39 protein-coding genes and 4 tRNA genes are annotated in these 46900 nt (G+C 49.2%); 6 read left to right on the forward strand and 37 right to left on the reverse strand.

Annotated features, from left to right (window positions below; genetic code table 11):
- Positions 1–395 precede the first annotated feature (395 nt).
- On the forward strand, positions 396–668 hold the full coding sequence (locus DFR60_RS28890) for a type II toxin-antitoxin system RelB/DinJ family antitoxin (RefSeq protein ID WP_110326590.1): 273 nt from the start codon (positions 396–398) through the stop codon (positions 666–668).
- On the forward strand, positions 665–946 hold the full coding sequence (locus tag DFR60_RS28895; protein ID WP_110326592.1) for a type II toxin-antitoxin system YafQ family toxin: 282 nt from the start codon (positions 665–667) through the stop codon (positions 944–946). Before DFR60_RS28890 ends, DFR60_RS28895 begins: the two co-directional genes overlap by 4 nt.
- Before the next feature lie 143 nt (positions 947–1089).
- Here DFR60_RS28895 and DFR60_RS28900 read toward each other — a convergent pair whose 3' ends face one another.
- Both DFR60_RS28900 and DFR60_RS28905 read right to left on the reverse strand, forming a co-directional pair.
- On the reverse strand, positions 1090–2016 hold the full coding sequence (locus tag DFR60_RS28900) for a SufB/SufD family protein (RefSeq protein ID WP_110326594.1): 927 nt from the start codon (positions 2014–2016) through the stop codon (positions 1090–1092).
- A 1-nt stretch (position 2017) separates the two neighbouring features.
- Positions 2018–2761 (reverse strand): ABC transporter ATP-binding protein, encoded by a 744-nt coding sequence (locus DFR60_RS28905; protein ID WP_055653012.1) that lies wholly within the window; start codon positions 2759–2761, stop codon positions 2018–2020.
- A 174-nt stretch (positions 2762–2935) separates the two neighbouring features.
- Here DFR60_RS28905 and DFR60_RS28910 point away from each other — a divergent pair, with 174 nt between their 5' ends.
- Positions 2936–4594 carry a sensor domain-containing diguanylate cyclase gene (locus tag DFR60_RS28910; RefSeq protein WP_110326596.1) on the forward strand — a complete coding sequence of 553 codons (1659 nt, stop codon included), beginning with the start codon at positions 2936–2938 and terminating at the stop codon, positions 4592–4594.
- A gap of 155 nt (positions 4595–4749) precedes the next feature.
- Here DFR60_RS28910 and DFR60_RS28915 read toward each other — a convergent pair whose 3' ends face one another.
- The 26 genes from DFR60_RS28915 to DFR60_RS29040 all read right to left on the reverse strand — a co-directional run bounded on the left by DFR60_RS28915 (position 4750) and on the right by DFR60_RS29040 (position 33608).
- Positions 4750–5706, reverse strand: a complete 957-nt coding sequence (locus DFR60_RS28915; protein WP_110326598.1) for a D-2-hydroxyacid dehydrogenase — start codon at positions 5704–5706, stop codon at positions 4750–4752.
- Positions 5703–6431, reverse strand: a complete 729-nt coding sequence (locus DFR60_RS28920; protein WP_110326600.1) for an enoyl-CoA hydratase/isomerase family protein — start codon at positions 6429–6431, stop codon at positions 5703–5705. Before DFR60_RS28920 ends, DFR60_RS28915 begins: the two co-directional genes overlap by 4 nt.
- Positions 6432–6442: 11 nt before the next feature.
- A complete protein-coding gene (locus DFR60_RS28925; RefSeq protein ID WP_167437757.1) occupies positions 6443–7399 on the reverse strand; it encodes a sugar phosphate isomerase/epimerase family protein in 957 nt (318 codons plus the stop codon).
- A 32-nt stretch (positions 7400–7431) separates the two neighbouring features.
- Positions 7432–8709, reverse strand: a complete 1278-nt coding sequence (locus tag DFR60_RS28930) for a glycoside hydrolase family protein (protein ID WP_110326603.1) — start codon at positions 8707–8709, stop codon at positions 7432–7434.
- 13 nt (positions 8710–8722) lie between these two features.
- Entirely contained in the window at positions 8723–9241 is a 519-nt protein-coding gene (locus DFR60_RS28935) for a D-lyxose/D-mannose family sugar isomerase (RefSeq protein ID WP_146218639.1), read from the reverse strand.
- A gap of 49 nt (positions 9242–9290) precedes the next feature.
- Positions 9291–10229: a transketolase family protein gene (locus DFR60_RS28940; protein ID WP_110326607.1), complete on the reverse strand. Its 939-nt coding sequence runs from the start codon at positions 10227–10229 to the stop codon at positions 9291–9293.
- The gene (locus tag DFR60_RS28945; protein WP_110326609.1) at positions 10222–11058 is read right to left on the reverse strand and encodes a transketolase; all 837 of its coding nucleotides are present in this window, start codon (positions 11056–11058) and stop codon (positions 10222–10224) included. Before DFR60_RS28945 ends, DFR60_RS28940 begins: the two co-directional genes overlap by 8 nt.
- 112 nt (positions 11059–11170) lie before the next feature.
- The gene (locus DFR60_RS28950) at positions 11171–11875 is read right to left on the reverse strand and encodes a FadR/GntR family transcriptional regulator (RefSeq protein WP_167437758.1); all 705 of its coding nucleotides are present in this window, start codon (positions 11873–11875) and stop codon (positions 11171–11173) included.
- Between the two features lie 97 nt (positions 11876–11972).
- Positions 11973–12812, reverse strand: coding sequence for a carbohydrate ABC transporter permease (locus DFR60_RS28955; protein WP_110326613.1), 840 nt, complete (start codon positions 12810–12812; stop codon positions 11973–11975).
- Positions 12809–13765 carry a carbohydrate ABC transporter permease gene (locus tag DFR60_RS28960; RefSeq protein WP_167437759.1) on the reverse strand — a complete coding sequence of 319 codons (957 nt, stop codon included), beginning with the start codon at positions 13763–13765 and terminating at the stop codon, positions 12809–12811. The genes DFR60_RS28955 and DFR60_RS28960 overlap by 4 nt, the downstream gene beginning before the upstream one ends.
- Positions 13766–13828: 63 nt before the next feature.
- Positions 13829–15295, reverse strand: a complete 1467-nt coding sequence (locus tag DFR60_RS28965) for an ABC transporter substrate-binding protein (protein ID WP_110326617.1) — start codon at positions 15293–15295, stop codon at positions 13829–13831.
- Between the two features lie 310 nt (positions 15296–15605).
- Positions 15606–15689: transfer RNA gene (locus DFR60_RS28970), tRNA-Leu, on the reverse strand.
- Positions 15690–15806: 117 nt separating this feature from the next.
- Complete coding sequence (locus DFR60_RS28975) at positions 15807–17114, reverse strand: TRAP transporter large permease (protein ID WP_110326619.1); 1308 nt, start codon at positions 17112–17114, stop codon at positions 15807–15809.
- Positions 17111–17614: a TRAP transporter small permease gene (locus DFR60_RS28980; protein WP_110326621.1), complete on the reverse strand. Its 504-nt coding sequence runs from the start codon at positions 17612–17614 to the stop codon at positions 17111–17113. Before DFR60_RS28980 ends, DFR60_RS28975 begins: the two co-directional genes overlap by 4 nt.
- Positions 17615–17616: 2 nt before the next feature.
- Complete coding sequence (locus DFR60_RS28985) at positions 17617–18630, reverse strand: TRAP transporter substrate-binding protein (RefSeq protein WP_110326623.1); 1014 nt, start codon at positions 18628–18630, stop codon at positions 17617–17619.
- Positions 18631–19051: 421 nt separating this feature from the next.
- On the reverse strand, positions 19052–19930 hold the full coding sequence (locus DFR60_RS28990) for a response regulator transcription factor (RefSeq protein WP_110326654.1): 879 nt from the start codon (positions 19928–19930) through the stop codon (positions 19052–19054).
- Between the two features lie 50 nt (positions 19931–19980).
- Positions 19981–21474 carry a sensor histidine kinase gene (locus tag DFR60_RS28995; RefSeq protein ID WP_432764134.1) on the reverse strand — a complete coding sequence of 498 codons (1494 nt, stop codon included), beginning with the start codon at positions 21472–21474 and terminating at the stop codon, positions 19981–19983.
- 86 nt (positions 21475–21560) lie between these two features.
- Positions 21561–21644: transfer RNA gene (locus DFR60_RS29000), tRNA-Leu, on the reverse strand.
- A 93-nt stretch (positions 21645–21737) separates the two neighbouring features.
- The gene (locus DFR60_RS29005; protein ID WP_207659588.1) at positions 21738–23192 is read right to left on the reverse strand and encodes a response regulator; all 1455 of its coding nucleotides are present in this window, start codon (positions 23190–23192) and stop codon (positions 21738–21740) included.
- Positions 23193–23206: 14 nt separating this feature from the next.
- A complete protein-coding gene (locus tag DFR60_RS29010; RefSeq protein WP_167437760.1) occupies positions 23207–25048 on the reverse strand; it encodes a cache domain-containing sensor histidine kinase in 1842 nt (613 codons plus the stop codon).
- Positions 25023–26666 (reverse strand): type 2 periplasmic-binding domain-containing protein, encoded by a 1644-nt coding sequence (locus DFR60_RS29015; protein ID WP_110326658.1) that lies wholly within the window; start codon positions 26664–26666, stop codon positions 25023–25025. Before DFR60_RS29015 ends, DFR60_RS29010 begins: the two co-directional genes overlap by 26 nt.
- Before the next feature lie 146 nt (positions 26667–26812).
- Positions 26813–27640 carry a carbohydrate ABC transporter permease gene (locus DFR60_RS29020; protein ID WP_002603709.1) on the reverse strand — a complete coding sequence of 276 codons (828 nt, stop codon included), beginning with the start codon at positions 27638–27640 and terminating at the stop codon, positions 26813–26815.
- The gene (locus DFR60_RS29025) at positions 27637–28566 is read right to left on the reverse strand and encodes a carbohydrate ABC transporter permease (RefSeq protein WP_110326629.1); all 930 of its coding nucleotides are present in this window, start codon (positions 28564–28566) and stop codon (positions 27637–27639) included. Before DFR60_RS29025 ends, DFR60_RS29020 begins: the two co-directional genes overlap by 4 nt.
- 22 nt (positions 28567–28588) lie before the next feature.
- The gene (locus DFR60_RS29030; RefSeq protein WP_110326631.1) at positions 28589–29989 is read right to left on the reverse strand and encodes an ABC transporter substrate-binding protein; all 1401 of its coding nucleotides are present in this window, start codon (positions 29987–29989) and stop codon (positions 28589–28591) included.
- A gap of 156 nt (positions 29990–30145) precedes the next feature.
- Complete coding sequence (locus tag DFR60_RS29035; RefSeq protein ID WP_110326633.1) at positions 30146–33253, reverse strand: hypothetical protein; 3108 nt, start codon at positions 33251–33253, stop codon at positions 30146–30148.
- A 271-nt stretch (positions 33254–33524) separates the two neighbouring features.
- A tRNA-Leu gene (locus tag DFR60_RS29040) sits at positions 33525–33608 on the reverse strand.
- A 158-nt stretch (positions 33609–33766) separates the two neighbouring features.
- Here DFR60_RS29040 and DFR60_RS29045 point away from each other — a divergent pair.
- Positions 33767–33850 (forward strand) — tRNA-Leu (locus DFR60_RS29045).
- A gap of 53 nt (positions 33851–33903) precedes the next feature.
- Here DFR60_RS29045 and DFR60_RS29050 read toward each other — a convergent pair.
- The 6 genes from DFR60_RS29050 to DFR60_RS29075 are packed head-to-tail and all read right to left on the reverse strand — an operon-like array spanning position 33904 to position 42172.
- Positions 33904–35844, reverse strand: a complete 1941-nt coding sequence (locus tag DFR60_RS29050; protein ID WP_110326635.1) for a sialate O-acetylesterase — start codon at positions 35842–35844, stop codon at positions 33904–33906.
- A gap of 6 nt (positions 35845–35850) precedes the next feature.
- A complete protein-coding gene (locus DFR60_RS29055; RefSeq protein WP_110326637.1) occupies positions 35851–36735 on the reverse strand; it encodes a carbohydrate ABC transporter permease in 885 nt (294 codons plus the stop codon).
- 3 nt (positions 36736–36738) lie between these two features.
- Entirely contained in the window at positions 36739–37611 is an 873-nt protein-coding gene (locus DFR60_RS29060; RefSeq protein ID WP_110326639.1) for a carbohydrate ABC transporter permease, read from the reverse strand.
- Positions 37612–37637: 26 nt separating this feature from the next.
- On the reverse strand, positions 37638–39050 hold the full coding sequence (locus DFR60_RS29065) for an ABC transporter substrate-binding protein (protein ID WP_243005214.1): 1413 nt from the start codon (positions 39048–39050) through the stop codon (positions 37638–37640).
- Between the two features lie 19 nt (positions 39051–39069).
- Complete coding sequence (locus DFR60_RS29070) at positions 39070–41082, reverse strand: glycoside hydrolase family 20 zincin-like fold domain-containing protein (protein WP_167437761.1); 2013 nt, start codon at positions 41080–41082, stop codon at positions 39070–39072.
- Positions 41057–42172, reverse strand: a complete 1116-nt coding sequence (locus tag DFR60_RS29075; RefSeq protein ID WP_110326644.1) for a Gfo/Idh/MocA family protein — start codon at positions 42170–42172, stop codon at positions 41057–41059. Before DFR60_RS29075 ends, DFR60_RS29070 begins: the two co-directional genes overlap by 26 nt.
- A gap of 277 nt (positions 42173–42449) precedes the next feature.
- Between DFR60_RS29075 and DFR60_RS29080 the strand changes: the two genes are divergently transcribed.
- Positions 42450–43289, forward strand: coding sequence for an AraC family transcriptional regulator (locus tag DFR60_RS29080; protein WP_110326646.1), 840 nt, complete (start codon positions 42450–42452; stop codon positions 43287–43289).
- Positions 43286–44212: an NAD-dependent epimerase/dehydratase family protein gene (locus tag DFR60_RS29085; protein ID WP_110326648.1), complete on the forward strand. Its 927-nt coding sequence runs from the start codon at positions 43286–43288 to the stop codon at positions 44210–44212. The genes DFR60_RS29080 and DFR60_RS29085 overlap by 4 nt, the downstream gene beginning before the upstream one ends.
- A 115-nt stretch (positions 44213–44327) precedes the next feature.
- Here DFR60_RS29085 and DFR60_RS29090 read toward each other — a convergent pair whose 3' ends face one another.
- The 3 genes from DFR60_RS29090 to DFR60_RS30720 all read right to left on the reverse strand — a co-directional run.
- Positions 44328–45002: a potassium channel family protein gene (locus tag DFR60_RS29090; protein WP_055653042.1), complete on the reverse strand. Its 675-nt coding sequence runs from the start codon at positions 45000–45002 to the stop codon at positions 44328–44330.
- A gap of 14 nt (positions 45003–45016) precedes the next feature.
- Positions 45017–46312, reverse strand: coding sequence for a TrkH family potassium uptake protein (locus DFR60_RS29095; RefSeq protein ID WP_110326650.1), 1296 nt, complete (start codon positions 46310–46312; stop codon positions 45017–45019).
- A 249-nt stretch (positions 46313–46561) separates the two neighbouring features.
- A partial coding sequence (locus DFR60_RS30720; RefSeq protein WP_207659590.1) for a hypothetical protein occupies positions 46562–46900 on the reverse strand: 339 nt, incomplete at its 5' end.

Below are 46900 nucleotides of genomic sequence, written 5' to 3' on the forward strand. Positions count from 1 at the left end.
CATTCGTATAGGATTTGGTAATGTAAAAGGATTCTGAGTTTTTTGATCTGGATGTAGTAACCCGCATAAATAATCACCTCAACACCATTATAGCATATATCACTAAATATTACTATATAATAAAACTAAAAAGTTGACAAAAAAATAAGCCTACAATAAGGCTTTGCAGCACTTTTAGATTGATTGATGTGTCAAACGCCCGAATGGATGAATCCCCGCGGCACCGATGTGACACAGGCATTCATCGATTATGCGCTTCCTTTGATTCAGGGCGAAGTGCAGAGGAAGACGGAATCGGGCCGGCCGGTTTATCTTTATCGTAAGAATCCGGTTCATACAAACAGTTGACAATGTAAAGCATTTGTCATATAATTCCTTTAAAGGAGTGTGATAACATGGCAACTATACCAACACAAATCAGAATTGAAGAAGAGTTAAAGAAACAGGCAGTGGAGTTATTTGGACAACTTGGAATGGATCTGTCCGGCGCAATGAATATTTTTTTAAAACAGTGTGTTTTGCGGGGAGGACTCCCCTTTAATGTAGAATTGCCAAAATATAAACCGGAAGTATTAGAGGCGATGGCAGAAGCAAAGCGCATTAGTAAAGACCCGAATACAAAAAAGTATAGTAGTTTTTCAGAAGCTTTAGAGGACATGGATTTATGACCTATCATTTAGTATTGACAGGGAAGTTCAAAAAAGGATTGAAACAAGCAAAAAAACGGGGACTCAATATTGCTTTACTTGATTCTATCGTTGAAAAACTGCTTCATGGAATACCTTTGGAAGAAAAGAATCGAGATCATGAGTTAAAGGGAGAGTTAAAGAATTTCAGGGAATGTCATATTCAACCTGATTGGCTGTTGATTTATTTATTGGAAAACGATATTCTTACCTTGACATTGGTTGATACAGGAACCCATGCAGATTTATTTGATATGTAATAATCCTAAGATTAATCAAGAGTATACAGACTGTATGATCCAAATTTTTACCCCCTCGAATCCGAGGGGGTAAAAATTTTTATTAATTGAAACAGCAGGCCATGAAGGGATTTACCCTGACTTTTCTATCCGTTTCCGGCTCCCTACTTCAAAAACCCATTCACAATCTGCGCTTCCGCTTCTGCCTCGCTGAGTCCCAGCGTCATCAGCTTGATAATCTGGTCTCCCGCTATTTTGCCGATGGCCGCCTCGTGGATCAGGGCTGCATCTGTGTTGTTGGCTGTGATCTTCGGAATCGCACTGATGTTGGCATGGTCCATGATGATGGCGTCACATTCGGAATGGCCGGCGCATCTTGAGTTGCCGTTGATCTCCGCTAAGAAGGTCTGTCTCGAATCATCTCTTGCCACCGCACGCGAAATGACGTTGGCGCTGGAATCATCCCCGTTTAAATTCACCACAAATCCGCTCACCGCCTCCTGAGCGCCGTGTGTCATCAGTCTCTCCTGGATAACCAGCTTCGCGCCGGCTGAAAGCTCGGCCTTCGTGTTCCGGTTTGTGGAATCCACGCCCTTGATCTGGACCATCTCCATCTCCATGTAGCTGTTTTCCTCCAGATACACCTCCGTGCCCGGGTTCATGATTCTCTTGCCGTTGCCGTCGCCCTCACCGTAGTGTTTCTCCACGTATTTCACTTTGGAATTCTTTCCCAGGTAAAAACGATGGATTCCGTCGTGCCGGGAATCCTGCTGCCCGCAGTTGCTGATGCCGCAGCCCGCCACGATCACCACGTCTGCGTCGTCTCCGATATAAAAATCATTATAAACTACCTCGGTCAAGCCGCTCTCGCTTAACACGACCGGGATATGAACACTCTCATGCTTCGTCCCCGGCTTAATATGAATATCGATGCCGGTGCCGTCGTCCTTCGATGTGATATCGATGTTGGCCGTCGTGTTCCGGCCCGCTGTCTGGCCGTTGGCGCGGAGATTATATGCGCCTTCCGGCACGTCATGTAAATCAGCGACTTCTTCTAACAGCCGCTTCTGAATCTCATCTATCTTTGCCATATCATGCCTCCTCCTTGTTGTAAAACTTCGTACAGGCATCCACTGCGGAAGCTGTCCCCAGAAGATGAGGAAGGATGTCATCCTTCGGGCCCTGCATGCTGATCTGACCGTTTGCGATCACCACGATCTCGTCCGCAATATCCAGAATCCTCTCCTGATGAGAAATGATTAAAATCGAACCATTTTTGATGTTTTGGCGCATGCGCTCGAATACTGCGATCAGGTTCTGGAAGCTCCATAAATCGATTCCGGCCTCCGGTTCATCGAAAATAGACAGCTTCGTTCCGCGCGCCAGCACGGTAGCAATCTCGATCCGCTTCAGTTCGCCGCCCGATAAACTGTCATTCACCTCGCGCTTGATATAATCCTTGGCACATAAGCCCACTTCGGATAAATACTGACATGCATCCGTAATATTAAGCTCTTTTCCCGATGCAAGGCGCAGAAGATCAAATACTTCAATCCCTTTAAAACGGACCGGCTGCTGGAATGCATAACTGATTCCGCTCTGAGCGCGCTCCGTAATGTTCTTCTCTGTAATATCTGCCCCGTCCAGTAAAATCCGTCCTCCGGTCGGCTTCTCAATTCCCGCAATCAGCTTCGCTAGAGTCGATTTCCCGCCTCCGTTGGGACCTGTGACGACGACAAATTTATTGCTCTCTATGGTCAGGTTTAAATTCCTGATAATCTCTTTCTGGCTCTTCTCATCCTGTACGCCAAAAGATAGGTTTTCTAATGTAAGCATATGTCTCCTCCTGTATCTCTTACTCAAACACCCGCACATGCTAGTATACACCATTTTTCCAATCTTTACTATATTTTTTTTCATATCGGTTCTTTTTCCCGCCTCCTCTTCATACACTTATAACAATATCCGTTTTACCATTCATAAGAAAACACACTTAAGGGAGAAATGTATATGAAATCCGATATGATACTCGACAATATGCCCTGCGGCATTGTAAAACTGAAGGCCGAAAGCGGCTTTCCGGTCCTCTATGCGAACCATGAATTGAAGCAGCTGAACGGAACCGGAAAACGCCTGGAAGAAATCGTGGAACCACAGGATTATCCGGAACTGGAGAAAGAAATCCTGGGACACTTAGGCAATTCACCTGCGCGTTTTGAACTGGAATTCCGAAGTCCGGCAGAGGGAGGAGACTCCTGCTGGTACCTCATCCGCATAAACTACGTCCCCGGAGGCGGAGAAGAGGTTCTCTACGGTATCATCATCGACATAAGTGACAGAAAGAAACGTCAGGAAGAATTACTCATCCGTGAGGAGCAGTACCGCCTCGCCAGCCGGCACTCCGGATGCAACATCAGCATTTACGACGTTCCGTCGAAAACTCTCTGTCAGCCACCCGATTCAGCATTTTCATTTCCCGGTCCCATTTCATTCCCGCCAACCCCTGATTTTATCATCGACAACGGTATTATCCACCGAGAGAGCGTCCAGGAATTTCTGGACTTTTACGATTCCATGGAAAATGGAGTCCCCGAAGGAAAATCGATCATCCGCATGAAAATGAAAAGTGGGGAATACCACTGGTTTTCTGCCTGCTACTCTCTCATATACGGACAGAACCGGGAACCGTTAAGAAGTATTATCTCCTATCAGGATATTACCGGGCAGTATGAAAAAGAACTTGCCTACCAAAAATGGATGGAGTACATGAATGAACAAAAAAAAGACTGTATCGGCTATTACGAATACAATCTGAAATACGATCTGTTTGAGGAAATCCTGGGCGAGCTCACCTCCACCCTTCCGGAATACGCCCGGAACACCTTCTCGGACATCATCAATTACATCGCGGAACACTTCATATATGAAGAGGACCGCGAAAACTACTTAAAGGTGTTTAACCGCAACCAGCTGCTCTACCACTACTACCACGGCAACCGCTCCCTTCAGACGGAACACAGAAGACTCCGTCCCGACGGCACCGCCTACTGGTGCCTGGGGTTGATTCAGATCGTTCCCGATCCGTATACCGACACCATCAAGGCATTTATCCTGATTAAGGACATCGACGAAGAGAAGAAAGAGGCCTTGACGCTCCAGGAAATGTCGAAGCAGGATTCCTTAACGGGCCTGTTAAACCGCGGCACCTCGGTCCGCGCCATCCGCCATTTTCTGAAAAACAGCCAGGACCACCACATTCTGATCATGCTGGATATCGACCGTTTTAAACAGATCAATGACCGGTACGGCCACCAGTTTGGAGACAAGGCCCTCCGCACCGCGGCCGCGCGCTTAAAATCAGCGCTCCGCCGTGATGATGTCTTCGGACGCATGGGCGGGGACGAGTTCATCATACTGTTGAAGGACGTCTCCTACTCCATGGACTTATATGCCCGCCTGGAGAATCTCTGCAGCCTGATTGGCAGCGCCCTGGAGCCGGAAGCACATATATCCGGCAGCATCGGCACCGCGGCCTTCCCCGAGGATGGGACTACCTTTGAAGCACTCTATGAGAAGGCCGATATCGCCCTGTACCATGCCAAGCTGCACGGGCGCAACCAGTACGCTGTGTATGAACCGGGTATGAGCATGTCGGAGGATATGGATTGATGCCTCCTCTGATTATTCCCCCGTTTTTTACGGCGGGGTGCCTGGCTCCGAAAGGGCCGGTGCTTTTCCCTGTGAGCCGAACAGCTTTATTTTTTCTGCGGCCACAGCCCGCATCGCCCTTTTGGATGTCTGCACGAGGTCAAAATAGCCCAGTATTACACCTGGTTACACACCTTTCCTTCCAGATATGCTTTTAAGTTATTGACCGCAATATCCATAAGCCTCTGCCTGGACTGCTTAGAGGCCCACGCAATATGCGGAGTAATAATTATATTAGGCGCTGTCAGCAGCGGATTATCTGCCTTAATCGGTTCTGTGGAAACCACATCCACCGCAGCGGCTGATACCTTGCCGGCTATTAATGCATCACGCAAGTCTTCTTCGGCAATCAGCGGCCCTCTGGAGTCATTTAATATCATAACTCCATCCTTCATTTTTGCGATGTTTTCCCGGTTAATCATGCCTTTTGTGGACTCAAAAAGGGGACAGTGAAGCGAGATAATATCCGCCTGGCTGAATAAATCATCTAAAGCGACCTGCCTGCATCCATTTTGCAGGCTTTCCAGGCTAAAAGGAAAAGCGTCATAGAAAACCACACGCATTCCGAATGCCAGCGCCAGCCCAGCCACAGCCTGTCCTATTTTTCCAAATCCGATAATTCCCATAGTCTTACCTGCAAGCTCCATCTGCGGATAATTCCAAAAACACCAGTCTTCACAGGAAGTCCACGCGCCCTTTTTTACACAGTCCGAGTGATCTCCCACATGATGGCACAGTTCAAGCAAAAGAGCCATTGTATACTGTGCTACAGCATTTGTCCCATAAGACGGAACATTTGTAACCGTTATTCCTCTTTTAGCGGCCTCGGAAACATCAATTACGTTATAGCCTGTAGCCAATACTCCAATGTATTTAAGGGTTGGGCACTGTTCCATAATTTCTTTCGAAATGACTGTTTTATTACTGAATACAGCTTCCGCATCTCCAATTCTTTCGGCACACAGTTCTTCCGGAGTCCTGTCGTAAACCATCAAGTCTCCCAGATCCTCCAGCCCTTTCCAACTCAAATCACCAGGATTTTCCGTATATCCATCTAAAACAACAATTTTCACGTCTGCTTCCTCTCCTTACTCTTTAACATCGTTACCAGATACTGTTTCCCTGTTTCCAGCTGTTGTTCATACGACATTCCCGAAGCTGCCACATAAAACTGTTTGCACACACCAAACGCCCTGACATTGCAGTCAGATAGACGCATGGCATAATCTGTCGCTTCCTCCATGACATCCTTTGCTGCTATCCGGTTAATAATTCCCGCTTCCATTGCCCGTTCCGCGTGAATTACCGTTCCCAATCCGGCCAGCTCCATGCAGATTTTTCTGCTTAAAGAATTCTGCACGCCAATCAGAGAGATCATGGGGGCAAGACCGTTCTGCCGTTCAGGAAGCGAAAATTCAGCCCAGGGAACAGATACTGCCATATCAAAGGTTTCCAAAAAACTTAAGCCCCCTCCCCCAGTATGTCCATTTACTGCTGCTACCGTAGGCTTTGGGAAACGGCTCATCTGCTTATGAAGCTCTGTAAGCATATCAGCAAATTGAATAATCTCCTCCGCCCCCTGATTTTTATAATCCCCAAGGTATCCGCCCATGCAAAAGTAATCACCCCAGCCGGTAAAAAGAAGAGCTCTGCAGTTTTCATCATTTCTGCATTCTTCAATTGCCCACAGAATCTCCTGCATTCCCGGAATGGTCAGAAGATTCTGCTTTTTATCAGAATGATAGGTTATACTTCTTATGGCGCCCTTTTTTTCAAGTTTTACATATTGACAATCCATTGGAACTCCCCCTACAGAAGCGACCGAATATAATCCATTATTTCAAAAGTATCCAGTTCTTTCTGCATCTGTCTTAATTTATCCTCGTCAATTTTTTCTGCCACATCGAAAATATAATCCATCCACTCAAATGTTTTCTCCATTATCCTTATGGGGTCGTGACGCTGAGGGAAGACATCGGCTGTAATCCAGCCTTCATAACCCACCTGTTTTAAGGCCAGAGCGAATTCAATATAGTCCCAAAGATTAACTGTACCAGGAACCATATCCCAGTCCCAGTTGCGGAAGTTATCATTGACATGGACATAGAATAATTTCCCAGTCTGCCCCAGAAAACTGGCGGAGTCAGCCGGAACCTCCAGTGCCTGAAGCGCATGGCCAAAATCCAGTGTCACACCTACATTCTCCTGTTCCGTCATTTGAGCAAAATATGCCATCTTCCCGGCATTATTAAGCAGGCAGTGTACTCTTGGTTCAGACTGTTTATATTCCAGACTGATTTTTACATCCTTTCTGTATTCTGCCGCTTCTCTGATTCCCTCAATGGCATGGGAGAATGCGTCCATATAATTAATTTCAAAAGGATAATCAACACCGTCGTTTAAAAGGGCACAGGTTACAATAGGGCATTCCAGCTGTGCCGCTCGGTCCATGGCTTCTTTCATGGCATCCACCGCTTTTCTCCGCACAGAGGCTTCCGGATGGGAAAAGGAACCGTAGCGCCAGATCTCGTCCCCCTTAACGTTTAAGTTTACGGTAGAAACTCCCAGTCCATAAGCATCAAGCATTTTTTTGAGTTCTGCAGCATTGGTAAAGTTTTGTGGATATACAACCTCTAATCCTGAACAGCCTTTCACTTTTGATGCCATCTTTACCATTTCTTCCATAGATCGGGCAGGCTGATAATCAATAAATCTGTCTTTAACCGTCCCCATAAACCCTGTAATAATCGAATACTTTCTCTTCATTTTTTTCTCCTTACTCAGTTTAGCCGACATATTTATTCGCGTAAATCTGTAAGTTTTACTGTCTTCTGTCTCACATTTCCATCGTGCAGATAAATCCGTGCTGTAAACTCACAGGCCTCTTCCGGTATCACATATGGATTCTGGTTCCATGTTGTTAATGAATAAAGCATAAATGGCTCCGCAAAGGAAGTGTACAACAGCTTATCGTCCTGGTAAAACTCCACATAATCAATCTGTTCCGGATAAAGGCTGGAAAGTCTCACATACCTCTTTCCCTCAATATGGTAATCTTTTTCGAATCCCTGCAGATAAAATTCATTTTCACCCATCTTTACACCTGAAATCATATTTTTCAGCCTTCTGGCGAAAAATGCATCCTCTCCTGGAGTAATTCCCCAGTCAGAAGGCGGTTCCTGCTTTGTAAAATCATTGTAGTATCCCCAGGAAGTATGTGTTGCACAGGAAACCTTAAGCTGACCAAACATCTGTGAATCTTCATTACATACGATCGGCTTATCCGGTGCCTTTTCATGAACACTCATGATAAAATCATACATCTCCTGCCTTCGCAGCCCATTACCATGAATCAGTATCACATCACTGTTCTCAATCACTTCCTGTTTGCAGATTCCGCCTCCTCCACTGGATCCTACTGCAAATTTATTGCCGGACCACTCCCTTGCAAGCTTAATCAGGCTGGCGATTCCCTCTCCGCTGCTAATCATCGGATGCTTATTGAAATTTCCCACATCATGTTCGTTTGCAACCTCTATGATAACATTCTCATATCCGGAATCCCTTAAAAATTCGCTGGCCGTGCGCACTGCTTCCATAATCGCCGTACCATCATGGAACAGATGCTCCTGAGCCTGATACAAAAAGCTGACAATCACCAGCATCCCTAGTTCATCACAAGCCTGCAGCACTTTTAACAGCCTGTTTTTATATGCTTCATTCAGCTGTTTTCCATCTCTGGAAAAACTGCCTGTATCTATGACGCTCCAGTCATCGTATGTATAAATAGGACCTCCTCCCTGCAGACCGATTGTGATTGCCCTGACTCCGGCCTCATACCAGTCCTTCAAAGCCGCTATCATTCTTTCTGTATTCTCTTCAGCATTAAATTTAATGCCAAACCGATCATATTTTCCCGAATTTTCAGGGTTTACATCATCAAAGATTCCCTGGATAAATCTTGTATTAAACAGAAGCCCATGAATCTTCTCATCGCTTCCCTCAATATCTGTATATGTTTTAATTCCATTAATGTAGAAATCGCCGTCCAGGATTTTATAATTTGTCTTTCTCATATGTCCTCCAAACTTATTTTTCACGTATTATCTGCGTTTTTCTCACTACTGACGGATCGGTAAATGGGTCGCTGCCGTCTTTAGCAGTTGTAGATATGGTATAAAAGACACAGCCTTCCTCTTCCGCCTGAAACCAGTGTTTCATCCCCGGATAAAGAGTCAGATTTTCGCATGGCTCCAGCAGAATCTGATGTCTGCATGTATAATACGCCTCTTTTCCCTCCGGAATTACAGATTCGCTGGTGTTTGGCTCGCCTTCTATGAAAACCCGAAGCGTTCCTGTTATAACCCGAAGCGTTTCTTCTTTTCCCGGTATCAAGCCAGACTTCCCAATTTCTTTACTTTCCTCATGCCAGTGCTCCGGTTCTGTCTGACCTGGAAACAGTGCGATAATTCTGCAGGCCACCTTTTCCGTTTCTGCAAGCGGCAAAATTTCTGCCCCCTCTACAAACAGATTGGACAGGCCAAAATCAGCCACATCCATACGGTCCAGTTCCTGATCTGAGCACCTGATTCCGGCTTTTCTAATCATATCTCCTGCTCTTCTTTTTGCCTGCCGCATACTGGATTCTGTAATCATTTCACACTCCCCGTCCCATCATACAACGCGCCTCACTGCAAATCATCTCCCACGTTATTCCGTTCTTTCTAAGCAGCTCCTCATATGGTGCAGATTCTCCGAAATGGTCCCTGACCCCAATTCGTTTTACCTTGCCTCTTCCCATTTCAGCTGCGACCTCACAGACTGCAGATCCAAGGCCATTGATAATATTATGATCTTCTACAGTTATAATTCTCCCGGTTTCCCGGACTGCCCGCCTTACAGTCTCGGCATCCAGTGGTTTTATTGTATGCATATCGTATAAGCCGGCGCTGATTCCTTCTTCTTCCAGAGCCTTGACGGCCTTCATGGCAATAGAGACAGTGTCTCCATTTGCAAACACAGTAATATCTTTTCCAGTTTTCAGACATTTTGCTTTGCCTATCTCAAATGTCTCTTCTTCCCCATATATATCGTCTACCGCATCTCGGGTAAATCTTAAATATACTGCGCCTTTATAATCTGCAGCCGCGCGAATAAGACGTCTCGCAGAATGGTAATCGGCAGGCATAATAACAGTCATTCCTGGTATGGTACGGAGAATCCCCATATCCTCTACACACTGATGAGAAGCGCCATCGTTAGCAGGTGTCAGACCGCCGTGGGAACAGAGTATTTTTACATTGAGTTCGGGATAACAGATTTCCTGTCGAATCTGCTCCAGAGCTCTCATACTTCCGAACACAGCATAGGTAACCACCATAGGAATTTTCCCCGTAGTTGACAAACCAGCTGCCATACCGACCGCATTCTGTTCTGAAATCCCTGCATTGACATGACGATCCGGAAATGCCGCTGCAAATGCCTGTGTCTTGCAGGATTTTGATACATCACAGTCAATCACATAGATCTTATCGCACTCTCCTCCAAGGCTTAAAACCTCATCCCCTAACGCCTCTCTGGTAGCCCTTTTACTCACAAAAACCACCTCCCAGCTCTTTCATTGCCTGTTTATACTGATTCGTATCCGGCGCCGTACCATGCCAGGATGCAACATTTTCCATAAATGACACACCTTTTCCCTTCACGGTATCGCATACGATGCATTTGGGTTTTCCATTTTTGCTGTCAAGCATTGACCTGGTGCCTGTCAGAATTTCAGACATGTCATGGCCATTTATCCTGATAGCTTCGAATCCAAATGCCTCAAATTTTACTCTTAGATCCATGGAAGGCATAATATCAGCCACAAATCCATCATTTTGAAGCCTGTTATTGTCCACAAATACTACAAGGTTATCCAGGTGATATTTATTGGCTGCCTGCGCCGCCTCCCAGACCTGCCCCTCATCACATTCTCCATCACCAAGCAGTACATAGGTCATATAACTTTTACCGTCTCGTTTAGCAGCGAGAGCCATACCAACGGCGCAGGATATTCCCTGTCCCAGAGAACCGGTAGAGATATCAATTCCCGGACATTTTTTCATATCCGGATGTCCCTGCAGTATTGATCCCTGCTTCCTTAATTGATAGATTTCCTCCTGTCCAATATAGCCCTTTAAAATTAATGCCGAGTATAGAACCGGGCAGACGTGCCCTTTCGAAAGGACAAACCGATCCCGATTCTCCCAGCTAGGGTTTTCAGGGTCTACATTCATCACCTCAAAATAGAGTGCTGTGACAATGTCTGCCGCGGACATGGAACCGCCCGGATGGCCGGATTGCGCATGATAAATCATGGCAAGTGCCGTCTTTCTTATTTCATTTGCTTTTTTTTGTAAATAATCCGTTTTCTCTTCTCTCATCTCTTTTACCTGTCTGCATATTATCAATAGTCAAAACAAATTAGTAGAACGTCCTACCTATTTTTTATCGAGAACAGGCAACCCTGTTCTCAGTATGTAACTTAATGATACACTAGACCCTGTTTCTCCATGTTTTAAGAGAATCTTCTACTGCCGCATGAATATCATCGTAATTCTTATCTTTAATACAGTTTAAAATCCTCTGGTGATAGACTGCCGCCAGGGAGTCGATTTTCTCAGTACGGACATTTTCACCAATGGAATTTTCAAATATACTATAGACCCCTTTCATAATTCTGATAAAAAAAACATTTTTACAGCTTTCTATCAGCGTCATATGAAATTCCATATCATATTTTTGCATTCGCTCAATATCCTGGGCCTGAATCGCAGCCTTCATCTGATCTATATTCTCCTGAAGTTTTTCCATCTCAGAATAGGTTATCTTCTGTACTGCCAATTGAACTGTTGCTTCATCCAGAATCTGTCTCAATTCCAAAAGCTCAGTACTTGTGCTGACATCGTAAATCATACTGTAGACCACTCTGTCAAATACGGAAGGATTGACCTGAGAACACACATAGGTTCCATCTCCCCGTTTAATTTCCACAATTCCCATGGTAGACAGTATTTTCATAGCCTCTCTGAGTGAATTCCGGCTCACCTGCATTTCTTCTATCAGCTCGTATTCACTGGGCAGTTTTGTACCAGCTTTGTAGTTCCCCTTAATAATAGAGTCGATGATTGTGTTGATAATCTGATCCACAATTGTTTTCTGCCCGATTGGTTTTAACTTTCTTTTATCGTATTCCGCCATAAATGGTACCATCCTCTTCATCAACTTATTTTTAATATAACACAATTTCATGCAAATAGGGGCAACAAACTGAACTATTTGGATCTTTTTTACATATTTACTGTTTCAGTCCGGAAAAAGCAATGCTCTGTACAATATACTTTTGTACGAATATAAAAACAATTGCCAGAGGGATTACACTTAAAATCGACAGCGCCAGGGCAATACCGGCATGAACCTGGCCATTGGCGCTTGCATTATACAATACCAGTCCAATCTGGATGGTATAGTTCTGACTCTTATTTAGCACGATCATCGGCCACAATAAGTCATTCCATACATTGACCACATCAAGAATAACAATAGTTGCGATAATGGGCTGCATCAGCGGCAGAAACAGCTGCGCATATATTCTGAACTTACTGGCTCCGTCAATTACTCCCGCCTCATATAAATCATCCGGAAGATCATCACAGAATTTTTTAACAAAGAACATAAACATGGCATTGGTCATAACTCCCGGAAGAATGACCCCCATAAACTGATTAGAAAACCCTAATTTTTTGATGATCTGATACATGGGCATCAGCTTAGTCTCAAACGGCACCATCATATTAGACAGTATAAATATCATAATTAAGTTTTTACCTGGGAATTTCCCTTTTGAAATACAAAAGCCCGTAAGAGTGGCAATAAACACATTAAATATGACATCTAAAACAGCAATAATGACGGTATTAAATAAATATCTTACAATTGGCACATTGGTCAGAGCCATCTCGTAATTAAATGTACTTAGTTTTTTCGGCAGCATCCTGGGTGGATATGGCAAAGTATATGATTTGAAATAATCAAAACTTGTAGAGACCAGCCATATGAATGGCAGTAAAATGACCAGCGCCATAATGGAAAGTACGCTATAATAAATAATATCTGCAATTCCTAATTTCTTTTTCACCTGCCTGCCCTCCTTCTGCCTCTTCTCTTTTTCCCGGTCCCGTCGTTACATTTCGCCGAGCGTCTGCGAGGGGAACCTTCCTCTTTATCATTGGTAACCAGATAGTTGATCAGGGTTACACCAAGAATAATGACAAACAGCATGATGGAGGCTGCAGCGGCCTGCCCTTCATCTTTATAATTCAGTGTTGAAAAAGAATTTTTATAGATAAAAAGCATGATAGTTCCAAGAGCTCCGGCTGGATTTCCTGTTTCACCACTCACCGCATATACTTCTGTAAAACGTTTGAGCGCGGAAATAGAGGAAGTAATCAGCACAAAAACGAATGTATTTTTAATACATGGAATTGTAATGTAAATCCATTTATTCCATTCATTGGCCCCATCAATCTCTGATGCCTCGTAAAGTTCTCTTGATACACTTTGCAGACCGGCAAAAAACAGTATAATATTGTAACCGATTCCTTTCCATATCGCCATAGCGACAAGCGATTCCCTTGCCGTAGCCGCACCGTTGAGCCAAAGCTTTGGACTGATTCCTAAAAATCCTAATAAGTAATTGATAATACCTGATTCATTCGGCATTAGAAGATATTTAAATAATGTGGCTACTGTCACCATTGACATGATCATTGGCAGTAAGAAAATCACCTTAAAAACATTCTTTCCCCTTCGCACATGATTAAGCATGTTAGCAATAATAAATGCGACAGGCACATTGAAACCAACGCCGAGCACTGCCATATACAGTGTGTTTACTACATCTTTCTTGAATTCGTCATTTCCAAACAGTATTTTATAATTTGTAAATCCGATAAAAGTACCTTTAATGTTTTCAAGGCTTGTTCCAAGCGTACGAAGCAATGGGTACACGTTAAAAACTACCGTTCCTGTCAGCGGAATTAACAATAATAGGTACCAGCTCAGTATTTTTTTAGTCTTTGACCATCTCACACCGTTTCCTCCTAACGACATTTCACGGGATACCGCACCAGCAGTATCCCGTGGATACAGGTGCTATTGCCCTAACTGTGCTTTTGTATTATTAACCCAGTCAGATACTCCTTTATAGAACTCCTCACGGGCGGCTTCTGCCGTCAGCTGCTTTGACAAAATCTGATTATTCACTGCCTGAAGCGGAGTTCTCCAGAACCAGTAATCATCTGTCTTAAACATAGCGTTAATCTGATAATCGTGGCGCTTCTTGTTAATTTCATAATCCATCATAGTAACTTTGCTGGTGTCTGCAAGTGCTGTAACTTTATCCTGAGCGTAATTTGTTAAATAGAAGTCTACAATCTCCGGTGTCGTGGTCAGCTTCTTGATAACTTCCCATGCAGCGTCCGGGTTTTTGGCTGATTTGGTTATAGAGAAGCGGAAAAATTCAGGGAAACCTTCCATTCCATTTTTGCCAGTCGGTACAAGCAAAGGAATATATCTGTCACAGATCGCGCTGTCGCCCGCATACACATACTTCATATAATTGGTTCCAACATTATTGGTATCGAAATTGATTGCAATGTCATTTTCATCCGTAAAGAATTTTTCGCTGCCGTTTCCGGTTGCCACCCCTTCCGGACAACAGTTAACCAGCCTTATCATATCAGTAAAATAATTAAGAACCTCAGGAGAATTCTTTACATACTCCACATATTCATTTGTATCCATATCTGACAGCATCATAGTATCGCTCTTATAGGTCTTTACCGCATCATAGCTGATCGCATACCACTCCATCCAGGTTGAGAATAAATATCCGCCGTAGTTGGTGGCTCCAGTTACAGGATTTTTACCGGTCATCTTTTCTGCCATATCTACCAGTTCCGTAAAAGTTGTACTTTCAGTAGGCGTCTCTACTCCCCAATTTTCAAAAAGCTGCTTGTCATATACAATAATATTGCTTGCCATAGTCATTGGAAGACCAAATACCTGCCCTGTGTTTTCGGGATAGTTAAAGGAATTATACTTCGCATAAAAAACGGCCGGATCGATAAATAACTGATTCAGACTGTTGAAATTAACTTCTGTATCCTTATTCAAATAGTCTGTCAGATCAATATACCACCCGGGAACTGCTTCCTGATTTGTATAAAACCCAACATCAACCTCACCAGAAGTTACAAGAGTCTCCATTTTCTGAATCCACCCGTCCCATGGAATCGAGACTAAATCAATGTCATAATCCGGAATCTGCTCTTCTAAAAATGCTTCAAATTCTCCCAGTCCCTTCTTTTTAATCCCTGATATAGGATCTACGGTTGTTTCCTCACTGATACCGGGAACCACAACTCTAACCACTTCTTTCTCAGAGGCCGCTGCATCTTTAGCATCTTTAGCATCTTTAGCACCTTCAGCTCTTCCTTCTGAAGTCTTATCCTCTCCGCCCCTCTCTGCCGTCTGTGTTCCTGATCCGCCACATCCTGTCATTAGTGCGGACACGCCTAATGCGATTGATAACATAATGCTTAAAGTTTTCTTCTTCATTTCTTCTCCCTTTCCCCGGATGCGGGTCCACCGCCTCCTCAATACCGGTTAATAGTTTCAGTCATCTTCTAAATATCCTCGATTTTTTACCCTCCTTTGCTCATATGTAGAACGTACTACCTTTGTTTGTCTATATATTATATTTTATTTTAGTGTATGTCAATAGTTATTAGCTATTTATTAATAAAATTGGTAGGATGTTCTATGTTTATAGTTTTATAATTGTTGATTTTAACTATATATCTTTTGACTACGGTTTCCATAACAAAAAAAGCTGCAAAAGTGATCTTTCACTTTTGCAGCTTTTTAATGCAGAAGAAGGGACTTGAACCCTCACAGTATTGCTACCACACGGACCTGAACCGTGCGCGTCTGCCAATTCCGCCACTTCTGCATTGCTATACAGCATATAATTGTACGAATTGGTTGTCCAATTCATACAATTATATTACTATATTTATCCAAAATAATCAAGTACTTTTTTCAATTTTTTAAAAATAATTCAATTTTGTTATACGTAACCCAGTAATCCCGGCAGCCACAGCGACAGAATCGGCACGTAGCTGACCAGCAGAAGGACGAGGAAAATGGCCGCAAAGTAAAGAAGAAGCGGTTTAATGACATTTTCAATCTTCGTCTTACCCACCTTTACACCTACGAACAGGGTCGTACCGACCGGAGGCGTGATGGTTCCGATACATAAGTTAAAGATCATCATGATGCCGAAATGTACGGTATTCATCCCCAGCTTCTGGCAGATCGGAAGGAAGATCGGCGTGAAGATCAGACAGGCCGGTGTCATATCCATGAACGTACCGATAATCAGCAGAAGGATATTGATGATAAAGAGAATGACGTAACGGTTATCGCTGATGCTTAACATGGCCTCTGAAACGGCCGTTGGAATCCCGGTAAAGGCCATGACCCAGCTCATGATGCTGGAGACACCGATTAAGAAGATGATGATCCCCGTCATCTCTGCGCTGTCTAAGAATATCTTCGGCAGCTCCGAAATCTTAATAGACTTATAGAAGAACAGGGACAGGATCAGGCTGTATACAACTGCAACCACACTTCCCTCTGTCGCCGTAAAAATACCGGAGATAATACCGCCGATTACGATGATGATCATGAGCAGACAGGGAATCGCCTGGAAAAATACTTTCACTTTCTCACTCATGGAATACCGTCTTGTGCTGCGGTAGCCGCGTTTTTTCGCAAAATAGAAAATAACGGCCATACAGGCAAGGCCCCAGAGGATGCCGGGGATATAGCCCGCCATGAAAAGCGCCGCAACGGAGGTTCCTCCGCTGACTAAGGAGAAGGTAATCATAACGTTGCTGGGAGGAATGAGCAGGCCGGTTGGCGCCGTCGCAATATTGGCCGCCGCCGAGAAATCGCGGTCGTACCCCTCTTCCTCCTCGATCGGTCCGATGATGGAACCCATGGCGGAGGCCGCCGCGGTACCGGAACCGGAAATCGCTCCAAACAGCATGTTGGCAACCGCATTGGTGTGAGCCAGCGCTCCCGGAATTCTTCCGGTAAACAGTTTTGCAAAATTAATGAGACGGATCGCAATTCCGCCTTTGTTCATGATATTTCCCGCCAGGATAAAGAACGGAATGGCGAGAAGGCTGAATACTGAGATTCCTGAAAAGATACGCTGCGCTCCCGTAAGTACCGCCGCTCCCGTATTGAGAACCGGCAAAATCGCACAGATAGAGGAAACTGCCAGAGCGACCGCGATCGGTACGCCGGCCAGCAGCATAATCACTAAGAGGACCAGGATAATCAGTCCGCATGCAACCGCTATATTCATACTCTCGCCTCTCCCTTCTCACTGAAATCGCCATGCAGCATGTCCATGGCATTGGTAAAGCTGAAAAACATAATCAGAATTCCCGTCACCGGCACGATCATATAGATGTATCCCATGGGAACCTGAAGGGAGGCCGTCGTCTGAATCATGGTCAGCTTCGTGATGGAGATTCCTCCGTAAACCATAACGACCGCCGCAAACGCAAAGGTCAGAAAATCGATGGCTGTCTCCAGTACTTTTCTGGGAGTTCCCGTTATCTTATCAGCCAGGAAGCCCATTCTCATATGGTCCCGTTTTCCAAACACATAAGCGGAGGCGAGCAGAGCCATCCAGGTGAAGGAATACGTCAGAAGCTCTTCCGACACGGTACTTGGCCGGTTAAAAAAGTATCTCGTAACAATCTGGTATGTGCCGATGACCGTCATCATGGCAAACAGGAAAATAATGAACAGTCCCAGAATTTTCATCAGGACTTCTCTGATTTTATGCAGTGCTTCCATGCTTACTCTTCCCCTTTCGCCTGTTCATTAACGTTCTGAATGTGCGCGTAAAAATCGCGGATTTTCGGATTGTCATTCAGCATCTTCTCATGGAGCGGAAGTACTTTTTCCTTAAAGGCATCCACATCGACATCGATGAATTCCACGCCCATGTCTTCTGTGGCGATCTTCTTTGCCTCCTCGATGCTCTTGTCCCATTCTTTCATCTCCACTTCCGTGGAAAGCGCTGCCGCATCCTTAAAGATCTGATACTCTTCCGGGCTCAGTCCCTCTAAAAACTTTAAGTTGGCGACCAGCATGTCCGGCACCATCTGATGCTTGTTGTAGCTGTAGTATTTTGCCACCTCACCGTGTTTGTTATTCGTCAGGGCCAGCTCGTTGTTCTCTGCGCCGTCAATCACGCCCTGCTGAATCGCGGTATAGACCTCGCCGAAGCCCATGGGCGCCGCCGCGGCTCCAAAGGAGTTGACCATGGAAACGCTGGCCGGGCTCTGCTGTACTCTGATTTTCTTTCCCTTTAAGTCTTCCGGAGTACGAATCGGCGTTTTGGCATAGAAGTTTCTCGTACCCGCATTATACCAGGTAACGACGCGGAATCCGGCCTCGTCGGTGGACTCGTAAACCTGTTCCATGTAGTCGGAGTCTTCCATGACAGTTTTATATACATCTTCCGAATCAAACAGATACGGCATGCTGAAAATTTCGTAGACATCTGCAAACGTCTCTAAGTTGGCGGTTCCTGCCACAACAAAATCGATGGCTCCCGTCTGTGTCAGCTCGATCGCCTTCTGGGCGGAACCCAGAATCTCGTTCGGGAATATCTGTACCTCATACTTATCCCCCAGCCGTTCCTCCACGTATTCCTTAAAGGCCAGTAGCCCCAGATGCTCCGGATGGGTCTCTGACTGTGCGTGGGAAATACGGATAATCCGTTTTCCTGAAGTGATGGAACCACAGCCGGTGAGTGATACCGCCATGGCCGCGGCCATTAAAACAGCGGCTGCTTTTTTAATCATTTTTTTCAATGCTCTCCATTCCTTTCCTTCTCATACATTACATAGTTCACCTACTATTTATCCCCGTTCCAAGGTATGTATATACTTCGAAACGGCCGGAATACTCTCCGGCAGCAAAAACAGTCAAACAAGAAAGAATCCCGCTCGCGGGATTCTCCGCCTGCGGCGGGTCGCTGCGGCGACATAATTCCCTGCCGCCGCAGTGCGATCCTCCGCGGAGCGGTTTTTATTTAACAGGAGAACTTTCCTGTTAAATAAAAAATCTCCATGGCTGCTTTTGTGTTACAAAATTGTTAAGATCTTGACATTTTCTTAACAGTAACATTATAAAGCCATGGAGATTAAATGTGTACAGTAAAATATTGACATTAAGGAGGGTAATATTACCCACTTTTCCAGCATTAGGAAGGTTGCTTTATTTCTATGACGGAAGCCTGTCCCGATATTCCGACGGCAGCTGACCTGTGATCCGCTTAAAGATTTTTGAGAAATATTTTGAATCGCTGTAGCCCACGCTTCTGCTCACATCCTTAATATTGGCCCGTGGGTCCTCCAGCAGTTTTTTCGCCTCCTTCACCCTTAAATGGGTCAGATATGCGGTAAAATTCTGATCGAAACACTGCTTAAACAGACGGCAGAAATATACCTCTGAATAGTTCATGGCGCGCGCCGCGTCCTGCATGGAAATATCGCGGCTGTAGTTCTCCCTGACATAGGCGCGAATGGCGGCAGCTACTCTGGAGTACCCGTTTTCCGGTTCCTGATCGGGATCATCCTCCGCTCTCCGGCTGGTTCCGGCATCGGTACTGCGGCCGCCTTCCCCGTCCCTGCCATTTTCCCCGTCCCTGCCGCCTTCCCCGGCAGCAGCAAAACCGCTCCTCCCAAAGGCTGCTCCGCCCGCCGGGCTTTCTGCCTTTCTCCGGCACAGATCAGCCTGGCGCATGGCCTCCTCCATCACCGGGATGAGCTCCTCGTCATCACACGGCTTTAAGAGATATTCCAGCGCATGGAGGGAAACCGCCCGCTTCGCATAGGAAAAATCGTCATACGCTGTTAAAAAGATGATAACGCAGTCCGGATGGCTCTTTCTGATCCACTCTGCCGCCTCCACGCCATTCATCCCCGGCATTCCAATATCCATGATCACAATAGGCGTGTCGTTCTTATCCACCGCCAGGATCGCCTGCATGCCGTTTTCCGCATGAAAGACCTCACAGCTCTCTCCAAAATACTTTTTGAGTTTCCTGCTGAAGGACAGCCTCTCTATTTCTTCATCATCTGCAATCAACACCCGGTACATGGTTCTTTCCCCTTTCTGTATCTTTGTATCCCCACGCATACCATAATCCCCTACATCTCAGCCACAGTAAACGCCATGCGCACGACGGTTCCCCGCCCTTCTCTGCTGTCGACCAGCAGTTCTCCGTCGGGATACATGGTCTTAATCCGCCGGCTGATATTGCTGACTCCGATTCCCAGTTTCTGGCTCTCACCGTTTCTCAGCTCTTCCCGGATTTCTGCAAGCCGCTCCGGCGCAATCCCGGCTCCGGTGTCGGATACAGAAATAAAGATTCGTTTTCCCCTTATCCAGGACCGGATATGGAGCCGTCCGCCTTCCGGCTTTACCGCAAGGCCGTGGACAATGGCATTCTCCACCAGCGGCTGTAAGGCAAATACCGGAATCATGACTTCCATGGTATCCTGGCTGCAGTCCGAGGTATACCGGATTCTGCTGCCAAACCGCATCTTCTGAAGGTAAATGTAATCCTCCACCACCTTCTTTTCCCGCTCAAAGGGCATCACGGACGCCGTAGATTTTAAATTGTAGCGGAACAGTCTGCTCATGGCCTGTATCATCTTCTCTGTCGTCTCCGCCTCCTCCATCTCCGCAGCTCCGGCAATGGTATTTAGCGTATTAAACAGAAAATGGGGATTAATCTGGTTCTTTAACATCTGAAGCCGGACTGCCTCCAGCTGCGTCTCGACCTCATGCTTCTCTTTCAGCGTCTCGATATATCCCTGTGTGGAACATTTCATCCGGCAGAACGCCCGGACGAGATCCGCAATCTCATCTTCACATTCCGTTGAAACGGGAGGACCGCTGTAATCATTTTCCGCGATCCGTCTGGAATCCTCCGCCAGCGCCTGCACCGGCCCTACAATGTGCCTGCCAACCGACCAGTTCAGCCATAGGACGGCGGCCAGAGCAAGCGATCCCCAGAGAATCGTAAACGTCGGAATCAGGAGAAACAGCGGAATCTGCTTTTCATATCTCCGGATTCCCGCGGCCACATTCATCTCCTGAAGACTTCCGGCGTAGCTCTTGATATAGTTCTGCATCTGATAAATCTCATACAGATTCTGAACGTACTCAGGGTCATCCTCAGACATCGAAAGCAGCTCGGCCTTCCTCTTCTCATACGTGTCGTAGCTGTTCTTCACGGACCACGTCTTTGCAAAACGTTCCCGCCCGATCTCGTCATAATCATACGGCAGAGCCTCCAGAGCCTTTCTCGCCGCACCGCTCGCCTCTTCGTAGGCGGCTCTGTTATCCTCTGAACGTTCCCGGATCATGGTCTTAAACGTCCGGCTCTCCGTCTCCATCGCCGCCTGAAAGGAAGCGCTGCGGGAATTGTCCTCCAGGATCTTCCGAAACCCGTTCATGCCGAAGCCCGCGGTCACAAGGTTCATCAGGATCGAAAATGACACCGCAAATGCGGCGAGCACCGTAATTGCGCCCACCTTTTTGCGCAGAGGAAGCGAGAGCCACGTCCTGCGTACCTTATCACCAAATGATCCTTTCTCCTTCACCCTGTCCATCAAACTGTCCTTTCCCTGCTGCATACCGCTGTACCGGTAAATCGAAAAAAGGATTTCATAAAAGGCTTTCACCTTTCACAAAATCCTCACCTGAGCCTTCGCTCTTATCATGCGGGAGATGGGACTTGAACCCACACGAGCATTCACCCACAAGATCCTTAGTCTTGCCTGTCTGCCAATTCCAGCACTCCCGCACAGCCATATCATAATACCAATAAATGGAGAAAATGTCAATATGTTTTGCAATTTTTAATTTTATTTTTTTCTCTGCTCCGGCTGCAATTCCACTATTTCCCAAGTTCCGCATTTCTCCGGTAATCGGTCGGCGATATGCCGCAGATCGCTTTAAATGACTTCAAAAAATGCTTGTCGCTCTCAAATCCTACTCTCCGTCCGATATCCTGTATCTTCTCATCGGTCGTTTCCAGGAGACGCTTCGCCTCCTCAATCCTGAGATTTTTTAAGTAGCTCACAAAATTAACGCCTGTGTATTCCTTAAATGCGATCGAGAACAGCGAATAATTCATCGACACGTAATTCGATACCATAGCCATATTTAAATCCGTCCGGAAGTTCTCCTCCACGTAGCGCACCGCGGTCCTGATCTTGTTCCGGTTCTGATTGCTGTCATATACTTCATCCATACAGCTGCGGATCTGTCTGACCCAGGTGCAGAAGCTCTCCTCGTATTCCTCCGCGTTCAAGAAGGCCAGAGGCTGCTCCATGTCAAACAGCGGCTGCTTCTCTTCGCTAACCATCTTCCTGTAAGAGCCGCTCAGCTCTCTCTGAAGCCTGTCCGCCGATTCTATCACATCCGCCATGGCCATCTGACCGTGCCGTGCCTGAAAGAGCAGATGCTTAAAAGACATCACCGCCTTCTCCATATGCTCCGTCGGAAACTGGCTCACGAAATGAGCGACGAACTCTTCCGGCACGTGCCCCCCGTCTTTTCCGGCTGCCATATCCGCCGGACAGCACCGGGAAAGTCCCCGAAAATACGCGTAAAGCCTGGCCTCTGCCGCCTCACGGTACGCGTCCCCGCACGCTTCAAAGGAGCAGTGTTCCCCGCTTACGCCCACAGCACCTGCCAGTCCCGCGTTCTGTAGAAACTTTTCCGAATGTTCAGCCTGTAAAAAGCGGATTTCCTGTCCGTCCATCTCCAGCTCCAGACAGCCCGGCTCCGGCTCTTTTTCCTCTTCTCCCCTCCGCCTGGCGCTCACCACCGCATAATAAGGCTCCTGTCCCATATACTGTTCAAACTTCCACCGCACCGATTCCAGTTCCTTCTCCGTGACAGACGGCTGCTTCAAATAGAGCATGAGTTCCCTGGTAAATGCCTGAAGTTCGATTCCTTCCAGCTTCTTCTCCCCATTAATCTCTGCGTCCAGCTTCTTTAAAAGTTCTTCAATCTTCTCGCGTTTTACAGGTTTTAAGATGTAGTCCTTCACCCCATGCTTCAGCATCTCCACCGCATAATTGAAGTCGTCGTATCCGCTTACCACGACGATCTTCGGACACTTTTTTAAATTCTCCGTCTCCTTTACCAGTTCAATCCCATCCATTTTCGGCATCCGGATATCGGTAAACATGATGTCTATCTCACGTTTTTTCAGGATCTCAAGCGCTTCCTGTCCATTTCTGCACTCCAGAATCTCCGATATCTCCACACTGCTGCGCTTCGCCATGACAGCAATTCCCTGGCGTATCATCTTCTCATCTTCCACAATCAACAGCGTTCTCATCTGCTATCCCTCCATTACCATTCATGAAATAACCCATTCTCACTACAGGCGTTTAAATCGCCATCAGCCTCCCTGTGTGTATAGGGAAGGCGGATGCTTACCTTGGTAAAGCACCCTTCCTTCGATGCAAAATGAAGTCCGAAGCTTTCCCCGAACCGTATGTGAATTCTGTCCTGTACATTTTTTAAGCCGATACCATTGCCGGAGCCTCCGCTCACCTCGATCTCGCCGCTGACCTTCTTTTTCAGCAGCTCCACCTGATTTTCGTCCATTCCCTGCCCGGAATCGGTAATCTCAATCTCATAGTCTTCATCGCGGCAAACCGCCTTGATGTAGATGGTCGCATCGTTTTCCGTCTCCTCGATCCCATGGATAATCGCATTTTCCACGATCGGCTGGAGCGACATCTTGGGGACCTGCTGCTCATAGATATAATCCGGGATCCGGATCGAGAGCAGGATCGCAAAATCATACCGGAGGTTCATGAGCTGAATATAATTTTTAATATACTCCATCTCCTGGCGGATAGTCACATCGCTGGAGGTCCATTTCATCCCGTACCGAAGCAGTTCACCAAGCGCGGTCACCGAATCCGATATCTCATACTCTTCTTTGATTTCCGCCATCATTTTTACCGCCTCCAGCACATTGTAGATGAAATGCGCATTAATTTGATTCTGAAGCGCTTTGATCTCCGTGTTCTTGATCAGCACCTCACGGTTCACATTCTCCGCCATCAGGACTGAAATCCGGTCCAGCATCTTATTAAACTGCGTGCTCATCTCTCCCATCTCGTCTCTTCCCGGTTCGTAAACACGCTGCTCCAAATCGCCCTCCTGGACTTTGCGTACCACGGAAAGCATCTCATAAAACTTTTTTAAGAGTGCCTTCACCACGCCGTTTACCGCAAAGGCCAGGCACACGAAAATCACCAGCAGTACGGCGATCAGCAGATTGCGCTGTCTCGACAGCCGGTTCATCTCCGTCTTCATGCTGGTAATCTGTATATAGGTTCCGGATAGTTCCTTCACCGGCTGACAGACCACGATCATGTCATCTCCGCCAGCTTTTACATACTCGGTCAGAAAACCTTCCCCGGAGGCCTTACCCTTTAAAACCGCTTCCAGCACCTCCTTGTCAGGCTGCCAGCCCTGTCCGCCAGTGCCGTTGTCATGCACCTTTCCGTCCACAGACACAAAGCACGCCCAGCTTTCGGCCTTCGCCTCGTACAGCTCCGGAAAAAACGTATCCATAGAGACTGCGGCCTCCACTACACCGATGGGATTCCCATAATCATCCGTCACCTCCTGAACGAGGGCCATCAGATGATCTGAGGTATTCACCGCAAAATCCTTCATAACGGTATCGGGATAATCAATCTGCCATTTCCCCGGCTCATAGTTTTCTCCCCACGGCACCTCCAAAAGCCTGCTGCCATGGTAAAGAACCGGCATCATTTCCGGGAAATCGTCGTTGTAAGCATAAACCCGCACCTGATATAAGTAAGGATTGCTGTTAACCAGACGTTCCAGCATGGCAATGTCATTTCTGTCAAACTTCAGATAATCCTTTGCCGAAATCACCTCATCATTTTTCAGACGAACCAGCATGTCCTTAAGCCCCTGATTGTTTAAAAAGGACTGAACGGACATATTGGAAAATTCAATGATACTCTGCATATTGCTGTAATTTTCCTTCACCCGGTTTGCGTTCTCTGTCTTCGCCTGCCAGATGATATTCCCGGATATATTCCGATACAGAAAAATGGAAAAAGCAATCATCGGCACAACGACGATCACCATGACCGCCAGCGTGAATTTCTGATTCAGTTTAAGATTTGTGAAAGCCTTCTTCATCCTCAATTCCCAGCTTCTCCTTGTTCTTGTTGTAAAGCGCATCCAATTTCGCCGTATAGGCGTCGTAGTCATTCCTGTCACGGAGCTGCAGATAGTCGTTCAGAATACGGTCAAATTCCGCTTCGTCTTCCGAAAGCAGCAGCTTCGGCAGCGTCTCTCCCCATATCTTCTGCTGCCTTTTATGAAGATCCATACCCTCTCTGTCGCTGCCGAAGTGAATGCTGTACTGGGCGGTATAGACCGTATAGGGATACGTCCATTCCTCCAGCTGCCGGATTGCGTAATCCGGCTCCTCCTTCCACTGACTCTGAACCACTTTGTTTAGCAGCATCCAGTACGTATTGTCGCCGCCATACCGCTCGTCATACGCCTTCCGGTCAGAATAGAGCAGCTCCTTTACCTCCGGCTTCGTGCACGCCTTTCCATCCACCATGTCATACATGGATCCCTCGACGCCCAGGCAGACCATCTTCTGCCCTTCCTCGCTGATTAAGTACTGAAGCAGTTCCAGTGCCTTCTCCGGGTCCTTACAGTTTTTCGATATATACGTCACCGTCCATCCATAGATTCCGCTGACCGGAAGCTCCGGATCATCTCCCCTGGAGTTAGCAGGGCCTTTCACCGCCATGTACACGCTGTCCGGATTCCGCTCCGAGAGCATCCGCTGCTGATTCATGATATCCGAGGCCTGGAAAAACAGGCAGAAATACTGCCCCTTCGCCAGCTTTTCATTGATCTGCGCCCGCCTGTCGATAAATATCTCATCTTTTAAATAGCCTTCCTCCCCCAACTGCCGGAAAACCTTCAGCCATTGCAGATAATCCGGGTCCGTATTCCTGTCGTAATACCTGCCGGACTTTTCGTACGGAACCGCCAGAAAGGACTGGAGATAGGGACCGAAGGAATTACAGCCCTCGCTGGTAAACTCCTCCGCCCCTATGGGAATCAGCGGTTCTCCATCCACCTCCGGAAACTGTGACGCCGCCTTCCGGACAGCGTCGCAGAAGCCTTCCGGCGTTGACATATCCGGGCTTCCGATCGCCTCGTAGATATCCTTTCTCACCATAAAATTCTGGTTGGACGAGATTTTCTCCGTGCGGTAGTCCTCCGGCGTGTAAAAGGAGTTGGGATAGCCATACAGATTTCCGTCAGGCTGCTTGTACCAGCTCACCACATTCTCATCCAGCTCCCCGTAAAAAGCGGGGTCATACTGATCCGCCAGCTCATTTAACGCCCAGACCTGGCCTTTCTCGATCATATCATAGTTCTGTTTTTCCGACCATCCCAGAGTGACCAGATCCGGAAGCGTGTCAGCAGCGATCATGGCATCCATTTTCTCGCTCTCATCGCCCTTCGGGGTCTGATAATGAACGCTCACTCCCGTGGCATCCGTAATCGCTCTGGCAACCTCACTGTCGCCCCAGACCGTTGCAAACCAGGAGTAGTTGATGTACCAGTTTAAATCCACGACACCGGGTTCTGTCCCCGGCTCTTCCGAAGACGGCAGAAACGGTTCCCCTACCTGTCCGGACCGGCATCCGCTCACCGCGCATCCCAGAATCAGCAGAACCAGGCACAGCGCTCCCTTTGTTCTGCCGTTTATACTCCTCTTTCCCATAAAACGGCTCCTCTCAATTCCAATCTGCCTCACCGGCAGCAGTCTCTCACCAGGTAAAACGGCCAAAAGCCGCTGCCTCCATTAGTATACCATGGACGCAGCGGTTCTGTCCGCAGGATTATGGAAATTCATAACAGTTCAGACGGCTACTCTTTCACGCCTCCTGCGGAAAGGCTTCCGATGATGTATTTTGAGCAGAATGCAAATACGATCAGGATCGGTATGACAGAGATTGCCACTGCCAGGTAAATAGCGCCCTGGTTCGACGCGATATCCTTCGAGGAATTCAGGGAGGCGATCATGACCGGCAGCGTAAACTTATCCGGAGAATTCAGCAGAATCAAAGGCAGCAGATAACTGTTCCAGTTGCCGATAAATGCTCCGATCGCCATAGTCGCAATTCCCGGCGACATGAGCGGTAAAATAATCTTATGAAAAATGTGCAGCTCCTTCGCCCCGTCGATTCTGGCCGCCTCGATTAACGCCGGCTGGAGGGAACCTTCGCAGTACTGTCTCAGGAAAAACACGGTTCCGGGGGAAGCGATCGCCGGAAGGATCAGCGGCCAGTATGTATCGATCATGCGAAGCCCCGTAATCAGATCATAGAAGCCGATCAGGCTCAGCTGCCCCGGTATCATCATGAATATGATGATCACACCGCTTAAGAGCTTATTTCCCTTAAACTTATACATGACGAGGGCGTACGCCGCCATGGCCGAGAAATACGAGGTGAAGAGCGTGGCCGGAAGCGCTACCAAAAGGCTGTTGGCCATCCCCTTGAATAAATTAAAGTAGCTGGATACGATCGCCCAGTTCACGGACAGCGCGTGTCCGGGCACCAGGGTGAAGGATTTGACGATCTCCGATCCCGTGCGGGTTGCATTAACCATCATAAGCAGGAACGGCATCAGACAGATCACGGCCAGGAAAATCAGAATCGCGTAAAGAAGGCCTTTTTTTATTTTCGCTGTCATCTCTTATTCCCCTCCTTTTTCTTTCCATACATCATTTGAAACTGCAGAACAGAAAACAGCAGAATGATGATGAACAGGACGTATGCAACCGCCGAGGCAAAGCCAACCTGATTCGTCTCAAATCCGAACTTATACAGATACATAACGACCGTCTGTGTGCTTCCGCCAGGATTTCCCGCCGTGCCGCCGCAGATCAGGAATGGTAAATCGAACATCTGGAGCCCGCCGATTAAGGATGTAATCCCTACATAGAGCAGAATCGGCTTCAGCAGCGGAAGGGTGATCTTTGTAAATGTCTTCATCCTTCCGGCGCCGTCGATCGCCGCAGCTTCAAAGTAATCCCTGGAGATTCCCTGCACTCCTGCCATCAGCATAATAAAGGAGTTGCCGAACCACATCCAGGCGCCGATCACCGAGAGCACGTAGGGCGCTGTGGCCGTGGAACCCAGCCAGTTTATCGGATCAGCGGTAATCCCCGCTCCGACGAGAAGCTGATTTAAAGTGCCGTAACGCCAGTCTAAGAGTGTCTTGAACAGAAACGCAACCGATGTGGCTGCAATCAGATTCGGAAGGTAATATAATGCACGGAAGACCGCCAGGCCCCTGATCTTATATTTAATATCGCTGAACGCGATTGTAAGCGCCAGCGCCAGGCCCAGCTGGAGCACGATGTTGACGCTCCAGATTCTCGCGGTATTGCCCAGCGCCTTCCAGAAAAATTTGTCTGAAAGAACGCGCAGATAATTGGTGCCGCCCGTAAACATCGCATCACCGAAGCCCTTGTAATCGGTAAAGCTTAAGTAAAAAGTACGAACTACAGGATAGACATTAAATATGAAAAATACGATCACAAACGGGGCGACAAAAAAGTATCCTGTCCGGTCCACGCTTTTCTTTCTTCCGCCCTCCAAGGCTTTTCCTGCCATAGTCTCTCCTCCTGCCGTTTCATCAACGCTCAATCACAAGTTCCGGATACGTGGAAGCCACCACATCGTAAAAGTTATTGACCGCATCCTCCTCCGACATCTCTCCCATCTTAATGGAATTGATTGCCGCCGCCCACGCGTCTCCGACCTTTTTATCGTATTTCGTGACTCTGGAATAGTCGATTCCCTCAGCCTGCTTCAAGAAGAACTCATACAGCTTCTCACCGCCGTATACTTCATTTTCATCGTTCTTATGCTTTTCCAGGCACGGCAGATAGGAAACCACATCGCCCTGTGACGCCTCTACCCACCAGTCGAGAGTCTCTTCCGTCAGTGTACAGAACTTGATAAAATCCCATGCCAGCTCCTTATTTTTACTGAAGGTGCTGATTCCGATAAAGGTACCTCCGCTAAACCCGTAGGCAGGTCCCTGGCAGACCCTCCACTTGCCGGACAGCTCGCCCACGTGATCGCGCATGGTTCCCACGCCCCAGGCCGGCAGGCCGTAAGCAAAGATCTCCGTCATCTGGCCGCTTGCCTCTGCCGCCTCCTGTACCGCCGTCTCATCCCAGACATTGGTTCCCTTTGCGATAACCGGAACCGCCCCGCCCATCGCCTGATACCAGGTTGCGGACCAGGAATCTACGTATGCCGTCATATCATTTTGATATAAGTTCACGCAGAGGTTCATGTAATCCTTCCGCTGCTGGTCCACGATCAGCTTTCCGTCCTTCACCCAGGTGCTGTCTCCTGAGAAAAAGTTCATCTCGCCGTCGGAGGCAAAAATCTTATAGCCTGCGTCTTTTAAAGTCTGGCCAGTCTGAAGAATGGTGTCGTAATCCTGAAACAGCTTCCCGATCTCCTCCGGATCATCTGTTCCGAAAACCTTCTCGGCGATATCCTGTCTGTAATAAATTCCGCACGGGGTAATCTGGTAGGAAATGGCTCTCTGAATGCCCTCGGAGTCCTGGCCCACCTTCCATACGTAATCCACGATCTTATCCGCGTAATCCTGGGCATTGTAGGGAGCCTGGTTTAAATCCTCGAAGTAACCCGCTTCATACATATCCTGAAGCATCTGCGGCTCTCCCACGATGATATCGGGCGTCGTCTGCTTTCCGCGCATGGCCGTCTGGACCTTTGTCGGATAATCGGCCGGTGCAATCGTAACCGTCTCGATCTGTACATCCGGATTGGTCTCGCAGTATTTGCCGGCGAACTCCTTTAAGTCCTCGGCCAGGGTCCACACCACCAGCTTTTTGCCGGCTGTTTCACTTCCCGCCTTTGCCGGAGCTTCCTTCCCGGCTTCCGTGCCTGTCTCTCCACCCGTATTCCCGCCGCCGGAATTCCCCGACCCGCACGCTGTCATGGAACACGCCATGAGTCCTGCCATTACCGCTGCCACTGCCCTTTTTAATTTCATAAATCAAATCCTCCTCTTCGTCTGCCGTCCTTTCGGACTCTGTTTTTCACTTCTGAATTTCGATAACTTTATTATATCTGCCTTGTCTGCAGTGCATAATGTCTCAAATTTTTCTCAGGTGTCATTTTTTTATTTTTCAATCATTTTCATTTTTCTTCAGAGCTTCCCTGCCAGCGAAACCGTGATGGAGCGAACACGCCCCTCCCGCACCATCTCTGCCGCCGGCCCTGTCACGGTCCGGGAGAAAGACTCCTCCCCCTGCTCCGTCTCTACGGTGATTTGTTCCACCGTGTAAGTGCCCGGAAGGACCGATCTCTGCTCCGGCAGTTCGTAGGTGACGGGAACGCTCCCCAGAAATGTCGCCGTAATCGTCTTCTCCTCCCCGGTCAGATATTCCGGGAAACACGGTTCAAACGACAGCTCCAGCTTTCCATCCCTGATGGAAAACGGCTGTTTTCCAAACATCATGATCTCCCACATCTCCAGGAACTCGGCCGTCGAACCGCTGAGCCTTGCCACAAAGCCTTTTCCATGGTATCGCGGATTGGGATTGGCACTGCTGGCGATAAAGGAAGAATTTTCAAGCAGGCTTCTCCCGTACTGTTCCTCATTAAGAAACGGTACCGCGGCCTTGTGGAAGTCTTCTGTAAACTCCTGATACATTCCGGCCTTCAGCAGCTCCAGAAGGTATTTATACTCCATATGCAGCCAGACGGACTCATTCTCCAGCCATCCCGGGGTAAATGCACAGGCCCGCCCCAGTTCGAAGGTCACCTCGGAGAGCGACGCATTTACCTTGTACATCGAAAGCGCATCATCGTACAGCCTGCTTGCGCGGACACTCTCATAAACCGCCTTCCTCTCCTCTTCATCCGCCGCAATTTTCATATAGTGCACCGATCCCTCCAGAAAATCCGGCGTATTATGGACCCGGAATGCCTGCGGAAGGATTCCATCCGGCCCCTCCTTCCATTCCGTCACCTCATAGTAAAAATAGGTAGGCCGCACAGTTCTTCCCAGTCTGGCCGCCTTCCTGATTCCCATACGGAGGATATCGGAAAACTGCGTCAGCACGCGGACGGTCTCCTGCGCTTCCCATGTCACGCGCTCCCCCGATACCTCCCTGGAAGTGATATCCCAGAAATGCTCCTTCGCATCATTTACCGCATTCCAGAAGCCGGCCGCGGAGGTTCCTTCCGCCAGTTCCTTATAAAACTGCTGTCCGGCCCTGCAGACCGCGCCCGCGAGACCGGCCGTCTCCTTCAGCAGTATCACGGATTTTTCTGTTTTCTCCAGTGTTTCGATCAGGAACCTGACGCAGCGCAGCAGCTCGTATGTTTCCGCCATGGAGGAGCCCAAAAGCCCCGGCAGGCCGTTCAGCGCATCATACCAGCCCGGCTTGCCGCCTTCCGTCTCCAGTCCCATGCCGTACGGGTCCAGTGCCGCCATGCGGGTAATCACAAGCGTCATCATCTTGGAGGCCAGACTGGCCGTCACCATACAGCCGTTCCGGTCCTTCAAATACCGGTTTTCCTTCTTTTCGGTGTCTGCGTTGTCCTCAAGGAAATGGTACTGCCTGATCCCCTGTTCCGTTTTAACGTACCGTTTCCTGCGGGGAAGGATGCGTTTTTCCGCCTGACGGTAGCTGTAGCCGTCCTCCTCAAACAGAAGCGCTTCCCGGCGGTCCGGATAGACGGCCAGATACGCCTCCACCAGATCCAGGTTATAGGTCCAGTGGTCGCACCAGTAGCCCTCTCCGTACCTGGTCCGGTCCTCACTCCGGGCCAGAGCCATGATGCCGGCGAAAATACGCTCCCGGTCCGCCCTCTCTTCCACCCCTTCTGCCAGAATTTCATCCAGCTGTCCCGGTGTAAACTCTTTTGTAAAAAGGTCCTTAAGCGCATCTGCCGCGGCCGCCTCCACTCCTTCCAGAACCGGCATTTGCCCTTCCGGCATCGTATACGTGACTTTTTCGATTCCCAGCGGATTGTATCCATTTAACTGCAGCGCGTTGTAGAAGGTCCGAATGCTGCTGTCCCCGACAAACGGTGAAAAATAGACGTCACATCTGCGGTTCTGGCAGACATCGCGGAAATTGCCGTTCCCCTGGGTATACGGCTCAGGCAGCATGGAAAAGAAATTATAATCCCGCTCCATATCGCCGTGTTTTCTCGAATAGAGGTAAAAGGTCTTACTGCTTCCGATGCGCACCGGGTAACCGCCCCTTAAGAGATTGTCTAAATAATCCTGGCGGCAGTATGCGTCAAATACCGCATGGCCCGTCTTTCCCGCAATCCTGGATGTGATCTGCTCCGTGAGAGAGAAAGCCTCCCTCTGTTTTCCCAGAAACCATCCGTCCTCTCCGGACAGCTTCCACACCCGGTCGATGCGGGTCTGTTCCTTCGCCGTTCCATACAGCTCCCGCATCACCAGCGTCTCTCCGGGCTTCAGGATGCGGGAAGCGAGAAAGAAGCTGCACGGGGTATCGTTGCATGTAACCTGTTCCTTATGATCGGGCAGTCTGACGCCTTCCCGCTCAAATCCCCAGGCCCGCAGAAGCGCCGTGTCCGTCTCAAACAGAAGCTCCCGGTCCACGATGACAGGCAGAATCTCCCCTTCGCCGCCCCGGGCAAAGGCAAAATTCATCCCTTTTACTTCCGTCACCTCGGCGCTGTCCTCCATACTGGCTCTCACCCTGAATTTCGGCACACCGTTTCGGACATCCCTTACCTCCATCCACGCCTTTGCCGTCTGTCCCATATCCTTCATGGTGGTGCTGCTCACGCCGCAGGGGATCACCTCGGCCATGCCGTCCGCCGCCTCGACTGACAGATCTTCGCCTGTCACATTAGTAATTTTCACCTCTCTCATCAGGGCCGCCATGGGTTCCTGGGGGAGCGTCTCATACTCCGCCGAAATCCGGTACTGCCCGGTCTCCTCCTCAATCGCCAGGCTGTTCATGCCGATCACCATGCGCCGCGCCCTGTCTCTCCCGGAAAATGGTTCCTCATACGTTCCGTTCACTCTCAAAAAGGTACGAAAGCCCAGAAGCGGCGTCCTCTCATACGCCTGGTGAGCCGGATAAAATTCCATAATAGGATGGTCCTTATCCTGAATTCCAAAACAGGAGACACACTGGCCCCGATTCACGTAATAGCACCACAGGGGAATTCCGTGCTCCCCGCTGATCCCCGGTAAAAAGCTGGAAAAGGCTGATTTTAAATGGTAATTTTCTATAATATAGTTCTTATTTTTATCTAACATTGATATTCTCCTTCCTCCTTTTATCCCTTTGAATGCTCCCTTTTCATATCCGTACATTCATTATAAAAAAAGAAAAACCCGGCTGACAGTAGCCGGATTTTAGATTGGTGTTATTTTTTTATTATAGAAGGGGTGAAGCAATTTCGGCAGCATCCTGCCGCCAGCACAGTTTCTTACAGCCGCTTCACGCTGGAATTCCTCCCTTTTTATAGATAAAGCTTCCCGTGAAATAAAAAAACCCTGCAGACATTTAGTCTACAGGGGCTTCTGATGCAGAAGAAGGGACTTGAACCCTCACGGTATTGCTACCACACGGACCTGAACCGTGCGCGTCTGCCAATTCCGCCACTTCTGCATGTCTCTGCAATCTCTCGCAGCAACAGTAGTTATTATATTATAAAAGGGGCTTCCTGTCAATCATATTTTTACATATTTTAGAAAATATTTTTTTGTGTATATTTTTCAAAAAATGTTGACAATTCTTCTTAAAAATGGTATCATAGTCTTCGTTGCGCGGGAGTGCTGGAATTGGCAGACAGGCAAGACTAAGGATCTTGTGGGTGAATTCTCGTGTGGGTTCAAGTCCCATCTCCCGCACGAAAAGATGAATCGGTTTTTAACCGATTCATCTTTTTTTGTGCTTCCAGGGGTTAATGGTTCTTCTCTGTCTCTATCTGGCAGAGGAAAGGGGAGGCCGGCAGCTTTACCGAATTGCACAGATTGGCTCCTGACGGGTTGTTGGACCAGGAATATACGAGAGCATCCGGAAGCCTGTCCCGCATCGGCCACGGAACCACTACCGTGTTTCCTGCGATTCGTGCCTCTGCCGGAATTATTCTTACCTTCCTGCCATCTTCTTTCCCTTCTCCTCCATAGAAACAGTACTCAAATCCGCCAGGCGCAGTTCCGTCAAGCGTCTCCAGACCGCATTCCGAGTGATCGAAATGCAGAATCATTCCCTCCGCGGTCCTTTCACCGTAAGAAAACAACGGGCTCAGCCATATTCCGTCTTCTCCATAAGCCATTTGAAACGCCGCCATGGCCAGGCGCTCTCCCACGGGTTTCTTGTTCACCGGATGCAGGTCATTTTCCTCTCCGCAGTCCATCGATACCACCATGGCCGTACCGGGAACTGAAGTCAGCTTCCGCTGCATTTCCCGGAACTGTACCCAGTTTTTCCCAGCCTCCAGATCGTAACAGGGAAGCTGCACGAAGAGTACCGGTAAACCGGCTCTGTTCCATTTCCGCCTCCAGTCCTCGACAAGCCTGTTAAAATATCCGGGATAACGTTCATACTCATCCGCGTTCATCTCTCCCTGATACCAGCAGATTCCCTTCACCGGGACACGGTGCAGGGGGGCAATCATCCCCTGGTACATCCCCGCCGGCTTCCGTTCAAAAAAAGTCTGTTCTCCTAAAGTCTCCATCACCGCCCCCCGCCGGTATTCCCAGCCATCGGTGATGTCCCGCTCCTCTCCGTTCTCCCAGATAAGCCGATGACTCTTACCGCGCGTAAAGCCCCCCTGTCCATGGACGGCTGCGACACGCAGCACAAGCCGGTTGCGCCCCGGCCTGAGAGCCGTTGTCTCATACTCTCTCGGCGGATATCGATAGGAGGTGCTTCCTGTCTTTTCCCCATTTACAAAGAGGCAATCCGCATCGGTGATTGTTCCCAGCGATATTCGGACTGGCTGACCCGCTAAACCGGGAGGAATCTCCACACAGTTCCGAAGCCAGACGGTTCCGGCGCCTTTTAAGTCCTCCCGGTCATCCCAGCGGTCCGCAAGGCTGATTTTCTTCCAAAAGCGCCTGCCTCCTCCCGCGGCCCAGTTCTCCGCAAGCCCCTGATCTCTCTCAGCCAGCAGCCTCCACCATGCGGCAATGCGTGTTTCATCTTCTTTCCGTATCCGTTCCACGTACCCGGGATCACTGCAGGCATCCAGCTTCTTCCGTTCATCGGGAAAATCGCAGAGTGCCTCCCGGCTCATCCACGCCTGTACAGGGGTTCCCCCTACCGCGGTTAAGATCAGGCCGATCGGAATACGGTAACGCTTATACAGCTTCTGCGCAAAGAAAAAGCCGACGGCAGAAAATACCGGAGTATGTTCCGCCGCGGCCATCTTCCACTCCCCGCCGGACAGCGCGTCAGAGTCAGAGTCAAATTTCCACTGAATCGGAACCGCAAACTGACGGATCATGGGCGATGCGCCCTTTTTATATTCTTCAGGATACCGGTATTTGACCCGTTCCATGGGTAGCTGCATATTGGACTGCCCCGCCATGACCCAGATATCTCCGAAATAAAGATCATGAAACTCCAGTTCTTCTCTTTCGGATTCAACCCGCAAACGGTACGGTCCTCCTGCGGGAAGCGGAGGCAGCTCCACCAGCCACGTCCCAGCCGGGTTCACCACACCCCAGCCGGACTTCGGCTGAATCACGCCGTCTGCCTTTCCCCACTCAGGCTCCAGCTCTGCCCGCACCCCGGCTCCGGCTCTTCCCCTGCCGTGCACCGGGATCACTTCATCCCGCTGGAGCACCGCGTGGTCTGAGATGAGCGGTGTCACAGAAAACCGGACATTCTGTTCCATATCCGATCACCCCTTCACTCCAGTCGATGTAACGCCCTCCACGAAATACTTCTGCGCGGAGAAGAACAGGATCAGGGCCGGGAGCAGCGCCAGAAATGACATGGCGAGAATCTGGTTCCATTCCACGATACCGCTGCTCTGGTCGATGGACATTTTAAGCGCCAGCGCCACCGGATACTTTTCCAGGCTGGTCACGTAGATGAGCGGCCCAAGGAAATCATTGAAGCTCCATACGAACTGGAAGATCGTACAGCTGATCAGCGCCGGTTTTAAGGACGGCAGCAGAACCCTCATCAGAGTCTGGAAGGAATTACAGCCATCGATTGTGGCCGCCTCGTCCAGATACGTGGGGATCGACCGCATGAACTGAATCAGCATAAACACGAAGAAGGGTTCATTGGCAAACATGGTCGGTGCGATCAGCGGCACGTACGTGTTGAGGAGTCCCATCTGCTTCCACAAAATATAGAGTGGAATTCTTGTCACGACGGCCGGGAGAAACATGGTAGCCATCAAAATCGAAAAGCAGATCTTCTTAAATGGAAATTCAAACCTTGCAAAGCCATACGCGACAAGCGTACTGGATACGAGACAGAAGACAATTTTCGGCACCACGAACCGGAAGGTATTTATGAAAAACGTGGTGAACGTATACTTTGTCCGCGTCTTCCAGCCCTCTATATAGGGAGTAAAGTCGATCCGTTTCGGAATAAAACTGATCGAAGTAAATATTTCATTATTGCTCTTAAAGGTAGCGCCCACCAGCCATATAATCGGATAGATCATGACGAGCGCCACGACAATCAGGACGATATAACGGACGACGGAGCTGATGACCACCCGTCTGTGTCTCCGCATTTCCACTTCGCTGAATCCTCGCGTTTTCTCCATCTTTTAATTACCTCCGTCCGAATAATAGACCCACTTGTCCTGTGTCGCAAAGAGGATCAGGGTCACAGCCACGATGATGAGGAACAGAATCCAGCTGGCGGCACTGGCATACCCCATGTTAAAGTACTTAAATGCATTGTCATAAATATACATGGAAGTCAGATAGGTGGCATTTAACGGTCCCTTCCCCGTTACAAGATACGGGCCGTTGAATTCCTGGAACGCATTGACCAGCTGCATGACCAGATTGAAGAAAATCGTAGGTGTGATCAGCGGCATGGTAATATGGATAAAGGAATGGAGCTTGGTGGATCCGTCCACGCTGGCCGCCTCATAGAGATCCTGGGGTACGTCCTTGAGCGCGGCCAGGAAGATCAGCATCGCAGAACCAAACTGCCAGACCTTCAGGATTATGATGACGCTCATTGCCCCGCCCGGGGAAGAGAGCCATGCCACCGGCGGTATCCCGACAACGCCGATGATTCGGTTGATAAGCCCGTCCTGCTGAAACAGGAATCTCCACAGCACCGCTACCGCCACGTTTCCTCCCAACAGGGACGGAATATAGTAGGCCGTCCGGAAAAAGTTAATGCCCTTCAGCTTAAAATTCAATATGTATGCAATAAACAGGGCAAACGCCAGCTGTAACGGCACCGTAATCACAGTGTATTTTAACGTTGCGGTAAGCGTACCCAAAAAATCTTCATCCTGAAACAGCTTAGTGTAGTTAGCCAGACCAATGAAATTCGGTTCTCTCACGAGATTGTAATCCGTAAAACTGATAACCAGCGCGTTAATAAACGGATACAGGGTAAGAAAAACCATACCGATCAGCCATGGAAGAATATACACAAGACCCATTTTGCTCTTTCTCAAAGAATCTCCTCCTTCCTGCGTGCTCTTTATTTGCCATAGTCCTGTTTCAGTTTTGCAACCTGCTCGCTGGTGGCGTCAAAGATGGCCTGCGCGGCTTCCTCCGCCGTACTCTTTCCAAACTCAAACTTCTCGTAATTACTTTCATAGGAATTGGTAAATACGGCGTTCTCAAAGATCGGAGAGTTGTTGATTACTTTCGCCACATCGGTAAAGTCGTAAGCCTGCTTTACGGCTCCTGTGATCTGTCCGTCTGCCTCTAAGGAAGCCTTGGCCGCCTTGGAAGCCACCATGCCGCGGGTGGAACCCATGAGCTTCGTTCCTTCCGGATCGTTTAAGATATACTGTAAAAATTCAGCCGCTTCCTTTGGATTTTTGGAATCCCTGGAGATTGCAAACAGCAGGGAGGGCTTTGCCATAGTTCCTTCAAATACAGCTCCGTCGATCACAGGGAGCGGCGCAACCACCAGTTCGTCCCCCTTGTCCTCCAGAGTCTTGGCGTTCGAAGCGATTCCTCCGGTCCATTCCAGTACGCCAGCGTAGCCGCCATTGATATATTTTGCATTCTGGGCAATGGATACCGGCTCATTGCCTACATTCTCGATATAATCTTTTCTGGAACAGAAGACATGGGCATCCGCTAAGTCCTTATACCAGAGAAGTGCTTCCTTATAATCATCCACGGTGTAATTCATGCTTAAATCTTCTGCAAATTCGCCCTTCCCTGTCTTCTGCTGCAGATAGTAGACTGCTGCGAAACGGAACGTAGGGCTGACGATCATATACGCATTGGGATCCTGCTGGGTAAATATCTCCGCCGCCTTCTTATATTCCTCGAACGTCGTTGGAAGCTCGGTGATACCGGCTCTGTCAAACGCAGATTTATTGACGTATAAGCCCAGCGTGTTCTGGCCGTATGGGACTGCCTGCATCTTGCCGCCCGTCTTTCCGAATTCCAGGAAGCCCTCGTCGTACTGGGAGAAATCGAAGATGTCCTTCACCTGATCGAGATCGTAGAATCCGTCTCCGTTTGGACTATACTGGATAACCCAGGGATAGTTGACAGTCATGACATCTGCGGCGGTGCCGCCGGCATAGCGGGTGGCAAAGGTCTCTTCCAGATTGCCGAAGCCGGAGGGCTCTCCGGTCACTTCGATGGCGCCGGCGTGAGCCGCGTTGAAGGCGTCGATGGCGTTCTGTGTGGCCTGATGGCGGTCGTCATTGCCCCACCAGGAGAAGCTTAATTTCGCAGTCTCTCCCGATGCCTTAGACGCCTCCGGTGTTTTTCCGTCCGCTGCCTTCTCCGTCCCGGCCGCTCCGGTGCTTCCGGCCTCCCCGGTATTACCCGTTTCTGCGGTCTTGCCGCCGCACGCGGTCATTGCCATGCTCGCTGCCAGTACGGCCGCACATACGATACCTGCTTTACTCCATTTTTTCATCATACTACCTCTTTCCTTTTATTTATTGGTATATTTTTCTACCCTTTTCATCGGGGATTCCCGATTTACGGTAAAAGTACGTGTTTACCTGGTCACGCCAGCTGACGGCGTTTTCCATCTGCCAGACGAGGCGCTCCTTCATATTTAAGTAGCTCTCCTCATCCAGGGAGTCCTTTAAGCTTTCCCATACCGCCTGATACTCTCTCACCCTCTCCACGCCTTCAAAATGAGTGTCGTAGATGTGCTGAATCACCGTTTTTCCTGAATGCAGCACATGGGTGTAGGGCACATGGTGGAAAAAGAGCAGCAGTTCATCGGGACAGGACGAAAGGTCCTCATATTCAGAAAATCGCGCGTCGGAATACTGCCTCGTATAGGAGGTCCCCGTCTTCACGGTCCTGTCCCTTCCGACTCCGTCTCTGTCGGCATAGTGATATGTCCCCCACCGGTCGTACTCATAGCCATCGATATCGACGCCGTAGTGGATGGAGGGTTTGCACATGAAGCCAACAGAAAGAGGACAGGTATAAGCCTCGTACACCTCCCTCGATGTTGTCAGAATCGCCGCCAGCTTACCGCACTTTTCTTCGGTCAGGCAAAAGCTCTGGCGGACCCATTCTTCGGCGATCGCCTCTGCTGATAATTCATGATTCCAGACCAGCCTTCCGAAGCCGTAGAGATTGGCCTGGGCCAGCTTGCTGCCCGTCCAGTTGGCGTCCATTCCCACGTTTCCGACGCCCGCAATGCCGGATCGTCTGCGGACAGGGGAGTTCTCTCTCAACGCCTCCTTCACCGTCAGGCTTTTGCCGTGTTTCGTATCAAAATCCATGGTTTCCTTCCACATCGGAACGAGGTAACAGATATCCCTCTGATGTCCGGTATACTCCTGTGTAATCTGAAATTCCAGAATTTGATTTGTCTTTTTTAAAGCTCCGAACAGCGGCGACACCGGTTCTCTGATCTGGAAATCGATGGGGCCGTTCTTGATCTGAAGAATCACGTTGTCCAGGAATCTGCCGTCCAGAGGTTCGAAGATATCATAAGCGGCGCGTGCGCGGTCCGCCTCACGGTTCCACCAGTCCTGGGCGCAGTCGTATACGAAGCAGCGCCAGATAATGACTCCTCCGTAGGGCCCTGCCGCCCTCGCCAGCATATTGGCGCCGTCGTCATGGTTCCTGCCATAGGTGAATGGCCCTGGTTCTCCTTCCGAATCTGCCTTTACCACAAAGCCGGCAAAATCAGGAATCTCCTCATAGATTCGTTTAACCGTCTCTTCCCACCACGAAGCCACCTCCGGCTCCAGAGGATCTGCGCTCTTTAACTGTCCCACTGTGATGGGCGCCGCAAAATTAACGGATAGGTACGTCTTAATTCCGTATGCAGCCAGGACGTCGGATATCTTCCTGATTTCCGTAAGGGCTTCCCCTGTTACGAAAAATGTTTCCGCTCTGTGTACATTGACATTGTTGATCAGAACCGCATTGATCCCCACCGAGGCCAGCAGTCTTGCATACTGCCGGATAAGCTCCATATCTCCCCGAAAGGTGTTGTGATCGTAAAATATGGACTCTCCTGCGTAACCGCGCTCAATGGAACCGTCGAAATTATCCCAATGATCGATCATGCGGATGCTCTGATCCGGCACCGACTCATACGGAAATCCGGTCTCATTTTGTGCGGTCAGAAGCCGGTGCAGCCCGTACATGCCGTATAAATATCCCGCAGGAGACGCGCTTTCTATCTTATAACCGGCCTCAGTCTCCCCGATCCGGTACCCTTCTGTCCCCAGCGCCGCTTCATCTCCCGGTAAAAAAGCAATCGAGGCATCCGGCGAACCGGATCGTCTGATTTCTTTAAACAGCAGCGGCATTTCCCGCTCAATGGTCTCTGTAACTGCCGTTTTCTTCCCATCATCCAGATAATAAGTAATTATGTTTTTGTTTTGCACCTGTTTTGTCAGCCAGCAGAAGTCTCTCCGTCCGTGCATGATTTCCGTCCTCCACAGCGCCTCATTTCTGATGCGCCTCTTTCTCATAAAAATGCTTTCCATTCGCCAAAAATCCTTTTTTCGTATAAAGGGGCGTATCTCCAGACAGCGGAAGCGTAACCGTCTGTCCCGTAAAGCCCGCCTGGTATATGGCAGTTATCACCTCCAGCGCCAGGCGGCCATCCGCGCTGCTCTCCGGCGGCAGTTCCCCGCTCTCCAGGAAATGCAGCACCGTATCGATCTGGCCTTTATGACCGGTATACCGGGGCGGCGGCATCTCCCGGTAACGCGTCTGAAGCTGTGCCTCAAACGCTTCGTTTTCGACAGGAAAGCCCGTTGGTGCAGACCTGCTGCTCACCGCCTGCCAAGGGGACGCCACGCCCGCCTTTTCGCACTGAAAGCGCAGCCTCTGGCCTTCCCCGTGCGTTACGAGAGAGGCCGTTACCGTCACGAGCGCGCCGCTATCATAGGTAAGAATCGCGGCGGACACATCCTCCACCTCGGCATTGTCATGTGCTGCATTTCCCAGGACAGCCGTCACCGTGCGGGGAGCTCCCATGATCCAGTTCAGCAGATCGATCTGATGTACGGCGTGGTTTAGAGTACAGCCTCCGCCTTCCATTTCCCATGTGCCCCGCCACCAAAGATCGTAGTATTCCCGGCCTCTGAACCACAGGGATTCCACTTGTCCGAATAAGACCTTTCCCACGGCTCCGGAGGAGATTACGCTCTTTAAACTCCGATTGTCCCGCAGGTAGCGGTTCTGAGAGACAACACCAAGATAACAGCCGGTCTCCCGCTGAACCTGCATCATCTCGTCACACTCTTCCAGTGAAGACGCCATGGGCTTTTCCACCAGAACGTGTTTTCCCGCTTTCATGCAGATCACGGCGCTCTCCCCATGGGTAAACGGCGGAGTACAGATGCTGACCAGACGGATGTCGCTCCGCTCTGCCATCTCTTTACAGTCGCTGTAAACAGCCGTGTCTTTTAAATGGTATTTTTCTTTCAGCGCCTCCGCCTTTTGGGGAACGAGGTCGCACAATGCTATGATACGGCACCTGTCCTGAAAGGCCAGATACGCCTCGATATGGCTCTCTGAAATCACGCCTGTTCCGATCACTGCGACGCCGGTCATGGTCTCCCCTCCTTTATACTTTTTACTTTTACACAGAGACCGGTGCCGCCGGACGGTGTCACTTCCCTGTGCAAAGTGTTTTTAAATATTGTTTATTTACAAATGCATTATAACAAGTTGCACAATAAAAAAGAATGAAGGAATCAAAGGCCATTTGTAATTATTAAAGATAAAATTCTGTTTAAAAACTCCGTTGCACAATTGTTTTTCCTACTCTATAATGAAGCCATACCACAAACAGAATTATCTCCGCATCACAGGAAGAAAAGGAGCTTTTATGATTCCTGACTTTAACAACATGATTCCTGAACTTCATTATTACATACACAGGAAGTGCACGCCCAACTGGAAAATCGACGCAAATGTGATCCCCTTCATCGACATTACATACGTCATAGACGGAAAGGCCGAGTACAACATCGGAGGCCACATTTATACTGTAAAAAAAGGCGATTTAATATGCATCCCTCAGAACACCTACCGGGCGGCCGTCAACATTCCGGAGGACTTGATGGAGTGCTACTCCACCAACATCTTTCTGCGGGATCAGTTCGGCCAGGAAGCCCGCCTGCCGCTTCCCATCATCAGCCACATCGGGATCATCCCCCGGCTGATCTCGCGTTTCCACGAAATCCACGAGGAATGGCTGCAGAGGGATTTTGGATATATGCTGAAGATACGCGGAATCTTATGCCTCATCCTGTATCAGATATCCAACCTGATCCTGAATGAAAACCATTTGAGCCAGGAAGACCCCCGCATCAAAAACAGCATCCGCTATATGAGCATGCATTATCAGGACCCGCTGACCATCGATCTGATGGCCCGCCAGTTCCATCTCCATCCCGTCTACTACGGAAGTCTGTTCCGGGAGGCCATGGGGATGACCTTCAAGCAGTATCTCATCTCACTCCGTTTAAACTATGCAGAGAATATGTTAAAAAGCGGGGAATACAGCGTCAGTGAGGTAGCGCTGCAATGCGGATTTTCAGATATCTTCTACTTCAGCAAGCTGTTTAAAGAGAAGAAGGGAATTCCGCCCTCCGGCATGTTTCCGCCGGAGAGAAGAAAGAAAAAAGAAGACACGATTTTACTGCCAGGAGGAAAAGAAGAATGAAAGCATTGATTATTGGAGGAAGCGGCGGCTTAAGCGGCATGCTGGCTTCCATGGCTAAAGAAACGTATGAAGTCTGGGCGCTCACCAGGGGAAAACGCCCTCTCGGCGCTGGAATTATCCCGCTCTGTGCGGACCGGGACGACAGGGAAGGATTTAAGAATGCCATACTGGGAGCGGGTGTCACCTGGGATGTGGTTTTCGACTGCATCTGCATGAACGAACGCCATGCAAAGCAGGACCTGGAGGTGCTGTCTTCCGTGAGCAGCCGGCTGGTGGTCATCTCAACCGACTCCGTCTACGATCCGGCGCGCAAGACGACGCCACAGGCGGAAGACGGATTCTTCGTGGAGGAAAAGGGTGCGCCGGAGGAATGCAGCTATGCGGGGAACAAGCGGAAGATGGAGAAAGTCTTTCTCCGCTATTTTTCCGGAGAAGGGGAACACGGACTTAACGTTACGCTCTTTCGTCCCGGCCATATCTACGGCCCAGGTTTTCTGCTGGGCTGCTATCCGGAGCACAGCCGCCAGAAGGAGCTGCCGGATCTCATTCTGGCAGGACATCCCCTCTCCCTCGTAACCGGCGGAATCCACATCACACAGCCGGTCTTCGTCCGCGATCTGGCGCGCACCATGCTGGACTCGGTAAACCGGGAAAGTGCCTTTCAGCAGATCTTCTGCATCGGCGGCCCGGAAGCGGTGGAAAACCGCCTGTATTACGAAATCCTGGGAAGACTTCTCGGTGTGGAAATCACCATACAGGAACTGCCTCTCACCGGATACCTTGAGGCCCATCCCGAATATTCCGGCCACTTATGCCACCGGATCTACGATTTATTGAAACTAAAGGCCGCCGGTGTCCGGCTGCCCGATACAACGCTGGCAGAAGGCTTAAAACTCCATCTGGAATCTCTTGGATATTTATAAATCCCTATGCCGCCAAACGCTCATACAGGCAGGGTGTCTGGCCCGCTGTACCAGCAGACAAAGAGGCTGTCCGGAATCCCTTTTTCTTTCCGAACAGCCTCTTCGCCTTTACTTATTATTCCTCCGACAAATACGCCTCAAACCGATTGATATTATCCCGCTTTCCGATGACCACGATCACGTCTTCCTTCCGGAACCGGTAGGTGGGCTGAATGTCAATGGTCGTATCGTGCTCCCGTTCCATCGCCACAATGTTTAGGCCGAACTGGTTGCGTATTCCCGCCTCCATCACGCTCTTGCCCTCCAGCACCGTTGTGAGCCGGATCTCCGAGACTGCGATGTCGTCGTTCAGGCTGATGAAGTCCAGCGCATGGGGCGATACAAGGCGCCTGGCCAGACGGATGGCGATATCTTTCTCCGGGTACACCACCTCAGCTCCGATCTTCTCCAGCACACAGCCGTGCTCCGCGCTGGTAGCCTTCGATATGACCCTGGGCACTCCCATGGATATGACGGTCAGGGTGGCCAGTATACTGGTATCGATCTTCTCACCGATGCATACGATCACCGTCTCGCAGTTCTGAATTCCGGCGCTCTCGAACGACGCCTTGTCAATGCCCTCGACGACGAAGGCCTCCGAGACCATATCACGGATCTGCTTTACCTTGCTCTCCGTGTTGTCAACCACCATGACTTCTTTTCCTGCCTCGGAAAGGGCGGTCGCCAGTGCGATCCCAAATCTTCCCAGACCTATAATTCCATACTCTATCGTATCTTTCCTGCGTTTCATTCTATCTCTCTCCTCTACCCTATTGTAATAGTTTCTTCCGAGTACCACGCGCCCGCCTTCGGTTTAAAGCTCCAAATGGTCGCGATGGTAAGCGGTCCAAGCCTTCCGATAAACATGGTAAGCACCAGAATCAGCTTCGCGCATCCGTTTAAATCCGGTGTAATTCCGGTGGACAGACCTACGGTTCCGAACGCGCTGACCGTCTCAAACAGAAGCTTCATGAAATCGTATTCCGGCTCCACGAGGCACATCAGAAAGGTCTGTATACAGACCACTCCCAGCGCCAGAGTGGTGATGATAAATGCCTGTGAGATCACCTCCGGCGGAATCCGGCGTTTGAACGCGCTGCAGTGCCTGTTGGTCGCCGCGCTGAACATGCTCTTTACCAGCACAAATGTGGTCGTAGTCTTGATACCGCCTCCGGTCGATCCCGGCGACGCTCCCAGAAACATCAGGATAGTCAGGACAAACAGGCCCGCGTTGGAAAAATTTCCGATTGGATAAGTGGAGAATCCCGCTGTTCTGGCGGAAGTGCTCTGAAACAGGGCGCCCAGCCACGTAATCTCCTCTGTCATTTTTAACAGTATGGTTCCCGCAGCCAGCAGCACGGCAGAGGTCAGAATAACGACCTTCGAGTGGAGGCTCAGCTTCTTCCAGGAGCGCTTCGCCCACACTTCCCGGATTACGAGAAATCCCAGGCCGCCGAAGATAATCAGGCCGCAGGTGGTAAGATTCAGGAGGACGTTGTCCTGATATGGAATCAGGTTTGTCAGTCCTCCCAGGATATCAAAACCCGAGTTGTTAAACGCCGCCACGGAATGGAACACGCTGATTCCCAGCGCATCCAGAGCCGGATAATCCCTGGAAAATACCAGAAAGCTCAAAAACGCGCCGATGCCCTCAAACAGCAGCGTCATAAAGAGAATGGATTCCACCAGCGCCACCACGCCCTTTACCGTAGTTAAGTTCATGGAATCGCGGATCAGCACACGGCCATGAATTCCTATCTTCTTTCCCGCCAGCAGAATAAAGCCGACGCCGACGCAGGTAACTCCCAGCCCGCCGATCTGGATTAAGAGAGCTACCACCGTCCTGCCGAATACATTAAAGGTATCCGCCGTATCTACTGCGATCAGCCCCGTCACGCACACCGCGCTGGTGGACGTAAACAGGGCGTCTATGTAGTTCACGTGAACCCCCTCGTTTGCCGAAATGGGGAGCCACAGAATCAGGCTTCCTGTCAATATAACGAAAGCAAAGCCCAGCACGACAATCCGGCCCGGGCTCAATTTACGCAAATGTTCACTCATCATACACCTCTCTTTTTATGATATGGCTAAGTTAGCACAAACATGCCCGGGATTCAATCCTTTATCAGAATACTTAACACAACTTTAACTTTGAAAAGTTACCGTTCACGGCCCTGCTGAAAGTTTCCGCCGGCGTTCCGGTGTGTGGGAGGGGCAGGAGAAGGAAGCGTTTCCTTTTCCGAGGTTCGCAGGAACTTAAGCAGAAAGACGGGAAAAAGGGGTGGTGAAATCTGGCCTCCAAGCCAGATTTCAAGTGGACACGGAGGTGAAGTCCTTCAGGAGTTCACCGTAGTTTGCGCGATCCGCCTCTTTTTCCCGTCTTTCTGCTTTAGTTCCTGCCACCGAGGAAACAAGAAACGCTTCCTTCTCCTGCCCCTTCCACACACCGGAACACCGGCGGAAACTTTCAGCGGGGCCGTGAACGGTAACACTATTTTTTACTTTTTTCCAAAATACCCTTGACATTTTATTTCCATTGGGTATAATAATCCCGTCTTTGACACATGAATGAACGTATAAGTGCCACAACCCCTTTGAAATACTGGGCTTGTGGCACTTTGTACTCTCTTCACGAAATATAGTAATGTT

Source organism: Hungatella effluvii (genome assembly GCF_003201875.1).
Lineage (GTDB): Bacteria > Bacillota > Clostridia > Lachnospirales > Lachnospiraceae > Hungatella > Hungatella effluvii.

Coding starts and splice junctions, on each gene's coding strand:
- DFR60_RS28890 (WP_110326590.1), top strand. CDS start 396: ATGGCAACTATACCAACACAAATCAGAATTGAAGAAGAGTTAAAGAAA.
- DFR60_RS28895 (WP_110326592.1), top strand. CDS start 665: ATGACCTATCATTTAGTATTGACAGGGAAGTTCAAAAAAGGATTGAAA.
- DFR60_RS28900 (WP_110326594.1), bottom strand. CDS start 2,016: ATGGCAAAGATAGATGAGATTCAGAAGCGGCTGTTAGAAGAAGTCGCT.
- DFR60_RS28905 (WP_055653012.1), bottom strand. CDS start 2,761: ATGCTTACATTAGAAAACCTATCTTTTGGCGTACAGGATGAGAAGAGC.
- DFR60_RS28910 (WP_110326596.1), top strand. CDS start 2,936: ATGAAATCCGATATGATACTCGACAATATGCCCTGCGGCATTGTAAAA.
- DFR60_RS28920 (WP_110326600.1), bottom strand. CDS start 6,431: ATGGATTGTCAATATGTAAAACTTGAAAAAAAGGGCGCCATAAGAAGT.
- DFR60_RS28925 (WP_167437757.1), bottom strand. CDS start 7,399: ATGAAGAGAAAGTATTCGATTATTACAGGGTTTATGGGGACGGTTAAA.
- DFR60_RS28930 (WP_110326603.1), bottom strand. CDS start 8,709: ATGAGAAAGACAAATTATAAAATCCTGGACGGCGATTTCTACATTAAT.
- DFR60_RS28935 (WP_146218639.1), bottom strand. CDS start 9,241: ATGATTAGAAAAGCCGGAATCAGGTGCTCAGATCAGGAACTGGACCGT.
- DFR60_RS28945 (WP_110326609.1), bottom strand. CDS start 11,058: ATGAGAGAAGAGAAAACGGATTATTTACAAAAAAAAGCAAATGAAATA.
- DFR60_RS28950 (WP_167437758.1), bottom strand. CDS start 11,875: ATGGCGGAATACGATAAAAGAAAGTTAAAACCAATCGGGCAGAAAACA.
- DFR60_RS28965 (WP_110326617.1), bottom strand. CDS start 15,295: ATGAAGAAGAAAACTTTAAGCATTATGTTATCAATCGCATTAGGCGTG.
- DFR60_RS28975 (WP_110326619.1), bottom strand. CDS start 17,114: ATGAATATAGCGGTTGCATGCGGACTGATTATCCTGGTCCTCTTAGTG.
- DFR60_RS28980 (WP_110326621.1), bottom strand. CDS start 17,614: ATGGAAGCACTGCATAAAATCAGAGAAGTCCTGATGAAAATTCTGGGA.
- DFR60_RS28985 (WP_110326623.1), bottom strand. CDS start 18,630: ATGATTAAAAAAGCAGCCGCTGTTTTAATGGCCGCGGCCATGGCGGTA.
- DFR60_RS28990 (WP_110326654.1), bottom strand. CDS start 19,930: ATGTACCGGGTGTTGATTGCAGATGATGAAGAAATAGAGAGGCTGTCC.
- DFR60_RS28995 (WP_432764134.1), bottom strand. CDS start 21,474: ATGCAGCAGGGAAAGGACAGTTTGATGGACAGGGTGAAGGAGAAAGGA.
- DFR60_RS29005 (WP_207659588.1), bottom strand. CDS start 23,192: ATGAGAACGCTGTTGATTGTGGAAGATGAGAAGATGATACGCCAGGGA.
- DFR60_RS29010 (WP_167437760.1), bottom strand. CDS start 25,048: ATGAAGAAGGCTTTCACAAATCTTAAACTGAATCAGAAATTCACGCTG.
- DFR60_RS29015 (WP_110326658.1), bottom strand. CDS start 26,666: ATGGGAAAGAGGAGTATAAACGGCAGAACAAAGGGAGCGCTGTGCCTG.
- DFR60_RS29020 (WP_002603709.1), bottom strand. CDS start 27,640: ATGACAGCGAAAATAAAAAAAGGCCTTCTTTACGCGATTCTGATTTTC.
- DFR60_RS29025 (WP_110326629.1), bottom strand. CDS start 28,566: ATGGCAGGAAAAGCCTTGGAGGGCGGAAGAAAGAAAAGCGTGGACCGG.
- DFR60_RS29030 (WP_110326631.1), bottom strand. CDS start 29,989: ATGAAATTAAAAAGGGCAGTGGCAGCGGTAATGGCAGGACTCATGGCG.
- DFR60_RS29035 (WP_110326633.1), bottom strand. CDS start 33,253: ATGTTAGATAAAAATAAGAACTATATTATAGAAAATTACCATTTAAAA.
- DFR60_RS29050 (WP_110326635.1), bottom strand. CDS start 35,844: ATGGAACAGAATGTCCGGTTTTCTGTGACACCGCTCATCTCAGACCAC.
- DFR60_RS29055 (WP_110326637.1), bottom strand. CDS start 36,735: ATGGAGAAAACGCGAGGATTCAGCGAAGTGGAAATGCGGAGACACAGA.
- DFR60_RS29065 (WP_243005214.1), bottom strand. CDS start 39,050: ATGATGAAAAAATGGAGTAAAGCAGGTATCGTATGTGCGGCCGTACTG.
- DFR60_RS29070 (WP_167437761.1), bottom strand. CDS start 41,082: ATGAGAAAGAGGCGCATCAGAAATGAGGCGCTGTGGAGGACGGAAATC.
- DFR60_RS29075 (WP_110326644.1), bottom strand. CDS start 42,172: ATGACCGGCGTCGCAGTGATCGGAACAGGCGTGATTTCAGAGAGCCAT.
- DFR60_RS29080 (WP_110326646.1), top strand. CDS start 42,450: ATGATTCCTGACTTTAACAACATGATTCCTGAACTTCATTATTACATA.
- DFR60_RS29085 (WP_110326648.1), top strand. CDS start 43,286: ATGAAAGCATTGATTATTGGAGGAAGCGGCGGCTTAAGCGGCATGCTG.
- DFR60_RS29090 (WP_055653042.1), bottom strand. CDS start 45,002: ATGAAACGCAGGAAAGATACGATAGAGTATGGAATTATAGGTCTGGGA.
- DFR60_RS29095 (WP_110326650.1), bottom strand. CDS start 46,312: ATGAGTGAACATTTGCGTAAATTGAGCCCGGGCCGGATTGTCGTGCTG.